The sequence below is a fragment of the Pseudomonas sp. R25(2017) genome, assembly GCF_002112565.1.
Taxonomy (GTDB): domain Bacteria; phylum Pseudomonadota; class Gammaproteobacteria; order Pseudomonadales; family Pseudomonadaceae; genus Aquipseudomonas; species Aquipseudomonas ekonensis.
This window is the reverse complement of the sequence record NZ_NEHZ01000003.1, coordinates 172,571-225,914: the sequence shown is the minus strand read 5'-3', so window position 1 is coordinate 225,914 and position 53,344 is coordinate 172,571. Positions and strand designations below refer to the sequence as shown.

Below are 53,344 nucleotides of genomic sequence, written 5' to 3'. Positions count from 1 at the left end.
GAACATCACGAACACCGCCGTCAGCTCCGGCACGCCACCCAGATCCTGCGCCAACGGCATGGCGAACGGCGTGGTGATCGAGCGCGGCACCAGCGACAGCGTCACCGAGCTGTCCAGCGCCAGCGCCCGGGCCAGCCCGAACGAGGTCGCGACCGACGCCGCGCTGCCGGCCAGCATGCCCAGCAACAGAGCCGGCCAATGCCGCACCAACAGGCGCCGCTGCTGCCAGATCGGCACCGCGAACGCGACGGTGACCGGCCCCAGCACCTGCATCAGCCAGCGGGTGTCGCGGGAGTACTCGGCATAGGCGGTGTGCAACGGCACCGCGAGGGCCAGCAGCAGCGCCGGCACCAGGATCAGCGGCGACAGCACATAACGCCCGGTGCGCCGGTACAGCCAACGGCTGAACAAGTACGAGAGCAGCGTGAAGGCCAGCCAGAACATCGGCATCGGTTCATACGTCATGGGAAGGCCTCAGGCGCACGGCCAGCTCCACGGTGAACGCCGTCGCCAGCATCACCATCAACGTGCTGGCGCCGATCACCAGCGCGATCCGCCAGCCGTCATCGCGCAGCAAGGCGCCGTGATCCAGCAGGCTCATCAGCGCGGGAATGAAGAACAGCAGCATCTCGGCCATCAGCAGCCCGGCGCCCAGCTGCAACGCCGCCGGCTTGACCCGGCCGGACGCGAACGCCAGCAGCAACAGCGCCATGCCGATCACCCCGCCGGGAATCGGCCAGGCCAGCCACGCGGCCAGCCGGCAGCCGAGCAGATACAGGCCCAGCAGCACGGCCAGTTCGGCCAATAGACGGGAAAGACGCTTGATCATGGTTTCGCTCCTCGCAGGCGCCCATTTTACGAAGCGGCCTGCCATCTCCGAAGCGAATTGTTAGACTCACAGCCATTCCAATTCGGAATCAGGCCATGGAATTCAAACAGCTGCGCAGTTTCGTCGAAGTGATGCATCAGGGCGGGTTCACCCAGGCCGCCAAGACCTTGCACATCAGCCAGTCCGCGGTGAGCAAGCAAGTCGCCCAGCTGGAGCAGAGCCTGGGCACGGCGCTGCTGGAACGGCTCGGATCGCAGTTGCGCCTGACCGCCGCCGGCAGCGTGGTGCTGCAACGGGCCGAAGGCATGCTGCGCCTGCGCAACGAGTTGCTCAGCGAACTGGACGACCTCAGCCAACTGGCCCGCGGCGAGCTGCGCCTGGGCCTGCCCCTGCTGGGCAGCGACGCGTTGTTCGCCGGGCTGTTCGCCGAGTACCGGCGGCGCTATCCGAACATCGCCATTCACTTGCTGGAGGGCGGCAGCCGCCATGTCGAGCAGGCGGTGCGCAGCGGCGAACTGGAGCTGGGAGGCAGCCTGCTGCCGAAAGATCCGCAGTTCGACTTCCAGCCGTTCTGCGACGAACCGCTGGATGCCTTGCTGCCGGTGGACCATCCGTTGGCCGGCAAGGGAGACATCGGCCTGGAGGAACTGGCGGACACGCCGTTCCTGTTGTATCAGCGCAGCTTCGTGCTCAACGACCGCCTGCTTCAGGCCTGCCAGCAACTGGGCTTCACCCCGACGGAAGGCGGACGCAGCGGCCAGGCGGATTTTCTCGCCGCACTGGTCGCCGCCGGCCAAGGCGTGGTGCTGCTGCCAAGCGTAGTGGCCCGCGCCCTGGAGCGCCCGGGCGTGGTGCGCCTGACCTTGAGGGCGCCGGACACCCTGCGCTGGGACATCGCGTTCATCTGGCGCAGCGGCGCCTACCTGTCGAAAGCGGCGCAGGCCTGGCTGGCGCTGCTGCGCGAGCGGGCAGTCAGCCCTTGAGTGCGGCGATCAGCCCTTCAAGCCACGGCTCGGCGTCGGTTTCCGGGGTGACGCTTTCGCTGGCGTCCAGACGCAGCATGTCCTGCACTTCCCGCAGGCCCAGCTCGGCGAACAGTTCGCGCATCTGCTCGCCGCCGCCGCAGAAAGTCTCGCCGTAGCTGGCGTCGCCCAGGGCGATCACCGCGCCGGGCAGACCGCGCCAGGCCGCCGGCAATTGATCGCGCAGCGCCGAATGCAAGGGTTGCAGGTTGTCCGGCAGCTCGCCCATGCCGGTGGTCGAGGTCACCGCCAGGAGCGCTTCAGGGCCGAACGCCTGGAGGTCGGCCAGGTTCGCGCGCGGGTTGTAGAAGGTTTCAAGCCCTGCCGCCTTCATGAGGCTCTGGGCGTGGCGGGCGACTTCTTCGGCGGTGCCGTAGACCGAACCGGAGAGAATGGCGACTTTCATCAATCTGATCCCGAAACTGAAAAATGAGCGGCGATAGTAACAGCCGGACGCACAACGCTGCGATTGGTTCTCAACAAGCGCTGATGGCCAGTAGACAGCGCCCGGCGATCTTCTAGAATGCGAGCGGTCGACAACCCTGAAAGGATTCAACCATGATCAATGCCAACCTGCTGCAAATGGTGATCAACGCGTCGAACGACGGCATCGTGGTGGCCGAACGCGAAGGTGAACAGGACAACATCCTGATCTACGTGAACCCGGCCTTCGAACGCCTGACCGGTTACACCAGCGAAGAGATCCTCTACCAGGACTGCCGCTTCCTGCAGTCCGGCGACCGTGACCAGGACAACCTGACGCTGATCCGCAACGCGCTCAGGGACGGCGGCTCGTGCCGCGAGATCCTGCGCAACTACCGCAAGGACGGCACGCCGTTCTACAACGAGCTGTCCCTGTCGACCGTCAAGGGCGCCGAAGACGGGCAGACGTATTTCGTCGGCGTGCAGAAGGACGTGACCGTTCAGGTCAAGGCGCAGCAGCGGGTGATCCAGCTGGAGGCCCAGGTGGCCGCGCTGGAGGCCGAGCTCGCCGCCCTGAAAGCGACGAACGGTTCAAACAAAGCGGCGAACTAATGGTCATTAACTACAATCACCAATGACTTTGTAATTATTTATTTCGAGTTAGCCATGCAACGCGACGCCCTCCTGACCCAGGATGAGCTGGATTTCATCCAGACCATGCAACACAACCCGCAATTGAACGTGCGGGATGCGACGTCGAGTCTCATGGTCAACGGCGGTTCGCAGATCCGCGACCTGCTCACGCGCCTGGCGGCCCATGAGCAGGTGACCATCCAGGCCAACTTCGAAAACCAGCAGATGACCTTCCCTTTGCATCTGGTCGAGGATGAGTTCCACGCCCTGCACCTGCGCCTGGGCGTGCCGAGCATCTACGAGGACGGCCCCATGGTGCGTCCGTGGCGCCTGGCCCTCGAAGAGCCGGTGGCGCTGGAGAACGCCAAGGGGCAGCCGGGCATGCTCTGGGTGCACGAGGTTTCGCACAAGGGCGTCCTGCTCGAAGTGCGCAACAAGACCAAGCCGCCGAAGCACTTCGCTCTGTGGTTCAGCCCGTCGGGTTATGAGCGGATCTCGCTGCGCGGCACCTTCGAGCGGGAAACCGAGCAAGGCTTCTACGCCTACGCGCTGAATCAGAGCGACGCCGACGAGACCGAGCGCCTGCGCCAGTTCATCCTGCAGCAGCATCGTCTGTCGCACCCCGCCCTGCACACCTGAGGTTCAGGTATCCAGGTTCCCCGCCAGGAACTGCACCATCCGCTGACGCATGGTCGCGCCCTCGTTGCCCAGGCAACCGATGGACGACCCTGCCAGGCTGTCCTGCGCCAGGTCCGCGGCGTCACCGGCCAGCATCAATTGGCAATCCAGGCTCAAGGCCAGACGGTTCAGGCGCCGCGGCAGCTCCGGCGACGGCGCGTGGTTGGAGAACAGCACCAGCGCCTGAGGCTTGATCTTTTCGCAGACCAGGGTGAGTTCGTCGAACGGCTGCCCCGTGGTCAGCACCCGCACCCCCGCATCGCTGTCGCTGAGGAACAGCGCCGCCACCAGCAGTTCGAGTTCGCGGCACTGCCCGGCCAGGGCGCTGACGATCACCTTGCGCGGCTGCGAGCCACGCAGCATGACGACACGCTGCAGCACCCGGGCGCGCAGGAAGCCATCGAGGAACAGCCATTCGCTGGTCTGCCCGAACGCGTCCTGACGCTGCAGCATCTGCAGCCACAGCGGCATCAGGATGTCCTGGAACACCACGGGCAACGCATAGGAAGAGAAGATCTGGCCGTAGACACGGTCCAGCTCCTGATCGTCGAACGAGCTGACCGCCCGGCGCACCTGTTCTTGCCACTGAAGGTAATCGGTCTGCACCAGTTCGTCGGGAATGATGTGCGCCAACGCCTTTCTCGGCTCGGTCCTGGCCAGGATCTTGCCGACCTTGCTCACCGACACGCCGCGGTCGATCCAATCGACGATGCTGCGCACGCGCTCGATATCGGTCACGGAGTACAGGCGGTGCCCGCTTTCGGTGCGTGTCGGCTGGATCAGGCCGTAGCGTCGCTCCCACGCACGCAACGTGACCGGGTTGACGCCGGTCAGCCGAGCCACTTCGCGTATGGGGAACAGCTCTTCGCGCTCGAGCGCGGCAGAGGCCTGCGAGGCAAGGCGAAGCTCGTTGATGACAGGCATTGGCGGGCGCACGTCCTTGTTGGCGTTGGCTGCAAAGTTGGATCCCATTCTACCCCCGATGCCCGGTGCCGGTTCAAGCCGTGAACGGCGACGAATGTGGCTGGTTTTATCGGGGAAATCCGGAATAATCCTTGCTTGTCGAAAAACGCGGCCCACCACCCCGGCGCCGCGTTCAGGCGTTGCCCCTATCCGGAGCGACGCATCTGTAATACGGAGATACAAAATGTCTGCTTCACCCGTCACGCTGATGGTCGCCCGCCGCGTCGCCGAAGGCCGTTATCAGGAGTTGATCGCCTGGCTGCGCGAAGGCGAACAACTGGCCACCGACTTTCCTGGCTACCTGGGTTCCGGCGTGCTCGCCCCGCCGCCCGACGACAACGAATTCCAGATCATCTTCCGCTTCGCCGACGAACAGACGCTGCACGCCTGGGAGCACTCCGCGTCGCGCACCGCCTGGCTTGCCCGCGGCAGCGATCTGTTCGCCCATCCGAAGGAGCACCGGGTCAGCGGCATCGAAGGCTGGTTCGGCGCCGCCGGACAACGGCCGCCACGCTGGAAGCAAGCGGTGGCGATCTGGCTGGCGTTCTTTCCGGTGTCGCTGCTGTTCAATTTCGTGCTGGGCCCGTTGCTCGCCGACATGAGCCTGCTGCCGCGGGTGTTCGTCAGCACGCTGTGCCTGACGCCATTGATGGTCTATTTCTTCATTCCGCTGTCGACGAGGCTGCTGGCCAACTGGCTGAGCGGCACGCCGGCGCGCCGTGCCCCCGCCGCCCCCTCCACCCAGAACCCGTAACCCCCGGCGTAGGGGCGGGCCGGCCCGCTCCTGCCGATCCATGCGTAGGTCTGCGCCCGCGCCGCTGTTATAGTTTTTGCTCTCCCCCCGACGCGAGCCGTTCATGACCTCCACCCCCGCCCCGATCCTCATCACCGGCGCCGGCCAGCGTGTCGGGCTGCATTGCGCGCAGCGCCTGCTCGAAGACGGCCACCGCGTCCTGTTCACCTACCGCACCGAACGCCCCGGCGTGCAGGCGCTGCGCGACCTGGGCGCCATCGGCCTGCAGGCGGACTTCTGCGACGAAGCCTCCATCCTGAGCTTCATCGCTGACCTGAAGACCCGCACCGACAGCCTGCGGGGCATCGTGCACAACGCCTCCGAATGGCTGGAGGAAAGCGACGCCCGCCAGGGCCAGGACTTCACGCGGATGTTCGGCGTGCACATGCTCGCGCCGTACCTGATCAACCTGCACTGCGAGGAACTGCTGCGCAGGTCCGGCCCGGCCGACATCGTCCATATCAGCGACGACGTGACCCGCCGAGGCAGCAGCAAGCACATCGGCTACTGCGCCACCAAGGCCGGCCTCGACAGCCTGACCCTGTCCTTCGCCGCCCGCTACGCGCCGGCGATCAAGGTCAACGGCATCGCGCCGGCCCTGCTATTGTTCAACCCGGACGACGACGCGGCGTACCGCGCCAAGGCACTGGCCAAATCCGCGCTGGGCATCGAGCCCGGCAGCGAGGTGGTCTACCAGAGCCTGCGCTACCTGCTCGACAACCCCTACGTCACCGGCACCACCCTGACCGTCAACGGCGGGCGGCACGTCAAATAAGCGCCCGCGAGGATCACCATGACGCCTTCCCTGTCCGGCCATTACCGCGAAATCCTCGTCGGCCTCGGCGAAGACCCCGACCGCGAGGGCCTGCTCGACACGCCCGAGCGCGCGGCCAAGGCCATGCGCTACCTGTGCGACGGCTACGGGCAAAGCGTCGAGGCCATCGTCAACGGTGCGCTGGTCGCCTCCGACACCGACGAGATGGTCATCGTGCCCGGCATCGAGCTGTACTCGCTGTGCGAACATCACCTGCTGCCCTTCATCGGCAAGGCCCATGTGGCTTATATTCCGACAGGCAGGGTGCTGGAGCCGTCGAAGGTCGCACGGCTGGTGGACATGTTCGCCCGCCGCCTGCAGATCCAGGAGAACCTCACCCGGCAGATCGCCGAGGCCATCGAACAGGTCACCGCTGCCGCAGGGGTCGCGGTGGTCATCGAGGCCCGACACATGTGCATGATGATGCGCGGTGTCGAAAAACAGAATTCGACCATGAACACCTCGGTCATGCTCGGCGCCTTCCGCGAGTCGAGCAACACCCGCCAGGAGTTCCTGCAATTGATTGGACGGAGCACGTAAATGCCACAACTTCAGCCGGGAACGGCGCGCATCCGGGTCAAGGATCTGCGCCTGCGCACTTTCATCGGGATCAACGAGGACGAGATCCTCAACAAGCAGGACGTGCTGATCAACCTGACCATCCTGTACGCCGCCCAGGAAGCGGTGCGCGACAACGACATCGACCATGCGCTCAACTACCGCACCATCACCAAGGCCATCATCGCCCACGTGGAAGGCAACCGCTTCGCCCTGCTCGAACGCCTGACCCAGGAGCTGCTCGATCTGGTGATGGCCAACACGGCGGTGCAGTACGCCGAGGTCGAGGTCGACAAGCCCCATGCGCTGCGGTTCGCCGAATCGGTGTCGATCACCCTGGCGGCCAGCCGCTGAGCGTAACTGGCGCATCGGGCGCCAGGCTTTTATCATCCGCGCCACGATTTGACTGCACAGAGCCCATCATGACCGAGCAACAACGCCTCGAACTCGAAGCCGCCGCCTTCCGCCGGCTGGTCGCCCACCTGGACAGCCGCAAGGACGTGCAGAACATCGACCTGATGAACCTCGCCGGGTTCTGCCGCAACTGCCTGTCCAAGTGGTACAAGGCCGCCGCCGACGAGCGCCAGATCGAGGTGAGCCTCGATGACGCCCGCGAAGTGGTTTACGGCATGCCGTACGCCGACTGGAAAGCCCACTATCAGCAAGAAGCCAGCGCCGAACAACAGGCGGCGTTCGCCAAAGGAAAACCCAATGAGTGACCTGAACACCCTGCGCGCCAGCTTCAAGAGCGGCGAACACGCCTTCGCCGACACCCTGGCGTTCATCGACGCCGGCTACGACTATCGCCAGCAGGCCTTCAACAACGGCGGCGTGGAAAACGCAGCCGGGCAGAACGAAGGTTCCTGCAAGACCCTCGGCCTGGCGCTGCTGGAAGGCTTGAGCGACGAAGAGGCGCTGCTGGCGTTCGGCGAGCACTACCGTTCGGTGGTCGCGACTCCGGAAGGCAGCGACCACGGCAACATCCGCGCGCTGATCAAGCACGGCCTGGCCGGCGTGAAGTTCGAAGCCCAGCCCCTGACCCGCCGCTGAGTCCCGAAAGACACTATCCCTGTGGAAGCCAGCCTGCTGGCGATGGCGTCAGTCAAGCCACCGCAGAGCAACATCCGCCACATCGGGATTGCATCGCCCAAGCAATCGCGGGCACAAAAAAACCGGCCAAGGCCGGTTTTTTCGTTTCTGCGGTGTTAGTGCGCAGCGTTCTGCAGACCGTCCAGATAGCGCTCGGTGTCCAGGGCCGCCATGCAGCCGGCGCCGGCCGAGGTGATGGCCTGGCGGTACACGTGGTCGGCCACGTCGCCGGCGGCGAAGACGCCTTCGACGCTGGTCGCGGTGGCGTTGCCGTCACGGCCGCCCTGCACCACCAGGTAACCGTCCTTGAGCTCCAACTGGCCTTCGAACAGCGAGGTGTTCGGGGTGTGGCCGATGGCGATGAACACGCCGTCGACCTTCACTTCGTCGAAGCTGCCGTCGTTGTTCTTCAGGCGGGCGCCGGTCACGCCCATGTTGTCGCCCAGCACTTCGTCCAGGGTCGCGTTCAGTTTCAGCTCGATCTTGCCTTCAGCGACACGGGCGTGCAGCTTGTCGATCAGGATCTTCTCGGCGCGGAAGGTGTCGCGGCGGTGGATCAGGGTGACCTTGCTGGCGATGTTGGCCAGGTACAGCGCCTCTTCGACAGCGGTGTTGCCGCCGCCGACCACGGCCACCGGCTTGTTGCGGTAGAAGAAACCGTCGCAGGTCGCGCAGGCGGAAACGCCTTTGCCCATGAAGGTCTCTTCCGACGGCAGGCCCAGGTAGCGGGCGCTGGCGCCGGTGGCGATGATCAGGGCGTCGCAGGTGTAGGTGCCGCTGTCACCGGTCAGGCTGTAAGGCTTGGAGGCGAAGTCCACGGCGTTGATGTGGTCGAACACGATCTCGGTCTCGAAGCGTTCGGCGTGCTCGCGCATGCGCTCCATCAGCACGGGACCGGTCAGGCCGTGGACGTCGCCCGGCCAGTTGTCCACTTCGGTGGTGGTGGTCAACTGACCGCCGGCCTGCATGCCGGTGATCAGCAGCGGCTTGAGGTTGGCACGGGCCGCGTACACCGCAGCGCTGTAACCGGCAGGGCCGGAACCGAGGATGATCACTCGCGAATGACGGACTTCAGACATGGACCTGCTCCTGTTGACCGGCCAGAACCACTGGCGCGGACGCCGGACTGCCGGCGGGAATAAAAAAGGACTGTGGATAACCTTGGGGAAGGCATGGGCTCGACAGTCCTGCAAAAAGTTGGGTGCAGCGTATCGAGGGGGGCAAGATTAAGGAAATACGGTTTAACAATCCAGCTCATAGGTGGTCTCTATGCGGACACGCTGACGAGCCGGCCGTCTTTGTTACAGTGAATGTCGATCCCACCGCCGCGCTTTCGCCTGCCGGGCAAAGCCGGTAAGGTCGGCGCGTTTTCCCTTGCTCGGAGCCCGATATGCCCGCCCCTGTCCTGTCCGGACCGCAATACCTGCGCGAAGGCCTGAAGCTGGTTCTCAGCCCCGGCCTGCGCCTGTTCGTGCTGCTGCCGCTGGCGATCAACCTGGTGCTGTTCGTCGGATTGATCTACCTGGCCGGCCATCAGTTCAGCCTGTGGGTCGACGCCCTGATGCCATCGCTGCCCGACTGGCTGGGCTTTCTCAGCTATATCCTGTGGCCCCTGTTCGTGGTGCTGGTGGCCTTGATGGTGTTCTTCACCTTCACGATGCTGGCCAACGTCATCGCGGCGCCGTTCAACGGCTTCCTGGCGGAGAAGGTCGAAGTGGTGGTGCGCGGCACCGACGACTTCCCGGCCTTCAGCTGGGGCGAACTGATCGCCATGGTGCCGCGCACCCTGGCCCGGGAGATGCGCAAGCTCGGCTACTTCCTGCCCCGGGCGGTGGGGCTGTTCATCCTTTCGTTCATTCCGGTGGTGAACATCGTCGCAGCGCCCCTGTGGCTGCTGTTCGGGGTGTGGATGATGGCGATCCAGTACATCGACTACCCGGCGGACAACCACAAGCTGGGCTGGAACGAAATGCTCGCCTGGCTGCGGCACAAGCGCTGGCAGAGCATGAGCTTCGGCGGGGTCGTCTACCTGGCGCTGATGGTTCCGTTGGTGAACATCCTGATGATGCCGGCGGCCGTGGCCGGCGCGACGCTGTTCTGGGTGCGCGAGCGCGGCGCCGAGCGTCTGGCCACCCCTGCCTGACCCGGGCGGCGGCCGGTCACAAATCCATCATCCGGATGTCACAACCGCGACATGGCCCCAGCCGACACTGGGGCCATGACGACAGCTCTGCACATCACCCTGATCAGCGAAACCTACCCTCCCGAAATCAACGGGGTGGCCAATACCCTGGGTCGCCTGTGCGAAGGCCTGCGCGCGCGCGGGCACCGGGTGGAACTGGTGCGCCCGCGCCAGGGCGACGATCCCCAACGCAGCGCCGACGACGGGGTGCTGCTGTGCCGGGGCTGGCCGTTGCCGGGTTATCCCGGGCTGCAATGGGGACAATCGTCGATGCACAAGCTGCTGCGCCGCTGGAAACGCCAGCGCCCGGACGTGCTGTACATCGCCACCGAAGGCCCGCTCGGGCTGTCGGCGCTGCGAGCGGCACGGCGCCTGGGGATCGCGGTGGTGAGCGGCTTCCACACCAACTTCCAGCAGTACACCCACCAGTACGGGTTCAGCGTGCTGACGCGGTTGCTGACCCATTACCTGCGCTGGTTCCACAACCGCTCGGCGCTGACGCTGGTGCCCAGCGTCAGCCAACGCCTGGAGCTGGAGCGCCGGCACTTCGACCGGCTGGCGCTGCTGTCGCGGGGGGTGGACAGCCAGTTGTTCCACCCGGCCAAACGCCTGGACGCCTTGCGTGCGCAGTGGGGTCTGAGCGAGCAGGACATCGCGGTGATTTACGTCGGAAGACTGGCCGCCGAGAAAAACCTCGGCTTGCTGGGACGCAGCTTCGAACGGCTGCGCAGCACTTATCCACAACGCCGCGCGAAGCTGATCGTGGTCGGCGACGGTCCGCTGCGCACCGCCCTGGAAAAGCAGCTGCCCGAGGCGATCTTCTGCGGCTCGCAACGCGGCGAAGCGTTGGCGGCGCACTATGCGTCGGGGGACATCTTTCTGTTCCCCAGCCTCACCGAAACCTTCGGCAACGTGGTGCTCGAAGCCTTGGCCTCAGGTCTGGGCGTGGTGGCCTACGACCAGGCTGCGGCGGCGCAGCACATCCGCCATGGCTACAATGGCGTGCTGGCGATGCCGGGCGACGAGGAAGCGTTCTGCGAGGCGGCGGCATGGTTGCTGGAAGAGCGGGAAACCCTGCGCTCCGTGCGCCTGAATGCGCGCCAGCATGCCAGCCGTCAGGGCTGGGCGACGATCGTCGAGCAGTTCGAAGGGCATCTGCGCGGGGCGTGCTCAGGGGAGCAGACGATGCCGAACGCGCAGACATTGCCCTGATCCGGGCAGCCCTATTCGTCGGATCGCCGCCCGAAACCAGGTCGCTCCCACAGGTTTCTCGGGTGCCCGGTGGCCACCGAGCCCTTCGTGGGAGCCAGCCTGCTGGCGATGGCGCCAGTGAAGGCGCCGCCTACTCCAGCGTCATCAACGCCTCGCGGCTGAACGGCAGAATCTCTTGTTCGCGGCCTTCGCGGACTTTCTGCGCCCAGTCCGGATCCACCAGCAACGCACGCCCCACCGCCACCAGATCGAACTCGTCGTTGTTCAGGCGCTCCAGCAGTTTCTCCAGGCTGGCGGGCTGCGCGACCTTGTCGGTGTTGACCATGAACTGCAGGAACTCGCCGTCCAGGCCGACGCTGCCGACGGTGATGGTCGGCTTGCCGGTCAGCTGGCGGGTCCAGCCGGCCAGGTTCAGCTCGGAGCCTTCGAACTCCGGTTCCCAGAAACGGCGGGTCGAGCAGTGGAAGATGTCCACGCCGGCGTCGGCCAGCGGCTTGAGGAATTCGCCCAGCGCCTCGGGGGTCTGCACCAGGCGCGCGGTGTAGTCCTGCTGCTTCCACTGGGAGAAACGGAAGATGATCGGGAAACCTTCGCCGACCGCCGCACGCACGGCGCGGATCAGTTCGATGGCGAACCGCGAACGGTTGGCCAGGTCGCCGCCGTACTCATCGGTGCGCTGGTTGCTGCCTTCCCAGAAGAACTGGTCGATCAGGTAGCCGTGGGCGCCGTGGATCTCCACGCCATCCATGCCGATGCTTTGCGCATCCTTGGCGGCCTGGGCGAAGGCGCCGATCACGTCCTGGATGTCCTGCTTGCTCATGCCGTGCACCACGACCTGGCCGTCCTTGAGCTTTTCCGACGGGCCATAGCCCGGCACGCTGGCGTCCGGCTCGGTGCCCAGGCGCCGCACATTGCCCACGTGCCACAGCTGCGGAACGATCTTGCCGCCTTCGGCGTGCACCGCGTCCACGACCTTCTTCCAGCCGGCCAACGCCGCCTCGCCATAGAAGTGCGGCACGTTCGGATAGCCGTTGGAGGCCTGGTGGCCCACGGTGGTGCCTTCGGTGATGATCAGGCCGACCCCGGCCGCCGCACGGCGACGGTAGTACTCGATGACCTTGCTGTTCGGCACGCCGCCCGGCGAGAACGAGCGGGTCATGGGGGCCATGACCACGCGGGTCGGCAGTTCGAGGGCACCTAACTGGAACGGTTTGAACAGGGCTTGGACGGGCATCGGGAAGCTCCACGAAAACGTTGTCGACAGGCACGAGGCCATATGACGGCGATAATATGCGTGACGCCACCCACATGAAAGCATTATTGATCTGAATGATTTAGGGTCAAAAGGCAGGCAAAAAAAATCGCAGTCCGATGGCTGCGATTTTCGTGTTTCAGCTCAATGCCTTTTCGATCGCGGTGATCACGGCCGGATCGTCCGGCGCCGTGCGCGGCGAGAACCTGGCCAGTACGCGGCCGTCCTTGCCCAGCAGGAACTTCTCGAAGTTCCAGGTAATGTCGCCGGGGAACTCGGCCCCCTCGCCCGCCAGCAAGCGGTAGAGCTGATGCCGTTCGTGGCCGTTGACCTCAAGCTTGCTCGACAACGGGAAACTGACCCCGTAGTTCAGGCTGCAGAACTCCTGGATCTCCTGTTCGGAGCCAGGCTCCTGGCCGGCGAACTGGTTGCACGGCAGGCCCAACACGCTGAAGCCCTTGCCTTTGTACTGCTGATGAAGGTTTTCCAATGCCGCGTACTGTGGCGTCAACCCGCATTTGGAGGCGACGTTGACCACCAGCACGACTTGGCCCTTGAAGGGCGCCAGCGGTAGCTCCTGGCCATCCAGGGCTGTCAACTTAAGGTCGTGAAAAGCACTCATGACGGACTCCAGATTCCCGTGTTCCCCTTGAAACAGCCGCTTGGCAGCGCGCCAAGGACAGCCGCAGACTAAAAAGGCGCCCTCAGGGCGCCTCTCCAGTACTCGAAAGCTTAGCGCAGAAAATCAGTGGTGATGGCCACCTTCGCCATGGACGTGGCCATGAGCGACCTCTTCCTGGCTGGCGTCACGGATGGCGACGACCTTGACCTTGAAGTTCAGGCGCTGACCGGCCAGCGGGTGGTTGCCGTCGACGGTGACGTCATCGCCGTCGATGTCGCGGATGGTGACGATCTGCATCTGACCGTCCGGCGCCGAAGCGTGGAACTGCATGCCGACTTCCAGCTTGTCGACGCCTTCGAACATGCTGGCGCTCAGGGTGCTGACCAGTTCGGCCGAGTATTCGCCGTAGGCGTCTTCCGGCTCGACGGAAACGCTCAGTTCGTCACCGGCGCCTTTGCCTTCCAGGGCTTTTTCCAGGCCCGGAATGATGTTGCCTGCACCATGCAGGTAAACCAGCGGTGCGCCGCCGGCGGAGCTGTCGATGACCTCACCAGCGTCGTTGGTCAGGGTATAGTCGATGGAGACAGCCTTGTTGGCGGCGATCAGCATGAGGCGGGACCTTTGCATAAGAATGAAGAACGGACAAGTCTAAACAAGGATTTGCCCGAAAGCGAACACAACCCGGACAGACGGGAACAAACGCCCCCGGCGACGGTCACCGGCTTCCACCAGGACGAGGACGGCCACTGGGTCGCCGAGCTGTCCTGCGGCCATACCCAGCACCTGCGCCACCAGCCGCCCTGGCAGTCGCGGGCGTGGGTGCTGGATCCGGCGCAACGCCTTGAAAAAATAGGCCGGCCCTTCGCGTGCGGTTGGTGCGCGCAGGGCTCGGTTAGCGATAACCTTGGCGACTGAATTCAGGCAGATCGCCCAAAGCCGCTGATCGCCATTGCCATGCACCCTTAGAGAATCCGCATGCAGACTTTTTTTATCGCGCCCACCGATTTCGGCGTGGGCCTGACCTCCATCAGCCTCGGGCTGGTGCGTACGCTGGAACGGGCCGGCCTGAAGGTCGGCTTCTTCAAGCCGATCGCCCAGCCGCACCCCGGCGACACCGGCCCTGAACGCTCCACGGAGCTGGTGGCCCGCACCCACGGCCTGAAACCGCCGCAGCCGCTGGGCCTGGCCCATGTCGAGCGGATGCTCGGCGACGGTCAGCTCGACGAGCTGCTGGAAGAGATCATCACCCTTTATCAGCAGGCCGCCGTCGGCAAGGACGTGCTGGTCGTCGAAGGCATGGTGCCGACCCGCAGCGCCAGCTACGCCGCACGGGTCAACCTGCACCTGGCCAAGAGCCTGGACGCCGAGGTGATCCTGGTCTCGGCGCCGGAAAACGAAGTGCTGACCGAGCTGTCCGGCCGGGTGGAGCTGCAGGCGCAGCTGTTCGGCGGGCCGAAGGACCCGAAGGTCCTCGGCGTCATCCTCAACAAGGTCAAGACCGACGAGAGCATGGACGCCTTCGCGGCGCGCCTGAAGGAACATTCGCCGTTGCTGCGCAGCGGCGATTTCCGCCTGCTGGGCTGCATCCCGTTCCAGCCCGAGCTCAACGCCCCGCGCACCCGCGACGTCGCCGACCTGATGGGCGCCCAGGTGCTCAACGCCGGCGACTACGAAACCCGGCGCATGACCAAGACCATCATCTGCGCGCGCACCATGCGCAACACCGTGGACCTGCTCAAGCCCGGCGTGCTGGTGGTGACCCCCGGCGACCGCGACGACATCATCCTGGCCGTCAGCCTCGCGGCCATCAACGGCGTGCCGCTGGCCGGCCTGCTGCTGACCAGCGACACCCTGCCCGACCCGCGCATCATGGAGCTGTGCCGCGGCGCCTTGCAGGCCGGCCTGCCGGTGCTGTCAGTGAGCACCGGCTCCTACGACACCGCCAACCTGCTCAACGGCCTGAACAAGGAAATCCCCGTCGACGACCGCGAGCGCGCCGAGATCATCACCGACTTCGTCGCCAGCCACCTCGACGCCAACTGGCTGCACCAGCGCTGCGGCACCCCGCGGGAGATGCGCCTGTCGCCGGCGGTGTTCCGCTACCAGCTGATCCAGCGGGCCCAGGTGGCCAACAAGCGCATCGTCCTGCCCGAAGGCAGCGAACCGCTCACCGTACAGGCCGCCGCGATCTGCCAGGAGCGCGGCATCGCCCGCTGCGTGCTGCTGGCCAAGCCCGCCGACGTCGAGGCCGTGGCCCGCGCCCAAGGCATCGAACTGCCGCCGGGCCTGGAGATCCTTGACCCGGACCTGATCCGCGAACGCTACGTCGAACCGATGGTGGCCCTGCGCAAGAGCAAAAGCCTCAATGCGCCGATGGCCGAGCAGCAGCTGGAAGACACCGTGGTCATCGGCACCATGATGCTGGCGCTGGATGAGGTGGACGGCCTGGTGTCGGGCGTCATCAACACCACCGCCAACACCATCCGCCCGGCCCTGCAACTGATCAAGACCGCGCCGGGCTGCACCCTGGTGTCGTCGGTGTTCTTCATGCTGTTCCCCGAAGAGGTGCTGGTGTACGGCGACTGCGTGATGAACCCGCACCCGAGCGCGGCGGAACTGGCCGAGATCGCCCTGCAGAGCGCCGACTCGGCGGCGGCCTTCGGCATCACGCCGCGGGTGGCGATGATCAGCTACTCCAGCGGCGAATCGGCCAGCGGCGAGGAAGTCGAGAAGGTGCGCGAAGCCACCCTGCTCGCCCACGAGCAGCAACGCGCGCTGCTGATCGACGGCCCGTTGCAGTACGACGCCGCCGCCAACGAGACCGTGGCCCGGCAACTGGCGCCGAACAGCCAGGTGGCCGGCCGCGCCACGGTGTTCGTGTTCCCCGACCTGAACACCGGCAACACCACCCACAAGGCCGTGCAGCGCAGCGCCGACTGCGTCAGCCTCGGCCCGATGCTGCAGGGCCTGCGCAAGCCGGTCAACGACCTGCCGCGCGGCGCCCAGGTCGACGACATCGTCTACACCATTGCCCTGACCGCGATCCAAGCCGCCAACCGAACCCTGGATATCTGACTCGATGCTGGCCTTTCTTCCCGCTCCCTTGCGCGGCGTCATCGCCGCGCTGCTGTTGGCGCTGAACACGATCCTGCTGTGCTCGTTCCTGTTTGTGGTGGCGCTGTTCAAGGTGCTGCCGTTCGCCTTCACCCAACGCCTGACCCGCTGGCTGATGAGCCACACCCATGAAGCCTGGATCAGCCTCAACAAAGGCTGGATGAACCTGGTCTGCCGCACCCGCTGGCACGTCAGCGGCCTGCAGGGCCTGGACTACCGGCACTCGTACCTGATCACCAGCAACCATCAGAGCTGGGTCGACATCCTGGCGCTGCAGTACGTGTTCAACCGGCGCATCCAGCCGCTGAAGTTCTTTCTCAAGCAAGAGCTGATCTGGGTGCCGGTGATCGGTCTGGCCTGGTGGACGCTGGGCTTTCCGTTCATGAAGCGTTACTCCAAGGCCTACCTGGAAAAGCATCCGGAAAAGAAAGGCAAGGATCTGGAGACCACCCGCAAGACCTGCGCGAAGTTCCGCGACAACCCGGTGGGCATCTTCAACTTCGTCGAAGGCACGCGCTTCACCGCCGCCAAGCATGCCCAGCAGCAGTCGCCGTTCAGGCACCTGCTCAAGCCCAAGGCCGGCGGCATCGCCTTCGTGCTCGATGCGATGGGGGAACAGCTGGAGTCGATCGTCAACGTGACCCTCCACTACCCGGGCGGGCGCCCCGGCTTCGCCGACCTGCTGTGCGGCCGAGTCAAGGAGGTGGTGGTGCATGTCGAGGAACTGAAGGTGCCGCCGCAGTTCGTCGGCCGCAACTACGACCAGGACGGCGAATACCGCCTGCAGTTCCAGGGCTGGATCAATCAAATGTGGCTGGACAAGGATGCGTTGCTGGAGGAGCTGAACCGCGAGTTTCCTGGGCGCCGCTGACCGTGCGATGCATAGGTTCCGTTCCTGCGGCGCCTTGACCGGCGCCATCGCCAGCAGGCTGGCTCCCACAGGGGATTCGGTTGAATGCAGCGCCTGCGGCCAACGCAATCCATGTGGGAGCCAGCCTGCTGGCGATGACGTCAGTCCGAGCCCCGCAGGAGCTTGAGATCAGGACAGCCCAAACGAAAAGCCCGCCGATGATCGCTCATCGGCGGGCTTTGCGTTTCAGGCCAAGGCTCAGATCGCGCCGCGGCTGCGCAGCAGATCCAGCACGAGCTTGACGCCCTCTTCCAGGGACACGGACTGGGTATCGACCACCAGGTCGGCATCCAGCGGCACGTCATACGGGAAGGACTCGCCCGGAATGTTGTCGCCACCCGCCGCGTACAGGCCCTGCGGATCACGCTCGGCGCAGGCGGTCGGCGATGCCTGGACATAGACCGTCAGCAGACGCTCCTTGCCGATCAGATCCTTCGCCTGCTCGCGCCCTTCGGCGCTCGGCGCGACGAACGCGGCCAGGGTCAGCAGGCCGGCTTCGTTGAACTGACGCGCCACATGGGCGGCTCGGCGCCAATTCTCGGTGCGGCCGGCACGGTCCTGCGGCAAGCCCTTGTTCAGGTCATGGCGCAGGTTCTGGCCGTCCAGCACGAACACCGCACGGCCCATGTCGAACAGCTTGCGCTCGACCGCATAGGCCAGCGTGCTCTTGCCCGCGCCGGAAAGGCCGCTGAACAGTACGGTGGCCGGCTGCTGGCCGAAGCGCTGGGCGCGCTCCTCGGTCGCTACATGGGCCAACTTGCCGTGCTGCGTGGCGGTGCCGTGGCTCACCGGCTGGGCGACGATCATGCCGGCGCCGACGGTGCCGTTGGTCAAGCGGTCGATGACGATGAACGCGCCGGTGGTGCGGTTGCTGTCGTAGCCGTCCAGGGCGATCGGCGCATCGAGGGCGATCTTCACCTTGCCGATCTCATTGAGCTGCAACGCGCTCGCCGAACCTTCCTCCAGCGTGTTCACGTCCACCTTGTGGACGATGCTGGCGATCGAGCCCGGCACGTAGCTGGTGGCGCGCTTGATGTCGTACTTCTTGCCCGGCAGCATCGGCTCTTCGGCCATCCACACCAGCATCGCCTCGAAGCTGTCGGTGACCGGCGGCACGTTGTCGGCATGCACCAGCAGGTCGCCGCGGGAGATGTCGATCTCGTCTTCCATGGTCAAGGTCACGGCCTGGCCTGGACCTGCGTGCTCCAGCTCGCCCTCGAAGGTGACGATGGATTTGACGCGGCTGCTCTTGCCCGACGGCAGCACCACGACTTCGTCGCCCTTGTGCACGATGCCGCTGGCCAGGGTGCCGGCGAAACCGCGGAAGTTCAGGTTCGGACGGTTGACGTACTGCACCGGGAAACGCAGGTCGGTGAAGTTGCGGTCGCCCGCCACTTCCACGGTCTCGAGGATTTCCATCAGCGACTGGCCGGTGTACCACGGCGAACGCTCGGACTTGTTCACCACGTTGTCGCCCTTGAGCGCGGACATCGGCACGAAGTGCATGCTCGACGGCTTCATCTTCAGGCCTTCGGCGAACTGCAGGTAGTCGGCCTTGATCGACTCGAACACGCCCTGGTCGAAGTCCTTCAGGTCCATCTTGTTGACGGCGACGACGATGTGCTTGATGCCCAACAGGTTCGCGATGAAGCTGTGGCGGCGGGTCTGGGTCTGCACGCCGTAGCGGGCGTCGACCAGGATGATCGCCAGGTCGCAGGTGGACGCGCCGGTGGCCATGTTGCGGGTGTACTGCTCGTGGCCCGGGGTGTCGGCGATGATGAACTTGCGCTTGGCGGTGGAGAAGTAGCGGTAGGCGACATCGATGGTGATGCCCTGCTCGCGCTCGGCCTGCAGGCCGTCGACCAGCAGCGCCAGGTCGATGTCGTCACCGGTGGTGCCGACCTTCTTCGAGTCGCGGGTGATCGCTTCCAGGTGATCTTCGTAGATCATCTTGGAGTCGTGCAGCAGGCGCCCGATCAGGGTGCTCTTGCCGTCATCGACGTTGCCGCAGGTCAGAAAGCGCAGCAGCTCTTTGCGTTCGTGCTGGCCCAGGTAGGCGAGGATGTCCTCGCTGATCAAATCGGATTGGTGCGACATGGTTCGACCCTAATTAGAAATAGCCCTGACGTTTCTTGTCTTCCATCGAGCCTGCGCCATCGTGGTCGATGACCCGGCCCTGACGCTCGGAAGTCCGCGTCAGCAGCATTTCCTGAATGATGTCCGTCAGGCTTTCGGCCTCGGACTCCACCGCGCCCGTCAACGGGTAGCAGCCAAGGGTACGGAAACGCACTTTCTTCTTGACGATGCGTGCCTTCTCTTCGTCGCTCAGGTGTTCGAGGATACGGTCGTCGTCGATCATGATCAGCGTGCCGTTCTTCTCGATCACTTCGCGCTCGGCGGCGAAATACAGCGGCACGATCGGGATGCCTTCGAGGTAGATGTACTGCCAGATGTCCAGCTCGGTCCAGTTCGACAGCGGGAAGACACGGATCGACTCGCCCTTGTTGACCTTGCCGTTGTAGACGTTCCACAGCTCCGGACGCTGGTTCTTCGGATCCCAGCGGTGCTTGCTGTCGCGGAACGAGTACACGCGCTCCTTGGCGCGGGATTTCTCTTCATCGCGGCGGGCGCCGCCGAAGGCCGCGTCGAAGCCGTGCTTGTCCAGCGCCTGCTTGAGGCCCTGGGTCTTCATGATGTCGGTGTGCTTGGCGCTGCCGTGGGTGAACGGGTTGATGCCCTGCGCCACGCCTTCCGGGTTGACGTGGGTGATCAGGTCCAGGCCCATTTCCTCGACCATGCGGTCGCGGAACCTGTACATCTCCTGGAACTTCCATTGGGTGTCGACGTGCATCACCGGAAACGGCAGCTTGCCCGGGAAGAACGCCTTGCGTGCCAGGTGCAGCATCACGGCGGAATCTTTGCCGATGGAGTACAGCATCACCGGATTGTCGAACTCGGCGGCCACCTCGCGGATGATGTGGATGCTTTCCGCCTCCAGCTGTTTCAGATGCGTCAGTTTGTCGACCATGGCTACTCACGAAAGCTTTCTTATGAACGGCCAGCGGGCCGTGTTCGAGGGCCGAATCCTAGCACAGCGCCCTGCTTCTAATCAGGGCGCCAACTAGATCGAAAGGGCATATGAATATGCCCGTCGGTTCGGCCTGAACGACGCCTTCAGCGACGCTGTCGCCAGCAGGCCGGTTCTACAGGTTCCGTGCCGTGCATGACATTGTGGGAGCCAGCCTGCTGGCGATGACGGCGGCACATCCGGCATCGGCATGTCAGGCAGCCCGCTCCCGCAGCCAGCCCCGCCGGTTTCAGATGGGGTTCGGGCAATCGATGAAGATGTGCTCCAGGGCGAACCGCCTGGCCAGGTACTCGCCCAGCGCCTGCACGCCGTAGCGTTCGGTGGCGTGGTGGCCGGCGGCGATGAAGCTGATGCCGTTCTCCCGGGCGCTGTGGAAGGTCTGTTCCGAGGCTTCGCCGCTGAGGAACAGGTCGACCCCGGCGGCGATGGCCTGGTCGATGTAGCCCTGGCCGCCGCCGGTGCACCAGCCGACCCGCCGGATCATCGCGCTGCCTTCGACCAAAAGCGGCTCGCGGCCCATGGCCTCCTGCACCCGCCGGGCGAAATCCCGCGGCGTCGCCGGTTCGCTGAGCGAGCCGACCAGGCCGACGACCTTCAGGTTGTCCGGATCCAGCGGCCCTTCGACGGTGATGTCCAGCTGACGGGCCAACTGCACGTTGTTGCCGACGTCCGGATGCAGGTCCAGCGGCAGGTGGTAGGCCAGCAGGCTGATGTCGTGCTTGAGCAAGGTCTTGAGGCGGCGCTGCTTCATGCCGGTGACGCAGGGGTTCTCGCCCTTCCAGAAGTAGCCGTGGTGCACCAGCACCAGGTCCGCCTCGGCTTCGACGGCGGCGTCGAGCAGCGCCTGGCTGGCGGTGACGCCGCTGACGATGCGCATCACCTGCGGCCGGCCCTCGACCTGCAGGCCGTTGGGGCAGTAATCGGCGATTTTCGAACTGCCGAGGTAACGGTCGGCTTCCTCGACCAGGGTGCTCAGGGCGACGGCCATGAAAGACTCCTAAATATCCGTTCAGAGGCGCGCGCGGCCTCGTATAATGCGCGACATTATGGGCGGTCCGACCCCGCCTGCAACTTTTCCAGGACGTGCTTAATGCTCAAGGCGCTGCGTTTTTTCGGCTGGCCGCTGTTGGCCGGCGTGCTTATCGCTCTGTTGATCATCCAGCGTTACCCGCAGTGGGTCGGGCTCCCGAGCCTCGACGTCAACCTGCAGCAAGCCCCGCAGACCACCAGCATCCAGCAGGGGCCGGTGACCTACGCCGACGCCGTGACCATCGCCGCGCCGTCGGTGGTCAACCTGTACACCACCAAAGTCATCGCCAAACCGGCCCATCCGCTGTTCGACGACCCGCAGTTCCGCCGCTTCTTCGGCGACAACTCGCCCAAGCAGAAGCGCATGGAGTCGAGCCTGGGCTCCGGCGTGATCATGAGCCCGGAAGGCTTCATCCTGACCAACAACCACGTCACCAGCGGCGCCGACCAGATCGTCGTGGCCCTCAAGGACGGCCGCGAGACCCTGGCCCGGGTCATCGGCAGCGATCCCGAGACTGACCTGGCGGTGCTCAAGATCGACCTGAAGAACCTGCCGGCGATCACCGTGGGCCGCTCCGACAACATCCGCATCGGCGACGTCGCCCTGGCCATCGGCAACCCCTTCGGCGTCGGCCAGACCGTGACCATGGGCATCATCAGCGCCACCGGGCGCAACCAACTGGGCCTGAACAACTACGAAGACTTCATCCAGACCGACGCGGCCATCAACCCCGGCAACTCCGGCGGCGCCCTGGTGGACGCCAACGGCAACCTCACCGGCATCAACACGGCGATCTTCTCCAAGTCCGGCGGCTCCCAGGGCATCGGCTTCGCGATCCCGGTGAAGCTGGCGATGGAGGTCATGAAGTCGATCATCGAGCACGGCCAGGTCATCCGTGGCTGGCTGGGCATCGAGGTGCAGCCGCTGACCCAGGAACTGGCGGAGTCGTTCGGCCTGTCCGGCCGTCCGGGCATCGTGGTGGCGGGGATCTTCCGCGACGGCCCGGCGCAGAAGGCCGGCCTGCAACTGGGCGACGTGATCCTGAGCATCGACGGCGAACCGGCCGGTGACGGCCGCAAATCGATGAACCAGGTGGCGCGGATCAAACCGACCGACAAAGTCACGATCCAGGTGATGCGCAACGGCAAGGAACTGAAGCTGACCGCGGAAATCGGCCTGCGTCCGCCGCCGGCACCGGTCAAGGAACAGGAAGAGAACTGACCCATCCAATCGCCAGCAGGCTGGCTCCCACAGGGGATCTGGATGGGTCCCAGCCGCTGTGTTCACCGCAGAACACGGTGGGAGCCAGCCTGCTGGCGATGGCGTCAGCCGAAGCGCCGCAGGGCATGATGAAAAAAGGCCGGCACCTTCAGTGAGGTGCCGGCCTTTTTTTTGATCGGTGTCAGCAGGCTGTCACAGCTCGCCGAGGCCGTCGATCAGCGCCTGGTTCTGCTCCGGCGTGCCGATGGAGATGCGCAGGAACTGGGCGATCCGCTCCTGCTTGAAGTGGCGCACGATCACGCCCTGCTCCCGCAGCTTGGCCGCCAGCCCCGCCGCGTCGTGCTGCGGATGGCGGGCGAAGATGAAGTTGGCCGCCGACGGCAGCACTTCAAAGCCCTTGGCCTGCAACTGCGCGGTCACCCATTCCCGGCTCTCGATCACCAGGCGGCAGGTCTTGTCGAAGTACTCGCGGTCCTCGAAGGCCGCGGCAGCGCCGACATTCGCCATCCGGTCCAGCGGGTAGGAGTTGAAGCTGTTCTTGATCCGCTCCAGCGCCTCGATCAGCTCCGGATGCCCCACCGCCAGCCCGACCCGCAGCCCCGCCAGCGAGCGTGACTTGGAGAGGGTCTGGGTGACGAGCAGGTTCGGATAACGGTTCACCAGACTGATGGCCGTTTCGCCGCCGAAGTCGATGTAGGCCTCGTCCACCACGACCACCGAATCCGGATTGGCCTTGAGGATCCGCTCGACCGCGTCCAGCGCCAGCAGGCAGCCGGTCGGGGCGTTCGGGTTGGGGAAGATGATCCCGCCGTTGGGCCTGGCGTAGTCCGCCGGGTCGATCTGGAACTGCGCGTCCAGCGGCACTGCCTCGAACCCGATGCCGTACAGCCCGGCGTACACCGGATAGAAGCTGTAACTGATGTCCGGGAACAGCAGCGGCTTGTCGTGCTGCAGCAAGCCGTGGAAGACGTGCGCCAGCACCTCGTCCGAGCCGTTGCCGAGGAACACCTGGTTGGCTTGCACGCCGTAATAGTCGGCCACGGCGTTTTTCAGCAGGTCGCTGTTGGGGTCCGGGTACAGGCGCAGGTTGTCGTTGAGTTCGGTCTGCATCGCGGCCAGCGCCTTGGGCGACGGGCCGTACGGGTTTTCGTTGGTGTTGAGCTTGACCAGTTTGGCCAGCTTCGGTTGTTCGCCGGGCACGTAAGGCACCAGATCCTTGACGAACGGGCTCCAGAATTTGCTCATGTCTCAGTTCCCCTGCTGTTCATCGAGGATGCGGTATTCGGCGCTGCGCGCGTGGGCGCTCAGGGATTCGCCACGGGCCAGCACCGATGCGGTCTTGCCCAGCTCGGAGGCGCCGGCCTCGGAGCAGAAGATGATCGACGAGCGTTTCTGGAAGTCGTACACGCCCAGCGGCGAGGAGAACCGCGCCGTGCCGGAGGTCGGCAGAACGTGGTTGGGGCCTGCGCAGTAGTCGCCCAGCGCTTCGGAGGTGTGGCGGCCCATGAAGATCGCGCCGGCGTGGCGGATCTGCGGCAACCAGGCCTGCGGGTCGGCGACCGACAGCTCAAGGTGCTCCGGCGCGATGCGGTTGGCGACTTCGATGGCCTGGGCCATGTCGCGCACCTGAATCAGCGCACCGCGGCCGTTGATCGAGGTCTCGATGATGGCGGCGCGGTCCATGGTCGGCAGCAGCTTGTCGATGCTGGCGGCCACCTTGTCGAGGAACTGTGCATCGGGGCTGACCAGGATCGCCTGGGCGTCTTCGTCGTGCTCAGCCTGGGAGAACAGGTCCATGGCGATCCAGTCCGGATCGGTCTGGCCGTCGCACACCACGAGGATTTCCGAAGGGCCGGCGATCATGTCGATGCCGACCTGGCCGAACACGTGACGCTTGGCGGTGGCCACGTAGATGTTGCCGGGGCCGACCACCTTGTCCACCTGCGGCACGCTTTGGGTGCCGTAGGCCAGTGCGGCGACAGCCTGGGCGCCGCCGATGGTGAACACCCGGTCGACCCCGGCGATGCACGCGGCGGCCAGCACCAACTCATTGACCTCGCCGCGCGGGGTCGGCACCACCATGACCACTTCGCCGACGCCGGCCACCTTGGCCGGGATCGCGTTCATCAGCACCGACGACGGGTACGACGCCTTTCCGCCCGGCACGTACAGGCCGGCGCGGTCCAGCGGCGTGACCTTCTGGCCGAGCACGGTGCCGTCGGCCTCGGTGTAGCTCCAGGAATCCTGCTTCTGCCGTTCGTGGTAGCTGCGCACGCGTGCGGCGGCTTTTTCCAGCGCCTCGCGCTGGGCCGGGGTGATGCGGGTCAGGGCCAGTTCCAGGCGCTCGCGCGGCAGGATCAGGTCCGCCATCGAGGCGGCGTCCACGCCGTCGAACTGGCGGGTGAACTCGACCAGCGCCTCGTCGCCGCGCTCGCGCACGGCCTTGATGATGTCCAGCACCCGCTGATTGACCGAGTCGTCGGACACGCTTTCCCAGCTCAGCAGATGATCCAGATGATGCGCGAAATCCGGGTCAGCAGCGTTGAGTCGGCGAATTGCAGTCGGTGCGGTCATAGCGAGAGCCTCATAGGAATGGCGAAAACTCAGGCGCCCTAACTTAGCAGTCGTTCCGCTTGGGCACCTGAGATTCTGGCTATGAGGCGGATAGACGGGCGCAGCCGGAGGCCGCGCGGGTACATCAGCCGCGGTGTCGCGATTCCACTGCCTTGCGCAGGGTATCGATCAACGCCTGGATCCGGGCGTGTTGCATCTTCATCGAAGCCTTGTTGACCACCAGGCGCGAGCTGATCGTGGCGATCAGTTCCTGGGGCTCCAGGCCGTTGGCGCGCAGGGTGTTGCCGGTGTCGACCACGTCGATGATCTTGTCCGCCAGACCGATCAGCGGCGCCAGCTCCATCGAGCCGTACAGCTTGATGATGTCGACCTGACGGCCCTGCTCGGCGTAGTAGCGCTTGGCGACGTTGACGAACTTGGTCGCCACCCGCAGGCGGCCCTTGGGTTCGGCGGCGCCGACCTTGCCGGCGGTCATCAGCTTGCATTGGGCGATCTGCAGGTCCAGCGGCTCGTACAGGCCCTGGCCGCTGTATTCCATCAGCACGTCCTTGCCGGCCACACCGAGGTCGGCCGCGCCATGCTCGACATAGGTCGGCACGTCGGTGGCGCGCACGATCAGCAGACGGACGTCTTCCTGGGTCGTGGGGATGATCAGCTTGCGGCTCTTGTCCGGATTCTCGGTCGGCACGATGCCCGCTTCGGCCAGAAGCGGCAGGGTGTCGTCAAGGATGCGGCCCTTGGACAGTGCGATGGTCAACATGGGTAGCGTCAGTCCTTATCAAGGTACTCATGCCCGGACGCGATCGGCGCCGGACACACATCGAGGGCTTGTCCCGAACGGAACGGCAGCCCTCGACCAAAAACGAACTCGGTGGACACCTCCCTGTGTCCGGATGCAGGACTAGCCCGGAACGCGGCGGATCTTGGCGCCCAGCATCTGCAGTTTCTCTTCGATGCACTCGTAGCCACGGTCAATGTGGTAGATGCGGTCGATCAGGGTGTCGCCGTCGGCCACCAGGGCCGAGATCACCAGGCTGGCCGAGGCCCGCAGGTCGGTCGCCATGACCGGTGCGCCCTTGAGGATCTCGGTGCCGGTCACGATGGCGGTGTTGCCTTCGACCTGGATCTTGGCGCCCATGCGGTGCAGTTCGTACACGTGCATGAAACGGTTTTCGAAGATCGTCTCGATCACGGCGCCTGTGCCTTCGGCGATGGCGTTGAGCGAGATGAACTGCGCCTGCATGTCGGTCGGGAACGCCGGGTACGGCGCAGTGCGCACGTTGACCGCCTTCGGCCGCTTGCCGTGCATGTTCAGCTCGATCCAGTCTTCGCCGCTGGTGATCTCGGCGCCGGACTCGCGCAGTTTTTCCAGGACGGCTTCGAGGATGGTCGGATCGGTGTCCTTGACCTTCACGCGCCCGCCGGTGACGGCGGCGGCCACCAGGTAGGTGCCGGTCTCGATGCGGTCAGGCATGACCTTGTAGAAGGTCGGGGCCAGGCGCTCGACGCCATCGATGGTGATGGTGTCGGTGCCGGCGCCGGAAACCTTGGCGCCCATGGCGTTCAGGAAGTTCGCCAGGTCCACCACTTCTGGTTCGCGGGCGGCGTTCTGCAGCACGCTGCGGCCCTTGGCCAGGGCAGCGGCCATCATGATGTTCTCGGTGCCGGTCACGCTGACGGTGTCGAAGAAGAAGTGCGCGCCGCGCAGGCCGCCTTCAGGCGCCTTGGCCTTGATGTAGCCGCCTTCGACGTCGATGACCGCGCCCATGGCCTCCAGGCCGCGGATGTGCAGGTCGACCGGACGCGAACCGATGGCGCAACCGCCCGGCAGCGCGACTTCGGCTTCACCGAAACGGGCGACCATCGGGCCCAGCACCAGGATCGACGCACGCATGGTCTTGACCAGCTCGTACGGGGCGATCAGGGTCTTGATGGTGCGCGGGTCGATTTCCACGCTCAGCTTTTCGTCGATCACAGGCTCGATGCCCATGCGGCCGAACAGCTCGATCATGGTGGTGATGTCGTGCAGGTGCGGCAGGTTGCCCACGGTGACCGGGCCGTCGCACAGCAGGGTGGCGGCCAGGATCGGCAGGGCGGAGTTCTTCGCCCCGGAGATCCGGATCTCGCCGTCAAGGCGTGCGCCGCCGGTAATAATCAATTTATCCATAAGAATCTCGACGCCCTAAGGCTCAGGTGCGCTCGGCCCAGGCCGCGCTGCTGAAAAATTTCATAGTGACCGCGTGGATGCTGCCATCGGCGATCCATGGGTTCAAATGGGCATAGATGCTCTGCTGACGCTTGACCGGACTCAATGCCGCCAGTTCATCGCTAATCACGTTCAACTGGAAGTTGCAGCCTTCGCCTTCGACTTCCACCTGCGTTCCTGGCAGCTTTCCTTCAAGGAAGCTCTTCACTTCTACGGCCTGCATGCTCAACCTCAATCGGCGCCCTGTGCGCGCGGGTCGGACATCATACAAAAAAGCCCCGCGCCTGCGAACCCCGCGGCGCAGGACTCTGACGGGGGGCTTTCTCGTCGATGCGGGTTCAGGGTTGCGCCAACAGCTCGGTCAGCTCGCTGACCTGGGCGATTTCGCGCATGTCTTCGGGCATCGCCCGGATGCTGACCGCCTTGCCGGCGGCCTTCGCATCGCGGATGAAGCACAGCAGCAACGAAAGGCCGACGCTGCTGGACTTCTCCACTTCGGAGCAGTCGATCACCAGCGCCGGCGCCGTGCAGGACTTGATCAGCGCCCGGCCCTGCTCGCGCAGCGCGGGGCCGGTGCGGTAGTCCAGCACGCCGCTGAGCTGCAGCTCACTGGCCTGGTCCAGACGAACGGCCGACTCGGTCATTGCGCTGGCTTCTCTTGCTGTTCGGCGTTCTGCTTGGCCTTGGCCACTTCGCCGGCCCAACCGTTGATGGTCTTGTCCAGGTCGTTGCCGTTGCGTTGCATGGCGTCGGCGAACTGGTCGCGGAACAGCTTGCCGATGTTGATGCCGTTGATGATCACGTTGCGCAGCTTCCACTCGCCGTTGATTTTCTCAAGCGTGTAGGAGACCGGGTAGATCGCGCCGTTGCTGCCCTTGACGGTCATGCCGACGCTGGTGCGGTCGCCCGATTCGTCCTTGGCCGGATCGACGGTGATGCCCTGGTTGTTGTACTCCAGCAAGGCGTTGCCGTAGAACTGGAACAGGCCGCGCTTGAAGTTCTCCTCGAAGGTCTTCATCTGCGCCGGCGTGGCCTTGCGCGAGTACTTGACCGTCATGATGCTCTTGGAGATGCCTTCGGCGTCCACGACCGGGCCGACGATGCTGTTGAGCGCGGCATAGAAGTCGGCCGGATCCTGCTTGTACTTCTCTTTGTTGGCGGCAAGGTCGGCCAGCATCCGGTTGGTGGTGTCCTGGACCAGGTCATGCGCCGAAGGCGCCGCCACGGCGTTGGCCGCCAGAGGCAGCACTGCGAGCAACACCAACAGGCCACGTCGCAAGGTAGAGATCATTCGAAAGCTCCTCATTTGGCGTCTTTGCTAACGGTATTGAGCAGGAATTTACCGATCAGGTCCTCCAGCACCAGCGACGACTGGGTGTCGTGAATGGTCCCGCCATCCTTGAGCCGGGTGTCTTCCCCGCCCACGCTGATGCCGATGTACTTCTCGCCCAGCAGTCCAGCCGTCAGGATAGATGCTGTGGAGTCGGTCGGCAGGTTGTCGACGCTTTTGTCCACCTGCAGGGTCACCCGGCCGGTGAAGCTGTCGCGGTCCAGGTCGATCGCCGTGACCTTGCCGATGGTCACGCCGGCCATGGTCACTTTCGCCCGGACCGTCAGGCCGGCGATGTTGTCGAAGTAGGCATAAAGCTTGTAGGTATCGGTTGACGAGGTCGGAGACAGGCCGCTGACCCGCAACGCAAGCAGCAGCAAAGCCAGGATCCCTGCCAGCAGGAACAGGCCGACACCGATTTCCAGGGTGCGGTTTTGCATCAGAAATCTCCAAACATCAAAGCGGTCAGAATAAAGTCCAGGCCGAGCACTGCCAGCGAGGCATATACCACGGTCTTGGTGGTGGCACGGCTGATCCCCTCGGAAGTGGGTTCGCAGTCATAGCCTTGAAATACGGCGATCCAGGTCACGACGAAGGCGAAGACCGCGCTCTTGATGATGCCGTTGAGCACGTCGTCGCCGAAGCTGACGCTGTTCTGCATGTTCGACCAGTAGGAACCTTCATAGACCCCCAGCCAGTCGACCGCCACCCACGAGCCGCCCCAGATGCCCACCACGCTGAAGATCATCGCCAGCACCGGCAGGGAAATGAAACCGGCCCACAGACGCGGGGCGATGATGTACTTGAGCGGGTCGACGCCGATCATCTCAAGGCTTGAGAGCTGTTCGGTGGACTTCATGTTGCCGATCTCGGCCGTCAGCGCCGAACCGGCGCGCCCGGCGAACAGCAGCGCGGTCACCACCGGCCCCAGCTCGCGCAGCAGCGTCAGGGCCACCATCTGCCCCACCGCCTGCTCCGAACCGTAGCTGGACAGGATGTTGAACCCCTGCAGCGCCAGCACCATGCCGATGAAGATGCCGGAGACCACGATGATCACCAGCGACATCACGCCGACCGAATGCAGCTGCTTGACCAGCAGGCCGAAGCCGCTGCCGATGCCGCCGCGGCCCAGCAGGGCATGAAACAGGAACAGGGTCGAACGGCCGAACACCGCGACGGTGTCGATGCCGGCCTGACCGAAGCGGCGCACGCGCTCCATCAATGTAATTCTGCGCATCAGCGTCGCTTCCCCAGAAGATCGGCGCGGTAATCCGGCGCTGGAAAGTGGTACGGAACCGGGCCGTCGGGTTCGCCGGTCATGAATTGACGGATGCGCGGGTCGTCCGAGCCCATCAGCTCCTTCGGCGTGCCCTGCCCCAGCACCTGCCCGTCGCCCACCACATAGATGTAGTCGGCGATACTCGCGGTCTCGGCCAGGTCGTGGGAAACCACGATGCTGGTGATGCCGAGCGCGTCGTTGAGCAGGCGGATCAGGCGCACCAGCACGCCCATGGCGATCGGGTCCTGGCCGACGAAAGGCTCGTCGTACATCAGGATCTGCGGATCCAGGGCGATTGCGCGCGCCAGGGCGACCCGGCGCTTCATGCCGCCGGACAGCTCGTCAGGCATAAGCTCGATGGCCCCGCGCAGCCCCACCGCCTGCAGCTTGAGCAGCACGATGTCGCGGATCATCTCTTCCGGAAGGTCGGTGTGGACGCGCAGCGGGAAGGCGACGTTCTCGAACACGTCGAGGTCGGTGAACAGCGCGCCGCTCTGGAACAGCACGCCCATGTGCTTGCGGGCATCGAACAGATCGCTGCGCGAAAGCTTCGGCAGGTTCTGGCCGTTGACCCACACCTCGCCCTTGGACGGGCGCAACTGGGCGCCCATCAGGCGCAGCAGCGTGGTCTTGCCGCACCCGGAAGGTCCCATGATGCCGGTGACCTTGCCGCGGGGGATGCGGATATCGACGTTATTGAAAATGCTCCGCGCACCGCGCTTGAAGGAGACTCCCTTCAGCTCGACCGCGTAGGCGTTATCGGCACTCATCTAAACTCCTTGCGATGCAGCCTCTCACTCGGACGCCAGGCTTGGTGAATAAAGCACAAGCGTCCCGGGCAGGCCGAACTGGCGGCGAACTATATCATTGCAATGGGCAAGCGCCCAAGGTCTCGACCACCCCGCTTTTTTGCCCGCCGAAGGGCTCTGCCCTCACCGTCCACACGGTTTCGGCCGCCGCGAAGGGCAACGCGCGACGAACTTGCGTGAGGCTTTTCGACAGAACCGCTATAATCGCCGCCTTTTCATCGGGCTATACGATTTCTGACATGAGCCAATCCAGCGACCTGATCCAATCGGCACAACGCACCGTCCGCCTCGAAGCGCAGGCCGTGCAAGGCCTGATGGCCCACATCGACGCCGATTTCGTGCGCGCCTGCGAGATGATCCTGGCCAGCAAGGGCCGTGTGGTCGTGGTCGGCATGGGCAAGTCCGGGCACATCGGCAACAAGATCGCCGCGACCCTCGCCAGCACCGGCACCCCGGCCTTTTTCGTCCATCCGGCCGAAGCCAGCCACGGCGACATGGGCATGATCACCCGCGAAGACGTGATCCTGGCCCTGTCCAACTCCGGCTCGACCAACGAGATCGTCACCCTGCTGCCGTTGATCAAGCGCCTGGGCATCCAGCTGATCAGCGTGACCGGCAATCCTCAGTCGCCGCTGGCCAAGGCCGCCGAAGTCAACCTGAACGTACAGGTGGAGCACGAAGCCTGCCCGCTGAACCTGGCGCCGACCTCCTCGACCACCGCCGCGCTGGTCATGGGCGACGCCCTGGCCGTGGCGCTGCTGGAGGCCCGCGGCTTCACCGCCGAAGACTTCGCGTTCTCCCACCCGGGCGGCGCCCTGGGCCGTCGCCTGCTGTTGAAGGTGGAAAACGTCATGCACGCCGGCAATGAACTGCCGCAGGTGCAGCGCGGCACCCTGCTCAAGGATGCCCTGCTGGAAATGAGCCGCAAGGGGCTGGGCATGACCGCCGTCCTCGAGGCCGACGGCACGCTGGCCGGGATCTTCACCGACGGCGACCTGCGCCGCACCCTGGACCGCAACATCGACGTGCACAGCGCCATCATCGACCAGGTGATGACCGTGCACGGCAAGACCGCCCGCGCCGAGATGCTCGCCGCCGAGGCCCTGAAGATCATGGAAGACAACCGAATCAACGCGTTGGTGGTCGTGGACGCGGAGGATCGCCCGGTCGGCGCCTTCAACCTGTCCGACCTGCTGCGCGCAGGAGTCATGTAAATGAGCAACGACCTGCTGCAACGCGGCAAACCGATCAAGCTGGCGGTGTTCGACGTCGACGGCGTCCTCACCGACGGCCGCCTGTACTTCCTCGAAGACGGCAGCGAATTCAAGACCTTCAACACCCTGGACGGCCAAGGCATCAAGATGCTGATGAACGCCGGCGTCCAGACCGCGATCATCAGCGGCCGCAAGACCCCGGTGGTCGAGCGCCGGGCCAAGAACCTGGGCATCCCGCACCTGTTCCAGGGCCGCGAGGACAAACTCGTGGTGCTCGACGGCCTTCTGGAGCAACTGGGCCTAAGCTATGAAGAGGTCGCCTACCTGGGCGACGACCTGCCCGACCTGCCGGTGATCCGCCGCGTCGGGCTCGGCATGGCCGTGGCCAACGCCGCCGCGTTCGTGCGCGAGCATGCCCATGGCGTCACCCAGGCCCGCGGCGGCGAAGGCGCTGCGCGGGAATTCTGCGAATTGATCCTGCGCGCCCAGGGCCGCCTCGATGCCGCCAACGCCGCATATCTGTGAGCCAGACCATGTTTAGCAAAAAGTTTCGCAATATCTTGCTGTTCTGCTGCATCGCGGCGATCTTCGGCGCAGTCGGCTACTGGAACATCAGCCCGGAGCGCTTCCTCGACAAGCCGGCGGTCTCGGCCCAGGAAAGCCCGATCGACTGGTACGCGACCAACACCCACACGCTGCAGTACCTGGAAGACGGCAAGGTGCAGTACGAAATGACGTCGCAGAAGGCCGAGCACGTCAAGGCCACCGACATCACCCTGGTCACCAAGCCCGACCTGAACATGTTCCGCGGCACAGAGTACCCGTGGCACGTCACCAGCGAACGTGGCGAAGTGAACCCCGGCGGCACCGAAGTCGAACTGATCGATTCGGTGCGCATCAAGCGCACCGACGAGAAGAACCGCGACACCCTGATCACCACCACCCGCATGACAGTGTTCCCGCAGCAGCAATATGCGCAGACCGAGCAACCCGTTAGAATTGACGGCGCTGGCGGCGTATCGACCGGCAAAGGAATGAAAGCGTACCTGAAAGACAGCAGGATCCACCTGCTATCGAACGTAAGAGGACAGTATGAGGCTCGTTAAAACCCTCCCTATTTTGCTCAGTCTGGGCGCAGCACTGGGAAGCGCGAGCGCCTGGGCCCTGCCGAACGATAGCCAGCAGCCGATCCGCATCCAGGCCGACGACGCCCAGATCGACGACAAGAACGGCGTGGCGACCTACAAGGGCGATGTGATCATCACCCAGGGCTCCATGATCGTGAAAGGCAACACCGTGACCATCACCCGCGCCACCAGCGGCGACATCGACGTCGTGACCTCGGTGGGCAACCTGGCCTACTTCGAGCAGCTGCAGACCCAGGGCGACACCAAGCCCGTCCAGGGCTACGGCGTGACCATCCAGTACCACGCGCAGCAGAACCGCGTCGTGCTGATCGACCGCGCCAAGGTCATCGACAAGGACGGCAACACCACCCAGGGCGAGAAGATCGTCTACGACACGGTGAAGAAGCTGGCCAGCGCCGGTCGCGCCACCGGCAACAAGGTGACCGAGTCGCGTCCGCGGATCGACATGGTGATCCAGCCGAAACAGAAAACCGACGGACAGAAGGCCCAGTAATGGCAACCCTGAAAGCCCAGCATCTGGCCAAGAGCTACAAGAGCCGCCAGGTCGTGCGCGACGTCAGCCTGTCCATCGACAGCGGTCAGATCGTGGGCCTGCTCGGCCCCAACGGCGCCGGCAAGACCACCTGCTTCTACATGATCGTCGGCCTGGTGCAGGCCGACCAGGGCCGCGTCCTGATCGACGACCTGGACGTCAGCCACCAGCCGATGCACGGCCGCGCCAAGGCCGGCATCGGCTATCTCCCGCAGGAAGCGTCGATCTTCCGCAAACTGTCGGTGGCCGACAACATCATGGCCATCCTCGAGACCCGCAAGGAGCTCGACAAGGCCGGCCGGCGCAAGGAACTGGAAAGCCTGCTGCAGGAGTTCCACATCAGCCACATCCGCGACAACCTCGGCATGAGCCTGTCCGGCGGCGAGCGCCGTCGCGTGGAGATCGCCCGGGCCCTGGCCACCGCACCGAAATTCATCCTCCTCGACGAACCGTTCGCCGGCGTGGACCCGATCTCGGTGGGCGACATCAAGCAGATCATCCACCACCTCAAGGCGAAGGGCATCGGCGTGCTGATCACCGACCACAACGTCCGCGAGACCCTGGACATCTGCGAAACGGCCTACATCGTCAACGACGGCCAACTGATCGCCGAAGGCGACTCGGACACCATCCTCGCCAACGACCTGGTGAAGGAAGTGTACCTGGGCCACGAGTTCCGCCTGTAAGCGCTGAGGTCGCCGCCCTGCCGCCCCTGCGCTGCATCAATTCAAGCGCGGTTTTATGCGCTTTAATTGTTACAGCGCTCTAGGCAAACACTTCAGTTTCAGGCATATAATTTGCTTAAGTTTGGCGCTTCGGCGCCCTGTAGTGGATGGCGCATGTGCGCCGGCAAATAAGGTGTTAAGCCCCTGCCATGAAACCATCGCTAGTCTTGAGAATGGGCCAGCAGCTGACGATGACGCCGCAGCTGCAACAGGCCATCCGTCTGCTCCAATTGTCGACCCTGGACCTGCAGCAGGAGATCCAGGAGGCCCTGGAATCCAACCCGATGCTCGAACGCCAGGAAGACGGCGACGACTTCGACAGTTCCGACCCCATGGCCGACAACGCCGAACAGAAGCCCAACACCGAGATCCAGGAACCGGCCTACCAAGAGGCGGCGCCGACGGTGGACAGCCTCGAGGACGGCGAATGGAGCGAGCGCATCCCCAACGAACTGCCGGTCGACACCGCCTGGGAAGACGTCTACCAGACCAGCGCCAGCAGCCTGCCCGGCAACGATGACGACGAGTGGGACTTCACCACCCGCACCTCCGCCGGCGAGAGCCTGCAAAGCCACCTGCTGTGGCAGCTCAACCTGGCGCCGATGTCGGACACCGACCGTCTGATCGCCGTCACCCTGATCGACTGCATCAACAATCAGGGCTACCTCGACGAATCCCTCGAAGAAATCCTCGACGCGTTCGATCCGGAGCTGGACATCGAGCTCGACGAGATCGAAGCCGTCCTGCACCGCATCCAGCAGTTCGAACCGGCGGGCATCGGTGCCCGCAACCTCGGCGAATGCCTGCTGCTGCAATTGCGCCAACTGCCGGCCAAGACCCCGTGGCTGACAGAGGCCAAGCGCCTGGTCACCGACTTCATCGACCTGCTCGGCAGCCGCGACTACAGCCAGCTGATGCGGCGCATGAAGCTCAAGGAAGACGAACTGCGCCAGGTCATCGAGCTGGTGCAGAGCCTCAATCCGCGTCCGGGCTCGCAGATCGAGTCGTCCGAGGCCGAGTACGTGGTGCCGGACGTCATCGTGCGCAAGGACAACGAACGCTGGCTGGTCGAGCTGAACCAGGAATCCGTGCCGCGCCTGCGGGTCAACGCCCAGTACGCCGGCTTCGTGCGCCGCGCCGACACCAGCGCCGACAACACTTTCATGCGCAACCAGTTGCAGGAGGCGCGCTGGTTCATCAAGAGCCTGCAGAGCCGCAACGAGACCCTGATGAAAGTGGCGACCCAGATCGTCGAGCATCAGCGCGGCTTCCTGGAGTACGGCGACGAAGCCATGAAACCCCTGGTGCTGCACGACATCGCCGAAGCGGTGGGCATGCACGAGTCGACGATTTCCCGGGTGACCACGCAAAAGTTCATGCATACCCCCCGGGGCATTTATGAGCTGAAATACTTTTTCTCCAGCCACGTCAGCACCTCCGAAGGCGGCGAATGCTCGTCCACGGCGATCCGCGCGATCATCAAGAAACTGGTTGCCGCGGAAAATCAGAAAAAGCCGTTGAGCGACAGCAAGATCGCTGGTTTACTGGAGGCACAAGGCATTCAGGTGGCTCGCCGCACCGTCGCCAAGTACCGTGAATCCCTCGGGATCGCGCCTTCGAGCGAACGCAAGCGGTTGATGTAAGCCACGTTACAGCGTTCCAGTGGCAGGCTATCCCGCCTGCCGCTTTATGCACTGGCAACGAAGGAGAAGCTGTATGCAAGTCAACATCAGTGGACACCAACTGGAAGTGACCGCCCCTCTGCGCGAGTACGTCGAGTCCAAGCTCAAGAAGATCGAGGGACATTTCGACAAGATCACCAACGTTCAGGTGATCATGACCGTCGAGAAGCTCAAACAGAAAATCGAAGCCACGCTGCATGTGCCGGGTAAGGAAGTGGTGGCCAATGCCGAACATGACGACATGTACGCAGCCATTGACCTCCTGACCGACAAACTGGATCGCCAACTCAAAACGCATAAGGAAAAGACCCAGAAAGTCCTTCAGGGCGCTACCGGTCGATAACCCCCCACTCCATGATCCGACTTGAAAGTATCCTGACCCCCGGCCGTTCCCTCGTGAACGTGCCGGGCGGCAGCAAAAAGAAAGCCCTCGAACAAATTGCCAACCTGATCGCCCGGGAAGTGCCGGATCTGGAGATGCAAGATGTCTTCGAGGCACTGGTCGCCCGTGAGAAGCTCGGTTCCACCGGCTTCGGCAACGGCATCGCCATTCCGCACTGCCGCCTCAAGGGTTGCGAGTCGCCCATCAGCGCGCTGATGCACCTTGAAGCCCCCATCGATTTCGACGCCATCGACGGCGCCCCGGTCGACCTGCTGTTCGTCCTGCTGGTTCCGGAAGCCGCCACCGATGCGCACCTGGAGCTGCTGCGCCAGATCGCCAGCATGCTCGACCGCAAGGAAGTACGCGAAAAACTGCGTCGCGCCGCCAGCAACAAAGACTTGTATCAGGTTGTCCTGAACGAGCAGAACGGGCAGTAACCATGCGTCTGATCATCGTCAGCGGCCGTTCCGGCTCGGGTAAAAGCACCGCACTGGATGTCCTGGAGGACAACGGCTACTACTGCATCGACAACCTGCCGGCCGGCCTGCTGCCGGATCTGGCCGAGCGTGCGTTGATCCATACCGAACTGTCGCAGCCGCTGGTCGCCGTCTCCATCGATGCGCGCAACCTGCCGAGCCACCTGTCGCGTTTTCCCGAACTGCTCGAAGAAGTCCGCAGCCGGCATATCCAGTGCGACGTCCTCTACCTGGACGCCGACGAGGAAACCCTGCTCAAGCGCTTCTCGGAAACCCGCCGGCGCCACCCGCTGAGCAGCGCCAACCGTTCGCTGGCCGAAGCCATCGAAGACGAAACGGCCTTGCTCGGCCCCATCGCCGACCTGGCGGACCTTAAGGTCAACACCACCAGCCTGAACCTGTACCAGCTGCGTGACACCATCAAGCTGCGCCTGCTGAACCAGCCGGAACCCGGTACGGCGTTCCTGGTGGAGTCGTTCGGTTTCAAACGCGGCATGCCGGTGGATGCCGACCTGGTGTTCGATGTACGCTGCCTGCCCAATCCGTACTGGAAGCCCGAACTGCGCGCACAGTCCGGCCTGGACGAGCCGGTGGCCGAATACCTCGCGGCGCAGCCGGAGGTCGAGGAGATGTTCCAGGACATCTACGCCTACCTGCTCAAGTGGCTGCCGCGCTTTGCCGCCAGCAACCGCGCCTACGTCACCATTGCCATCGGCTGCACCGGCGGGCACCACCGCTCCGTCTACCTGACCGAGCGCCTGGGCCAGGCGCTGCAGAAAACCCTGAAGAACGTCCAGGTCCGCCACCGCGACCTCACCTAAAGGATCCACACCGCGATGCCTGCTCTGGAAATCGAAATCATCAACAAACTGGGTCTGCATGCCCGGGCATCGGCCAAGTTCGTCGGTGTCGCCGGCCAGTTCCCGGATTGCACGATCAGGGTCGGCCGCACGCCGGAAACCACGGTGGACGGCAAGAGCATCATGGCCATGATGATGCTGGCCGCCGGCAAGGGCACCAAGATCCACCTGAGCACCGAAGGGCATCAAGAGAAAGAAGCCATGGATGCGCTGGTGGCGCTGATCAACAACTATTTCGACGAAGGTGGCTGAGACCGTATTCGTCAGGAGGGAGCGAAGGCGCCCTCCTGAGATTCACCCCAACGCCGTATCCATCACCATCATCAGACAGAAGCCCACCAGCAATCCCAGACTGGCCAGCTTGTCATGGCCGTTGCGCCGCGACTCCGGAATCACTTCGTGGGTCACCACCAGCAGCATCGCCCCTGCGGCCAACGCCAGCCCCAACGGCAACAGCACCTGCGCAAGGCTGACCAGCCACGCGCACAGCAGCGCAAACACCAGCTCCACCAGCCCTGAGGCGGCGCCGATCAGGAACGCCTTCATGCGCGACATCCCCGCCCCGGCGAGCACCAAGGCGATCACCAGCCCTTCCGGCACATCCTGCAAGGCAATGCCCATGGCCAGGCTGTCCGCATCCGGCATGCCGCCGCCGGCCGACACGCCGACGGCCATGCCTTCCGGGATGTTGTGGGCGATGATGGCGAACACGAACAGCCAGATGCGCGGCGGGATCACCGGGTGTTCGACGGTGCCGACGAGCATTTCCGGGGTCGCGCCGGAAACCCGGCGATCCACCAGGTACAGCCCGAACGCACCGGACAGGATGCCCAGGCAGATCAGGCCGCTGGCGCCCCACGGCGTCATGCCCAGGCCCTCGGCGGCAGCGATGCCCGGCACGATCAGCGAAAACGCCGTCGCCGCCAGCATCACGCCGGCGCCGAACCCCAGCAAAGAATCGCTAAGCGCCTGCGGCATGCGCCGGATCACCAGCACCGGCACGGCCCCCAGCGCCGTGCCGAGGGCACAGACCGCACCGCCCTGCAACGCCCGCGACAGTCTCGGCTCAAGATCCAGCCATTCCAGCCCGTGGGCGACCAGCAAGGTCATGCCCGCCAACAGCAGCAGCGAGCCGAACGCGTAACGGAACATCCGCCCGCTGCCGATCGCCAGTGTTCCAGTGCCCATAGTCAGCCTTGAATGGTTTTTATCGGGGACTCAAGCCAGCGCCGCCTGATAGCGTGCAGCGACTTCCGGCCAATTGATCACGTTGTAGAACGCATTGATGTATTCCGGCCGGCGGTTCTGGTAGCGCAGGTAGTAGGCGTGTTCCCAGACGTCGAGGCCGAGGATCGGCGTGTTGCCGTTCATCAACGGGCTGTCCTGGTTGCCGCTGCTCTCCACCAGCAGTTTTTTCTCCGGGGTGACGCTGAGCCAGGCCCAGCCGCTGCCGAAACGGGTCAACGCCGCTTTGGTGAATGCTTCCTTGAACGCGTCGAGGCCGCCCAGTTGCTCGTCGATGGCCTCGGCCAGCGCGCCGTCCGGCGCACCGCCGCCGTCGGGCACCATCACTTCCCAGAACAGCGAATGGTTGGCGTGGCCGCCGCCCTGGTTGATCACCGCCGCCCGCAGGCTTTCCGGCAGTTGCCGGACGCTGGCGACCAGCCGTTCCACCGGCCACCCGGCGTATTCCGTGCCCTCGACGGCGGCGTTGAGGTTGTTGATGTAGGTCTGGTGATGCTTGGTGTAGTGGATCTCCATGGTCTGCGCGTCGATGTGCGGCTCAAGCGCGTCGTAGGCGTAAGGCAAGGCAGGCAGGGTAAAAGCCATTTCAATGGACTCCATGGTGATGTGAAACCGACGGCCGGCGCGCATTGCCGGCGTCCGGATGCAGTAGGCGCTGGGTGCGCGGGTATTCGCCGTGCTCGCTGATGAAATTGAGCAGCTCGACATAGGTCTTGCTGCTCTGGCGCAGCGCCGCTTCGCGCAGGGCCGGGCGCAGGCGTTCGTCCTGCATGGCCTGCAGCAGCCGCTGATGGATGGCGCACAGGTATTCGGCGCTCTCCTCCGGCTGGTTCAGGCGCAGGTGCAGATCCGCCAGGTTGTGGTGCGAGATGACACAGGCCGCCACCGCTTCGTCGGCGTCCGCCCAGCGCTCGAACAGCACCTGAGCCAGGGCCAGGGCTTGCAGGTAGGCTTCGCGGGCATCGATCAGTTCGCCCAGCATGAAGCAGCGATTGGCCCGTTCGATCGTGCGTTTCCAGTGCTCCATGGTGAACCTCCAAAGCGGTGCGGCGCTTACACGCCGCCGGCGGTGAGTTTTTCGGGGTTTAGCAACGCTTCCAGTTCGCTGCGCGACAGGTCGGTGTGCTCCAGCGCGACGTCGATCACCGCGCGGCCCTGCTTGTAGGCCTGCTTGGCGATTTCGGCGGCCTTCTGGTAACCGATGATCGGGTTGAGCGCGGTCACCAGGATCGGGTTGCGCGAGAGCGCTTCCTTGAGGCGCGACTCGTTGACCTTGAAGCTGGCGATGGCTTTGTCGCCCAGCAGCCGACTGGCGTTGGCCAGCAGTTCGATGCTGCCGAGCAGGTTCTGGGCGATGATCGGCAGCATCACGTTCAGCTCGAAATTGCCCGACTGGCCGGCGACGGTGATGGCCGCGTCATTGCCGATCACTTGCGCGGCGACCATGGCGGTGGCTTCCGGAATCACCGGATTGACCTTGCCGGGCATGATCGACGAGCCCGGCTGCAAGCCTTCCAGCTCGATCTCACCCAGGCCGGCCAAGGGGCCCGAGTTCATCCAGCGCAGGTCGTTGGCGATTTTCATCAGCGACACGGCGGTGGCCTTCAACTGGCCGGAGACGGCGACGGCGGTGTCCTGCGAGCCGATCAGCGCAAACAGATCCTTGCCCGGCGTGAACTGCACGTGGGTGAGCTGGCTCAGGTGACGGCTGAAACGCCCGGCGAACTCCGGATGCGCGTTGATCCCGGTGCCGACCGCCGTGCCGCCCTGGGCCAGGGACTGCAGGCTCGGCAACAGGTCCTGCAGATGGCCGACGTTGGCCTTGAGCTGCTGCGCCCAGCCGTTGAGCACCTGACTCATGCGCACGGGCATGGCATCCATCAGGTGCGTGCGGCCGGTTTTCACGTGGTGATGGACCTGAACGGCCTTGTGCTCGATCACCTGCACCAGGTGCAGCAGCGCCGGCAGCAGTTGCTCGTGCAGGGCCAGGGCGGCGCTGACGTGGATGGTGGTCGGGATGATGTCGTTGCTGCTCTGGCCGCAATTGACGTGATCGTTCGGGTTGACCGGCTCGCCCAGCAGACGGCTGGCCAGGGTTGCGATCACTTCGTTGGCGTTCATGTTGGAACTGGTGCCGGAGCCGGTCTGGAAGACATCCACCGGGAAATGCTGCATGAAGTCGCCTTCGAGCAAGCCTTGGGCGGCATCACTGATGGCCTTGCCTTGAGCGGCGCTGAGCTGGTTGAGTTCGACATTGGCCCGGGCGGCGGCGGCCTTGGCCAGGATCAGCGCACGGACGAACTGGGTGGGCATCGGCTTGCCGCTGATCGGGAAGTTATCCACCGCCCGCTGGGTCTGCGCGCCGTAGAGCGCGTCCGCCGGCACCTGCAGTTCGCCCATGCTGTCGCGCTCAATACGTGTCTTGGTCATCGGTGAATCCTTGGACTAGTTCAATGAGGGGAATCGAGGGAAGCAACTCGCAGGTCGCCAGTTGCCAGGTGAAGCTTTGCCAGCGCTTGAGCCGGCATTTGCACAGCGAGAGGCGCTCCATCTCACGCAGGGGGCGCCAGGCCTGGTCGAGGCACAGGCTGCGCCAATGCCACGGCAAGGCGATGTCGTTGGCGGTGTCCATCAGCAGACGGAAAGCGGTTTCGGCGATCGTCCAGGGCGACGTCGTCGTGCAGCAGGCCAGGTAGCGGCCCTCGGCGAGGTAATGTTCGATCAGGCGCGGCTCGTCCGGATCCATCGCACAGCGGATCTGGCGGCTCATCCAGCGCCAGCTTTCGAGGTAAGGCTGCTCGTGCAAGGCAGAACTCATGATTCCTGGCTCATCCGATAATGAGATTTATTATTAGATGATAATGAGAACCAAAACAAGAGCGGCCAACCTTTGCTGATTCAGGCAAACACGGTGGGCGCCAGCCCTGCTGGCGATGGCGTCAATGCAGGCGCTTCCCCGGCGACCCTGCATTCCGGGACACAAAAAAAGGCGCGCCACCCGCTGGGGTGGCGCGCCTTTCTGCGCAACGGTCGGGCTTAGCTGCCCGCGACGGTCATCCGCTCGATCAGCACCGATCCTGTGCGGATATTGCTGCGAAGTTCCAGATCGTTGCCCACCGCGACAATCTGCTTGAACATGTCGCGCAGGTTGCCGGCGATGGTCACTTCCTGCACCGCGAACTGGATTTCGCCGTTCTCGACCCAGTACCCCGCCGCTCCGCGCGAGTAGTCGCCGGTGACCATGTTCAGGCCGTGGCCCATCAGTTCGGTGACCAGCAGGCCCCGGCCCATGCGCCGCAGCAGCGCCGCCTGATCCTCGTCGCCATGGGTGACGAACAGGTTGTGCACGCCGCCGGCGTTGGCGGTGCTCGGCATGCCGAGCTTGCGGCCGGAATAGGTGCCGAGGATGTACGACACCAGCTCACCCTTTTCGACGAACGGCTTGGCGTAGGTCGCCAGACCGTCGCCGTCGTAGGCCGCGCTGCCCATGGCGCGCATCAGGTGCGGGCGCTCATCGATGGTCAGCCATTCCGGAAACAGCTGCTGCCCCAGCGTGCCTTCAAGGAACGACGCCTTGCGGTACAGGCTGCCGCCGGACACCGCCGACAGGAAACTGCCGAACAGGCCGCCAGCCAGTTCTGCCGAAAACAGCACCGGCACTTCGCAGGTCGGCACGGGACGTGCGCCCAGACGGCTCGCCGCCCGCTGCGCGGCCCGCTGGCCGATGCTCACCGGATCCGCCAGCAAGTTGCCCTGACGGTTCACGTCATACCAGTAGTCGCGCTGCATCTGGCCGTCGGCCTCGGCGATCATCACACAGCTGAGGCTGTGCCGGGTCGAGGCGTAGCCGCCGACGAAGCCGTGGCTGTTGCCGTAGACGCGGCAGCCCTGATGGGTGCTCAGCGTCGTGCCGTCGGCGTTCCTGATCCGCGCATCGGCGTCGAACGCCGCCGCCTCGCAGATCAAGGCTTTCTCGATGGCCTGCTCGGGGGTGATGTCCCAGGCGTGGAACAGGTCGAAATCCTGGACGTCCCTGGCCATCAGCGCGGCGTCGGCCAGGCCGGAGGCTTCGTCCTCGGAGGTGTGCTTGGCGATGGCCAGCGCGGCGGCGACGGTTTCGCGGATCGCGTCAGGCCCGGTCGCCGAGGTGCTGGCCGAACCTTTGCGCTGGCCGACATACAAGGTGATGCCGAAGCCTTGGTCGCGGTTGAACTCGACCGTCTCGACTTCGCGCTGACGCACCGACGTCGACAGCCCCTGCTCAAGCGACACCGCCACTTCGCAGGCGCTGGCCCCTTGGCGCTTGGCTTCGGCGATGATCTGCTCGACCTGTTCCTGCAGGGCCGGCAATGCCTGCGGGCCGACGCTTTCAACTGCACTCATGCTCATCTCCACTCAAATTCTGCTTTCGGCTGGGGCCATCGAGCGACCGGGCCGGACAAGCGGCCCCCGACTGGTTATCATGGCGGCGTTTCTTTGCGGACTGCCACCATGGTTGATTCTTACGACGACTCCCTCGATACGGGAGAAAAAAGCAAATCCCAGGTCAAACGCGAGCTGCATGCTCTGGTTGACCTCGGCGAGCGCCTCACGACCCTCAAGCCCGACTTGCTGGCCAAACTGCCGTTGACCGACCCGTTGCGCCGGGCCCTGGCCGATGCGCCCAAGCACGTGGCGCACATCGCACGCAAACGGCACCTGCAGTTCATCGGCAAGCTGATGCGCGACCAGGACACCGACGCCATCCTGGTGCTGCTCGACCAGCTCGACGCCTCCACCCGCCAGTACAACGAGCGTTTCCACAACCTCGAACGCTGGCGCGACCGCCTGATCGGCGGTGACGACGCGGTGCTGGAGAAGTTCGTCGCCGAATACCCGGAGACCGACCGTCAGCAACTGCGCTCCCTGATCCGTCAGGCCCAGCACGAGGTGGCGCGCAACAAGCCGCCGGCCTCCAGCCGTAAAATCTTCAAGTACATCCGAGAGCTGGACGAGACCCAACGCGGCCTGCGTTGATCATCGTCACCGGGTGGCCGCCCAAGGCGCCACCCGTCGCTCCATCCCTTCTTATGCGCCTGTGCCGCCCACGGTGATCGCGTCGATCTTCAGCGTCGGCTGGCCCACGCCCACCGGCACCGATTGCCCGTCCTTGCCGCAGGTGCCCACGCCGCTGTCCAGCGCCAGGTCGTTGCCGACCATCGACACCCGGCTCATGGCCTCCGGGCCGTTGCCGATCAGGGTGGCGCCCTTGACCGGTGCGGTGATCTTGCCGTCCTCGATCAGGTACGCCTCGCTGGTGGAGAACACGAACTTGCCGCTGGTGATGTCTACCTGGCCGCCGCCGAGGTTGGCGCAGTAGATGCCCTTCTTCACCGAGGCGATGATTTCCGCCGGATCGCTTTCGCCGCCCAGCATGTAGGTGTTGGTCATCCGCGGCATCGGCAGGTGCGCGTAGGACTCGCGCCGGCCGTTGCCGGTACGGGCCACGCCCATCAGGCGGGCGTTGAGCTTGTCCTGCATGTAGCCCTTGAGCACGCCGTTCTCGATCAGGGTGGTGCACTCGGTCGGGGTGCCTTCGTCGTCGACGCTCAGGGAACCGCGGCGACCGCTCAAGGTGCCGTCATCGACGATGGTGCAGAGTTTGGAGGCGACCATTTCGCCCATCCGGCCGCTGTAGGCCGAACTGCCCTTGCGGTTGAAGTCGCCTTCCAGGCCATGGCCGACCGCTTCGTGCAGCAGCACGCCGGACCAGCCCGAACCCAACACCACCGGCAACGTGCCGGCCGGCGCCGGAATCGCTTCCAGGTTGACCAGCGCCTGGCGCAGGGCCTCACGGGCGTAGCCCATGGCACGGTCTTCGGCGAGGAAATAGCGGTAGTCGGTACGCCCGCCGCCGCCATGGCCACCGCGTTCGCGGCGACCGTTCTGCTCGACGATCACGCTGACGTTGAAGCGCACCAGCGGCCGCACGTCCGCCGCCAGCCCGCCGTCGGTGGACGCCACCAGGATCCGCTCCCAGACGCCGGCCATGCTCACGCTGACCTGCTGGATGCGCGGGTCGAGGGCGCGGGTGGCGACGTCGATGCGCTTGAGCAGGTCGACCTTCTCGGCGCGGCTCAGCACTTCCAGCGGATTGTCCGGCGCGTACAGCTGCGCGACGTCCTGGGTGGTGAACGCCTGCACCTTGCCGTCCTGACCGGCGCGGGAGATCGAGCGGGCCGCACGGGCCGCCGCGCCCAGCGCTTCCAGGGTGATGGCGTTGCTGTAGGCGAAGCCGGTCTTCTCGCCGGACTGCGCCCGTACGCCGACGCCCTGGTCGAGGTTGAAGCTGCCTTCCTTGACGATGCCGTCTTCCAGCGACCAGGACTCGGAAATCTGCCCCTGGAAGTACAGGTCGGCGGCATCGATGCCGGGGCCGGCCAGGTCACCGAGCACGCCTTGCAGGCTCTCGATGGTCACGCCGCCGGGCACCAACAGGTGGTCACTGACTGAGGACAACAACTCGCTCATAGGTTCTACGCCTTAAATTCGTGTTCTGAGGCAGGCCGCTGCGCGCCCTGCGAGAAAAACCGCCGGTGAGTGGCCACCGGCATCCGCGCCCGGATGGACGCCTGTTCGCTGCTGTCGCGCTCGGCCAGCAGCACGGCCTCGCCGGTGTCCTGTTGCGCCAGCACGCGGCCCCAAGGGTCGATGATGGCTGCGTGGCCGAAAGTCTCGCGCGGGCCCGGATGCATCCCGCCCTGGGCCGCCGCCAGCACATAGCACTGGGTCTCGATGGCCCGTGCGCGGATCAGCACATCCCAGTGCGCGGCGCCGGTCACCGCCGTGAAGGCCGACGGCGCGGTGATCAGCTCGGCGCCGGCGGCCCGCAGTTCGCTGTAGAGCTCCGGGAAGCGCAGGTCGTAGCACACCGTCAGCCCCAGCCGGCCCACCGGCGTGTCCGCCACCACCACGCCGCTGCCATAAGCATAGTCATCGGATTCGCGGTAACGGCCGCGATTGTCCGCCACATCGACATCGAACAGGTGCAGCTTGTCGTACCGCGCAACGATTTCGCCCTGGTCATCGACCAACAGCGAGCAGGCATGGGACTTCGCCGCAGGCTGGCCCACCGGTGGCAGCGGCAACGTGCCGGCCACGATCCATAACCTGAGGTCGCGCGCGGTCTGTTTCAACCACGGCAGGATCGGCCCCTCGCCCAGCGCTTCGGCACGGCCGATGTCGGCGATGTCGCGACGGCCCATGGCGGCGAAGTTCTCCGGCAGCACCGCCAGCTTCGCGCCCGCTTCGGCCGCCTGCTCAAGCAGGCGCCGGGCATCGCGCAGGTTGGCCGGCACATCGCTCTGGCTGACCATTTGAATCACCGCTAAAGACATGGCGCACTCCGCAAGAGGTTTGCGGCCATGCTACTCCATCGGTGCCGGGCCTGGCTGTTCAAAAGGGCTTGTCGAAGGTGATTTTCGGCTCTTTCCACGGCCCCTTGACCGTGTACTTGACGCTGGCGAACCGCGCCACGCGGTCGCCGATCAGCTTGTCGATCAGAAACAGCGCACCGCCGACCGCCGGCGCCCCCACGATCAGCGCCGCGATCGGCAGGTTGTTGGTCACCGGCAAGGTCACCAGCAGCCGGGCGTCCACCTGGTCGCCGACCAGGTCCAGGGTGCCGTTGAGCTCAATGTTGCTCGACGGCCCGGTCAGCAGGATCGGTTCGCGGGTCACGTAGACGCCGTTGGTCGCCACCAGCAGGCCCTTGACCCGGTCATAGCTCAGGCCTTTGCCGAACAGGTCGGAGAAGTCCAGGCGCAGGCGCCGGCCGATGGAGTTGAAGTTGAGCAGGCCGAACACCCGCAGCGCCTGGGCGCCCCCTTCCACCTCGACGAACTGGCCCTTGTTCAGCGACGCATCGAGGGTGCCGGAGAAGCGCTTGGTCGCCAGCCACGCCGGCGAACCCGGCCAGCGGCCGTCGACGTCCATGTGGAACTCTTCGCTGGTCACGCTCGGCGCGAACCCCCAGCCCTTGAGCACGTCGGCGAGGTTTTTGCCGCCGATCCGGCCCTTGTACCAACTGTTCGTGTTGCCCGGCGTGCCTTCCCAGCCGCCGCTGCCCTGCAGCAGGATGCCCTTGAGGCCCAGGTCCAGGTTGCTCAGGGCGATGCCCTTGGCGGTCGGCCGCACTTTGAGCGACCAGCCGCCCACCAGGTCCTGGCCCTGGAACAGCTGGTTGACGGTGATGTCCAGCGCCGGAATCTTGCTCGGATCGACCGAGGCCAGAGGATCGGGCGCGTTCTCGTCAGCCTGCACCGCCGGATCCGGCGCCGGCAGGCGCACGTATTGCAGGTTCACCGCGATCGGCGCGCCGTTGGCGTCGGGAATCGCGACCGTGCCCTTGGCCTGCCGGCTGTCCAGCGCCAGCGCCCAGGCGCCCGCCTTGCGATTGAGCTGCACCGACGCCTGATCCAGCGTGGTGCCGAACGCCGTGAGCCTGTCGACCTTGAAGTCGGCGCTGCTCAGCAGTTGCCTGGCGCTGCCGCCCGGATCCTTGCCGGCGTACTTGTCCACCAGGTCCTGCCACGGCTTGACGTCCAGCTCCGACAGCACGCCGCGCACCCGCAGGCCCTTGCCGCCGGGCAGCACCGCCTCGCCCGCGCCGAGGAACAGTTCACCGCGGCCGTCGGCGAAATTGCCCGGCGGCGCCGCGAAGGTGAAATTGGCCAACTGATCGTAATTGACCCAGTAGCGCCGCTCCGGCCCTTGCAGGGTCATGCGGAACACCGTGTCGCGTCCGGTGCTGGCCGGCAGGCCGAACGGCGCCGGCAGATCCACCGCCACGCCCTTGAGGCTGGAGCTGACCATCAACTGGCTGTCGGCGCCGTCCAGGTTCACCTGCAACTGATAGGGAACCGTGCCGGACACCGGCAGCGGCTGGGTCACGCCGAGCCAGTCGGTGAGTTTCTTCACCTCGACCTGTCCGGAGGCGGCCACGCGGGTCTTGAGCCGGCCCGGGCCGCCGTCGGCGAAGATCTGCGCGGTCACCGGTTTGTCGAACGCCCGTGCCGCGATGTTCTGCCCGCTCAGGCCCTTGGCGCTGTCGAACCGGAAATCGCCCTTGAGCTGGGTCAGCTCAAGCTTGGGCTCGGCCAGCTTCAGCCGCGCGTTGGCCGGCTTGAAGTCGACGAGGATCTTCGGCGCATCGCCCTTGTCCAGCGGCACGTCCAGCTTCAGCTTGCCGGTCAGTTCGCCCTCGCCCTCCCATCCCGCGAAGGTCTCGGCGGTGCCGATCGGCGCTTCCTGAAGGATCTTCAGACCGTCGCCCAGTCCGCCGGCGAACGCGCCGTCGAGGAGCAAATGGCTGTGTTCGCCTTCCGGCGCGTGGGGTATGTTGACGAACACGTCGCTGACCTGGGTGTCGAGCAACTGGCCCTTCTGCGCCACGATCCGGATGCCGCTGTCTTCGATGAACACGTCGCCGTTGACCTTGCTCACATGGGGCCAGCCCGGCTGGAACGCGAGTTCGGCGTCATGCACCTTGAAGAACAGGCTGATGCTGCGGTCCGCGTCGGCCGCGCCCTTGTTCAGCGAACCTTGGTACTGGAAGAAGCCCTGGTCCACCGCACCCTTGAGGATCGCGGTGCGCAGCCATTCGTCGACGGCGGGGTTCAGGACCTGCGGCAGGTACTTGGCGGTGTAGCGTCCGTCGCCGTCCACCAGGCCGACGCGCAAGTCCATGTAGTCTTCCTGGTCGTGGTCGAAATGCAGGCGGATCAGGAAGTCGCCGGCGATCTTGCCCTCTTCGCCGAGCACCTTCAGGTACGGCGCGATCAGGGTGAAGCCTTCCTTGTCGAGCTTCCAGGTCAAGCGGGCATTGGCCTGGATATACTGCCACGGCTTGGCGAAGATCGGGTCCAGGTGCAGGACAAAGTCCTTGCTGTCCATCCGCAGCTCGCCGCCGCCCAAGTTGCCGCTGAGGCTGCCGCTGACGTTCCGCGCCGCCGGGGCGCCGTGGTAGGCGTCGAAGCCGACCCGGTCGAGGTTGGCGGCGAAGCTGAACCGTGAGTCGTCGGTGGCGTTGGGGCGCACATCCAGCAGCACGTTGCGCAGTCCGCCGGTCACCTTCAGGCGCTCGACCACCGTGGCGAACCCTTGCGGCAACGGCCCCAAGGCATTGAGCAACGGCGTGATCGGCGTCAGGTCGATCCGGTCGGCCTGCAGGTGCCACAGCTCTTCGGCCTCGTCGCTGGCGGCGGTCTGCTTGATCTGCACCCGGGATTCCCAGCGGGTCTCGCCGAAGTTCATCGCCAGGGAATCGAGGGTGACGGTGGCGCCGTCGCGGTTGCGCTCGTAGTAAGCGTTGAGGGCCAGGTTGTCGATCCGGATCGGCTTGCGCTCGGCATAGGCGCCGGTCAGCTGCGGCGCGTTCAGACGCAGGGCGGCGCTCTGCAGCGTGCCTTCGCGCCAGTCGACCCACAGTTCGCCGCCGGCCTTGATCTCGGAGAAGTTCCACTGCTGGGTCAGGCGCTCGGGCAGCCATTTGGCCCAGTCGCTCTGCGGCAGGCTCAGGTAGCCTTCCACGGCGCTGTCCTGCCACTGGCCGGCGCGGATCCGCGTACGCAGGCTGGTGGCCACCGGCTGGCCGTCGGGCAGGGTCAGACGCACGTCCAGCCGCTGGCGGACGGCGCCGGTCTTGAGGTTGAGGCCGACGTAGGTGAAGGTCAGCGGCGCATGATCGAGCGGCTGCAAGGTCACCTGGCTGTCGAGCACGGACAGTTGCTGCACGATCTGCATGCGGTCGAACAGCTGCTGCGGATCCAGCGGCCGGTCCTGCTTGACCGGCAACCCTTCCAGTGCCCATTGGCCGTCTTCGCCTTCCTTGAGGCTGATCTTCAGGCCGTTGAGTTCGAGGTGGGCGATGCGCACTTCCCGGGCCAACAGGCTGGCCCACAGGTCCGGCACCGCACGCACCCGGTCCAGGCGCAGGGTGTTGGCGCCCTCGCCGACCGTCACGTCGTGGGCCAGCAGGATCGGCGCGAATCCGCTCCAGTCACCTTCAAGCTCGCCGATCTGCAGCGGCATGCCGAGGGCGGCGGCGGCCTTCTGCTCGACGTCGGCGCGGTACTCGGCCACCAGCGGCGCCAGTTCCCGGCCGAGGCTGACGTACAACGCCATCAACACCAGTGCCAGCGCGCACAGGCCCAACCCCCAGCGGGTGAGTGCGGCCAGAATGCGGGTCAGACGCTCCATGTCAGTTGGCTCCCATGGCAAAAAAACTGCGAAAAGCTGAGGCCAGCCGTTTCAGGACAAAGGCGACGCAGGGGATCAGAGCAGCACCACGTCATATTGTTCCTGGGAATACATGGTTTCTACCTGAAAGCGTATGGTGCGGCCAATGAACGCTTCAAGCTCGGCGACGTTGCCGGACTCTTCGTCGAGCAGCCGATCCACCACTTTCTGGTTCGCCAGCACGCGGTAGCCCTCGGCCTGATAGGCCCGGGCCTCGCGCAGGATCTCACGGAAAATCTCGTAACAGATGGTTTCCGGTGTCTTCAGCTTGCCGCGCCCCTGGCAACTGCTGCACGGCTCGCACAGCACCTGCTCAAGGCTCTCGCGGGTGCGCTTGCGGGTCATCTGCACCAGGCCCAGTTCGGTGATGCCGATGATGTTGGTCTTGGCGTGGTCGCGCTCCAGCTGTTTCTCCAGGGTGCGCAGCACCTGGCGCTGGTGCTCTTCGTCTTCCATGTCGATGAAGTCGATGATGATGATCCCGCCCAGGTTGCGCAGGCGCAGTTGCCGGGCGATCGCGGTGGCGGCTTCGAGGTTGGTCTTGAAGATGGTCTCTTCAAGGTTGCGGTGGCCGACGAAAGCCCCGGTGTTCACGTCGATGGTGGTCATGGCTTCCGCCGGATCCACCACCAGATAGCCGCCGGACTTGAGCGGCACCTTACGCTCCAGGGCCTTCTGGATCTCGTCCTCGACGCCGTACAGGTCGAAGATCGGCCGCTCGCCCGGGTAATGCTCCAGGCGGTCGGCGATCTCCGGCATCAGTTCGGCGACGAACTGCGTGGTTTTCTGGAAGGTTTCCCGGGAGTCGATGCGGATCTTCTCGATCTTCGGGCTGACCAGGTCACGCAGCGTGCGCAGGGCCAGGCCGAGGTCCTCGTAGATCACGTTCGGCGCGCCGATGGTCTTGATCTGGGCGCTGATCTGATCCCAGAGCCTGCGCAGGTAACGGATGTCCATCAGGATCTCGTCGGCCCCGGCGCCTTCGGCGGCGGTGCGCAGGATGAAGCCGCCGGCTTCCTTGATGTCCTCTTTGGCCACGCAGTCGCTGACCACCTGCTTGAGGCGTTCGCGCTCGGCTTCGTCTTCGATCTTCAGGGAAATGCCGACATGGGCGGTGCGCGGCATGTAAACCAGGTAGCGCGACGGGATCGACAGCTGGGTGGTCAGGCGCGCGCCTTTCGAGCCGATGGGATCCTTGGTCACCTGCACCACCAGGCTCTGGCCTTCGTGCACCAGGGCGCCGATGCTTTCCACCGCCGGCCCTTCGCGCAGGGAGATTTCCGAGGCATGGATGAACGCGGCGCGGTCCAGGCCGATATCGACGAACGCCGCCTGCATGCCCGGCAGCACGCGCACGACCTTGCCTTTGTAGATGTTGCCGACGATCCCGCGTTTTTGCGTGCGCTCGACATGCACTTCTTGCAGCACACCGTTTTCGACCACCGCCACGCGCGATTCCATCGGCGTGATGTTGATCAGGATCTCTTCACTCATGGCAGGGTCTCGTTCAGGCGTGTTCACGGTAATGGCCGCATCTTGATCCGCACGGCGCTCACTGCGCGTTCAGGGTTTGCCAACAGGGTATGCCGAAATGGCCCAGCAGTTCTGCGGTTTCGCACAACGGCAAACCGACGACCGCCGAATAGCTGCCGTCCAGGCCCGCCACGAACACCGCGCCGAGGCCCTGGATGCCGTAGCCGCCGGCCTTGTCCCGGGGTTCGCCGCTGGCCCAGTAGGCGACGGCCTCCGCTTGGCCGATCGGGCGGAAACGCACCCGGCTGCGCACCACCCGCGACTCGCAGCGGCCGTCCTCGACCAAGGCGATCGCCGTCAGCACTTCATGCTCCCTGCCGGACAACATCATCAGCATGGCGCATGCATCGGCTTCGTCCACCGGTTTGCCGAGAATTTTGCCGTCCAGCACCACGGCGGTGTCGGCCCCCAGCACGCAGCCCCCGTCGCGGGAGCCGACGGCGCGGCGGCCGGCCTCGGCCTTGCCGCGGGCCAGGCGCTCGACATAGGCGGACGGGGTTTCATGGGGTGACGGGGTTTCGTCGATGTCCGCGCTGACGGCGGTGAACGGCACGCCGATCTGCGTGAGCAGTTCACGCCGGCGCGGTGAGCCGGAGGCGAGGTAAAGCGGCTTCATCAAGACATCTCCCTGTTGGGTGCCCTGCCTCGCACATGCCATTTCCGTTTGGCGAGGCAAGGCGCCGTCACGGGCGCATGCCTGGGCAGATCAATTGATTTTGTAGCGGCGGCGCAAGCCACGCAAAGCGAAGCTGACCCAAGGCCAGAGCAACGCGCTGACCAACGCCGGCAGCACCAGCGCCAGCGTCGGCTGACGGTTGCCGGTCAAGGCGCTGAGCCACAGCTGAACCAGTTGCGCGAGACCGAAGATCACCAGGATCACCAGGCTTTGCTGCCACATCGGGAACATCCGCAGGCGCTGCTGCAACGACAGCACCAGGAACGTGATCAGGGTCAGGATCAAGGCATTCTGCCCCAGCAGCGTGCCGTACAGCACGTCCTCGGCCAACCCCAGGCAAAACGCGGTGACCATGCCGACCTTCTGCGGCAAGGCCAGCGCCCAGAACGCCAGCAGCAGGGCCAGCCACAGCGGGCGCAGGATTTCCATGAACTGCGGCAACGGCGACACGCTGAGCAGCATGCCGATGAAGAACGTCAGCCAGACCATCCAGCCGTTACGGGAAGCGGTAGCCCCGACCATTATTCCTGTCTCCCGGTGGTGGCTGGCGCAGCGGCCGGCGGTTTGGCCGCCGGTCGCGCAGCAGGCTGGGCTGCCGGTGGCTTGGCGGCGGTGGCGGCTGGCGGTTTCGCGGCGGCCGGGGCGGACGCCGGCGGCTTGCCGGCCGCAGGCTTGGCCGGGGTCGCGGCAGCAGGGGCCGCAGCGGCCGGGCTCGTGGCCGCCGGAGTCGCGGCAGGCACCGTGACCGGCTTGGGCACGGTCGCCGGAATCACCGGGCCGCCGCCCAGGGCGTCGAGGTTTTCCTGGGCCTGGGCCGCGTCGTTCGCGCGCTCTTCGGCGGTGCGGTTGTCGCTGAACACCAACAGCATGTAGCGGCTGCGGTTCAGGGCGGCGGTCGGCACGGCACGAACGATGGCGAACGGCTGGCCGGAATCGTGGATCACTTCCTTGACCGTCGCCACC

The 53,344-nt window shown here is 65.0% G+C and carries 60 protein-coding genes (2 of these 60 cut by a window edge); 26 read left to right on the top strand and 34 right to left on the bottom strand.

What is annotated here, in order from left to right; translation table 11 throughout:
- Positions 1-465: the 5' portion of an LrgB family protein gene (locus tag CAG31_RS05520; RefSeq protein ID WP_085578676.1), read on the bottom strand. The gene continues 222 nt to the left of window position 1, outside the view; 465 of the gene's 687 nt are visible here — the first part of the coding sequence; its start codon is at positions 463-465; its stop codon lies off the left edge, out of view.
- Positions 455-829 carry a CidA/LrgA family protein gene (locus tag CAG31_RS05515; protein ID WP_085578674.1) on the bottom strand — a complete coding sequence of 125 codons (375 nt, stop codon included), beginning with the start codon at positions 827-829 and terminating at the stop codon, positions 455-457. The genes CAG31_RS05520 and CAG31_RS05515 overlap by 11 nt, the downstream gene beginning before the upstream one ends.
- Before the next feature lie 95 nt (positions 830-924).
- Between CAG31_RS05515 and CAG31_RS05510 the strand changes: the two genes are divergently transcribed.
- Positions 925-1,812 carry a LysR family transcriptional regulator gene (locus CAG31_RS05510; protein ID WP_085578672.1) on the top strand — a complete coding sequence of 296 codons (888 nt, stop codon included), beginning with the start codon at positions 925-927 and terminating at the stop codon, positions 1,810-1,812.
- Here the strand turns inward: CAG31_RS05510 and CAG31_RS05505 are convergent.
- Positions 1,802-2,257 carry a flavodoxin gene (locus CAG31_RS05505; protein ID WP_085578670.1) on the bottom strand — a complete coding sequence of 152 codons (456 nt, stop codon included), beginning with the start codon at positions 2,255-2,257 and terminating at the stop codon, positions 1,802-1,804. The genes CAG31_RS05510 and CAG31_RS05505 overlap by 11 nt on opposite strands.
- A 152-nt stretch (positions 2,258-2,409) precedes the next feature.
- Here CAG31_RS05505 and CAG31_RS05500 point away from each other — a divergent pair, with 152 nt between their 5' ends.
- Together CAG31_RS05500 and CAG31_RS05495 are read left to right on the top strand one after the other, a co-directional pair.
- Positions 2,410-2,886 (top strand): PAS domain-containing protein, encoded by a 477-nt coding sequence (locus CAG31_RS05500; protein ID WP_085578668.1) that lies wholly within the window; start codon positions 2,410-2,412, stop codon positions 2,884-2,886.
- A 54-nt stretch (positions 2,887-2,940) separates the two neighbouring features.
- On the top strand, positions 2,941-3,546 hold the full coding sequence (locus tag CAG31_RS05495) for a hypothetical protein (RefSeq protein ID WP_085578666.1): 606 nt from the start codon (positions 2,941-2,943) through the stop codon (positions 3,544-3,546).
- A gap of 3 nt (positions 3,547-3,549) precedes the next feature.
- On the opposite strand, the gene CAG31_RS05490 is transcribed toward CAG31_RS05495, so the two are convergent.
- Positions 3,550-4,509 carry a MerR family transcriptional regulator gene (locus tag CAG31_RS05490; RefSeq protein ID WP_085578664.1) on the bottom strand — a complete coding sequence of 320 codons (960 nt, stop codon included), beginning with the start codon at positions 4,507-4,509 and terminating at the stop codon, positions 3,550-3,552.
- 223 nt (positions 4,510-4,732) lie between these two features.
- On the opposite strand from CAG31_RS05490, the gene CAG31_RS05485 reads away from it, so the two are divergent.
- The 6 genes from CAG31_RS05485 (at position 4,733) to CAG31_RS05460 (ending at position 7,763) form a co-directional block, all read left to right on the top strand.
- Positions 4,733-5,302: an antibiotic biosynthesis monooxygenase gene (locus CAG31_RS05485; RefSeq protein WP_085578662.1), complete on the top strand. Its 570-nt coding sequence runs from the start codon at positions 4,733-4,735 to the stop codon at positions 5,300-5,302.
- Between the two features lie 103 nt (positions 5,303-5,405).
- Positions 5,406-6,116: a dihydromonapterin reductase gene (gene folM, locus CAG31_RS05480; RefSeq protein WP_085578660.1), complete on the top strand. Its 711-nt coding sequence runs from the start codon at positions 5,406-5,408 to the stop codon at positions 6,114-6,116.
- Between the two features lie 18 nt (positions 6,117-6,134).
- The gene (folE, locus tag CAG31_RS05475; protein ID WP_085578658.1) at positions 6,135-6,695 is read left to right on the top strand and encodes a GTP cyclohydrolase I FolE; all 561 of its coding nucleotides are present in this window, start codon (positions 6,135-6,137) and stop codon (positions 6,693-6,695) included.
- Complete coding sequence (folX, locus tag CAG31_RS05470) at positions 6,696-7,067, top strand: dihydroneopterin triphosphate 2'-epimerase (RefSeq protein ID WP_085578656.1); 372 nt, start codon at positions 6,696-6,698, stop codon at positions 7,065-7,067.
- A gap of 68 nt (positions 7,068-7,135) precedes the next feature.
- Entirely contained in the window at positions 7,136-7,432 is a 297-nt protein-coding gene (locus CAG31_RS05465; RefSeq protein WP_085578654.1) for a DUF1244 domain-containing protein, read from the top strand.
- The gene (locus CAG31_RS05460) at positions 7,425-7,763 is read left to right on the top strand and encodes a HopJ type III effector protein (protein WP_085578652.1); all 339 of its coding nucleotides are present in this window, start codon (positions 7,425-7,427) and stop codon (positions 7,761-7,763) included. Before CAG31_RS05465 ends, CAG31_RS05460 begins: the two co-directional genes overlap by 8 nt.
- A gap of 155 nt (positions 7,764-7,918) precedes the next feature.
- Here the strand turns inward: CAG31_RS05460 and trxB are convergent, their stop codons facing one another.
- Entirely contained in the window at positions 7,919-8,881 is a 963-nt protein-coding gene (gene trxB / locus CAG31_RS05455; protein ID WP_085578650.1) for a thioredoxin-disulfide reductase, read from the bottom strand.
- Between the two features lie 311 nt (positions 8,882-9,192).
- Here trxB and cysZ point away from each other — a divergent pair, with 311 nt between their 5' ends.
- Both cysZ and CAG31_RS05440 read left to right on the top strand, forming a co-directional pair.
- Positions 9,193-9,945, top strand: coding sequence for a sulfate transporter CysZ (gene cysZ, locus CAG31_RS05445; RefSeq protein WP_085578648.1), 753 nt, complete (start codon positions 9,193-9,195; stop codon positions 9,943-9,945).
- 51 nt (positions 9,946-9,996) lie between these two features.
- A complete protein-coding gene (locus CAG31_RS05440) occupies positions 9,997-11,196 on the top strand; it encodes a glycosyltransferase family 1 protein (RefSeq protein WP_085578646.1) in 1,200 nt (399 codons plus the stop codon).
- 130 nt (positions 11,197-11,326) lie between these two features.
- Here CAG31_RS05440 and CAG31_RS05435 read toward each other — a convergent pair whose 3' ends face one another.
- From CAG31_RS05435 to CAG31_RS05425, 3 genes are all read right to left on the bottom strand, one after another.
- Positions 11,327-12,430, bottom strand: a complete 1,104-nt coding sequence (locus tag CAG31_RS05435; RefSeq protein WP_085578644.1) for an NADH:flavin oxidoreductase — start codon at positions 12,428-12,430, stop codon at positions 11,327-11,329.
- A gap of 157 nt (positions 12,431-12,587) precedes the next feature.
- On the bottom strand, positions 12,588-13,070 hold the full coding sequence (locus CAG31_RS05430; RefSeq protein ID WP_085578642.1) for a glutathione peroxidase: 483 nt from the start codon (positions 13,068-13,070) through the stop codon (positions 12,588-12,590).
- A 123-nt stretch (positions 13,071-13,193) separates the two neighbouring features.
- A complete protein-coding gene (locus tag CAG31_RS05425; RefSeq protein WP_085578640.1) occupies positions 13,194-13,679 on the bottom strand; it encodes a peptidylprolyl isomerase in 486 nt (161 codons plus the stop codon).
- Positions 13,680-13,691: 12 nt separating this feature from the next.
- Here CAG31_RS05425 and CAG31_RS05420 point away from each other — a divergent pair, with 12 nt between their 5' ends.
- From CAG31_RS05420 to CAG31_RS05410, 3 genes are read left to right on the top strand one after another with little or no spacing between them, the layout of a single operon-like run.
- Complete coding sequence (locus tag CAG31_RS05420) at positions 13,692-13,985, top strand: DUF3565 domain-containing protein (RefSeq protein WP_371856091.1); 294 nt, start codon at positions 13,692-13,694, stop codon at positions 13,983-13,985.
- 60 nt (positions 13,986-14,045) lie between these two features.
- Complete coding sequence (gene pta, locus CAG31_RS05415) at positions 14,046-16,145, top strand: phosphate acetyltransferase (protein ID WP_085578638.1); 2,100 nt, start codon at positions 14,046-14,048, stop codon at positions 16,143-16,145.
- 4 nt (positions 16,146-16,149) lie between these two features.
- A complete protein-coding gene (locus CAG31_RS05410) occupies positions 16,150-17,055 on the top strand; it encodes an acyltransferase (RefSeq protein ID WP_085578637.1) in 906 nt (301 codons plus the stop codon).
- A gap of 237 nt (positions 17,056-17,292) precedes the next feature.
- Here the strand turns inward: CAG31_RS05410 and cysN are convergent, their stop codons facing one another.
- From cysN to CAG31_RS05395, 3 genes are all read right to left on the bottom strand, one after another.
- Positions 17,293-19,191 (bottom strand): sulfate adenylyltransferase subunit CysN, encoded by a 1,899-nt coding sequence (gene cysN, locus CAG31_RS05405; protein WP_085578635.1) that lies wholly within the window; start codon positions 19,189-19,191, stop codon positions 17,293-17,295.
- A gap of 13 nt (positions 19,192-19,204) precedes the next feature.
- A complete protein-coding gene (gene cysD, locus CAG31_RS05400) occupies positions 19,205-20,122 on the bottom strand; it encodes a sulfate adenylyltransferase subunit CysD (protein ID WP_085578633.1) in 918 nt (305 codons plus the stop codon).
- 289 nt (positions 20,123-20,411) lie between these two features.
- Positions 20,412-21,170, bottom strand: coding sequence for a Nif3-like dinuclear metal center hexameric protein (locus CAG31_RS05395; RefSeq protein ID WP_085578631.1), 759 nt, complete (start codon positions 21,168-21,170; stop codon positions 20,412-20,414).
- A gap of 102 nt (positions 21,171-21,272) precedes the next feature.
- Here CAG31_RS05395 and algW point away from each other — a divergent pair, with 102 nt between their 5' ends.
- Positions 21,273-22,433 carry a Do family serine endopeptidase AlgW gene (gene algW, locus CAG31_RS05390; protein ID WP_085578629.1) on the top strand — a complete coding sequence of 387 codons (1,161 nt, stop codon included), beginning with the start codon at positions 21,273-21,275 and terminating at the stop codon, positions 22,431-22,433.
- 192 nt (positions 22,434-22,625) lie between these two features.
- Here algW and hisC read toward each other — a convergent pair whose 3' ends face one another.
- From hisC to CAG31_RS05340, 10 genes are all read right to left on the bottom strand, one after another.
- Positions 22,626-23,678: a histidinol-phosphate transaminase gene (hisC, locus tag CAG31_RS05385; RefSeq protein ID WP_085578627.1), complete on the bottom strand. Its 1,053-nt coding sequence runs from the start codon at positions 23,676-23,678 to the stop codon at positions 22,626-22,628.
- Positions 23,679-23,681: 3 nt separating this feature from the next.
- Positions 23,682-25,007, bottom strand: coding sequence for a histidinol dehydrogenase (hisD, locus tag CAG31_RS05380; RefSeq protein WP_085578625.1), 1,326 nt, complete (start codon positions 25,005-25,007; stop codon positions 23,682-23,684).
- Between the two features lie 124 nt (positions 25,008-25,131).
- A complete protein-coding gene (hisG, locus tag CAG31_RS05375; protein WP_085578623.1) occupies positions 25,132-25,767 on the bottom strand; it encodes an ATP phosphoribosyltransferase in 636 nt (211 codons plus the stop codon).
- A 141-nt stretch (positions 25,768-25,908) separates the two neighbouring features.
- Positions 25,909-27,174: a UDP-N-acetylglucosamine 1-carboxyvinyltransferase gene (gene murA, locus CAG31_RS05370; protein ID WP_085578621.1), complete on the bottom strand. Its 1,266-nt coding sequence runs from the start codon at positions 27,172-27,174 to the stop codon at positions 25,909-25,911.
- Positions 27,175-27,196: 22 nt separating this feature from the next.
- Positions 27,197-27,436 (bottom strand): BolA family protein, encoded by a 240-nt coding sequence (locus CAG31_RS05365; RefSeq protein ID WP_007953556.1) that lies wholly within the window; start codon positions 27,434-27,436, stop codon positions 27,197-27,199.
- A gap of 115 nt (positions 27,437-27,551) precedes the next feature.
- Positions 27,552-27,857: a lipid asymmetry maintenance protein MlaB gene (locus CAG31_RS05360; protein ID WP_085578619.1), complete on the bottom strand. Its 306-nt coding sequence runs from the start codon at positions 27,855-27,857 to the stop codon at positions 27,552-27,554.
- Positions 27,854-28,504: a phospholipid-binding protein MlaC gene (locus tag CAG31_RS05355; RefSeq protein WP_085578617.1), complete on the bottom strand. Its 651-nt coding sequence runs from the start codon at positions 28,502-28,504 to the stop codon at positions 27,854-27,856. Before CAG31_RS05355 ends, CAG31_RS05360 begins: the two co-directional genes overlap by 4 nt.
- 11 nt (positions 28,505-28,515) lie before the next feature.
- Positions 28,516-28,983 carry an outer membrane lipid asymmetry maintenance protein MlaD gene (mlaD, locus tag CAG31_RS05350; RefSeq protein WP_085578615.1) on the bottom strand — a complete coding sequence of 156 codons (468 nt, stop codon included), beginning with the start codon at positions 28,981-28,983 and terminating at the stop codon, positions 28,516-28,518.
- Positions 28,983-29,780, bottom strand: coding sequence for a lipid asymmetry maintenance ABC transporter permease subunit MlaE (gene mlaE / locus CAG31_RS05345; RefSeq protein WP_085578613.1), 798 nt, complete (start codon positions 29,778-29,780; stop codon positions 28,983-28,985). The genes mlaD and mlaE overlap by 1 nt, the downstream gene beginning before the upstream one ends.
- A complete protein-coding gene (locus CAG31_RS05340) occupies positions 29,780-30,592 on the bottom strand; it encodes an ATP-binding cassette domain-containing protein (RefSeq protein ID WP_085578611.1) in 813 nt (270 codons plus the stop codon). The genes mlaE and CAG31_RS05340 overlap by 1 nt, the downstream gene beginning before the upstream one ends.
- 278 nt (positions 30,593-30,870) lie before the next feature.
- Here CAG31_RS05340 and CAG31_RS05335 point away from each other — a divergent pair, with 278 nt between their 5' ends.
- From CAG31_RS05335 to CAG31_RS05290, 10 genes are all read left to right on the top strand, one after another.
- Positions 30,871-31,845, top strand: a complete 975-nt coding sequence (locus CAG31_RS05335; RefSeq protein WP_085578609.1) for an SIS domain-containing protein — start codon at positions 30,871-30,873, stop codon at positions 31,843-31,845.
- Positions 31,846-32,370 carry an HAD family hydrolase gene (locus CAG31_RS05330; protein ID WP_085578607.1) on the top strand — a complete coding sequence of 175 codons (525 nt, stop codon included), beginning with the start codon at positions 31,846-31,848 and terminating at the stop codon, positions 32,368-32,370.
- Between the two features lie 8 nt (positions 32,371-32,378).
- Positions 32,379-32,951 carry an LPS export ABC transporter periplasmic protein LptC gene (gene lptC / locus CAG31_RS05325; RefSeq protein WP_085578605.1) on the top strand — a complete coding sequence of 191 codons (573 nt, stop codon included), beginning with the start codon at positions 32,379-32,381 and terminating at the stop codon, positions 32,949-32,951.
- Complete coding sequence (gene lptA, locus CAG31_RS05320; protein ID WP_085578603.1) at positions 32,938-33,486, top strand: lipopolysaccharide transport periplasmic protein LptA; 549 nt, start codon at positions 32,938-32,940, stop codon at positions 33,484-33,486. The genes lptC and lptA overlap by 14 nt, the downstream gene beginning before the upstream one ends.
- Positions 33,486-34,211 carry an LPS export ABC transporter ATP-binding protein gene (gene lptB / locus CAG31_RS05315; protein WP_085578601.1) on the top strand — a complete coding sequence of 242 codons (726 nt, stop codon included), beginning with the start codon at positions 33,486-33,488 and terminating at the stop codon, positions 34,209-34,211. Before lptA ends, lptB begins: the two co-directional genes overlap by 1 nt.
- A gap of 188 nt (positions 34,212-34,399) precedes the next feature.
- Positions 34,400-35,893, top strand: a complete 1,494-nt coding sequence (locus CAG31_RS05310) for an RNA polymerase factor sigma-54 (RefSeq protein ID WP_085578599.1) — start codon at positions 34,400-34,402, stop codon at positions 35,891-35,893.
- A 73-nt stretch (positions 35,894-35,966) separates the two neighbouring features.
- Positions 35,967-36,275, top strand: coding sequence for a ribosome hibernation-promoting factor, HPF/YfiA family (gene hpf / locus CAG31_RS05305; RefSeq protein ID WP_085578597.1), 309 nt, complete (start codon positions 35,967-35,969; stop codon positions 36,273-36,275).
- An 11-nt stretch (positions 36,276-36,286) separates the two neighbouring features.
- Positions 36,287-36,751, top strand: a complete 465-nt coding sequence (gene ptsN / locus CAG31_RS05300; RefSeq protein ID WP_085578595.1) for a PTS IIA-like nitrogen regulatory protein PtsN — start codon at positions 36,287-36,289, stop codon at positions 36,749-36,751.
- Between the two features lie 2 nt (positions 36,752-36,753).
- A complete protein-coding gene (rapZ, locus tag CAG31_RS05295; protein WP_085578593.1) occupies positions 36,754-37,611 on the top strand; it encodes an RNase adapter RapZ in 858 nt (285 codons plus the stop codon).
- A gap of 15 nt (positions 37,612-37,626) precedes the next feature.
- A complete protein-coding gene (locus CAG31_RS05290) occupies positions 37,627-37,902 on the top strand; it encodes an HPr family phosphocarrier protein (RefSeq protein ID WP_085578591.1) in 276 nt (91 codons plus the stop codon).
- A 42-nt stretch (positions 37,903-37,944) separates the two neighbouring features.
- Here the strand turns inward: CAG31_RS05290 and CAG31_RS05285 are convergent, their stop codons facing one another.
- The 6 genes from CAG31_RS05285 to pmbA all read right to left on the bottom strand — a co-directional run bounded on the left by CAG31_RS05285 (position 37,945) and on the right by pmbA (position 43,278).
- Positions 37,945-38,838, bottom strand: coding sequence for a ZIP family metal transporter (locus tag CAG31_RS05285; RefSeq protein ID WP_085578589.1), 894 nt, complete (start codon positions 38,836-38,838; stop codon positions 37,945-37,947).
- Positions 38,839-38,868: 30 nt separating this feature from the next.
- Complete coding sequence (locus CAG31_RS05280) at positions 38,869-39,480, bottom strand: superoxide dismutase (protein WP_085578586.1); 612 nt, start codon at positions 39,478-39,480, stop codon at positions 38,869-38,871.
- Position 39,481: 1 nt separating this feature from the next.
- Positions 39,482-39,922 (bottom strand): hypothetical protein, encoded by a 441-nt coding sequence (locus CAG31_RS05275; RefSeq protein WP_085578584.1) that lies wholly within the window; start codon positions 39,920-39,922, stop codon positions 39,482-39,484.
- 26 nt (positions 39,923-39,948) lie between these two features.
- Positions 39,949-41,325, bottom strand: a complete 1,377-nt coding sequence (locus CAG31_RS05270) for an aspartate ammonia-lyase (RefSeq protein WP_085578582.1) — start codon at positions 41,323-41,325, stop codon at positions 39,949-39,951.
- A complete protein-coding gene (locus CAG31_RS05265; protein ID WP_085578580.1) occupies positions 41,306-41,713 on the bottom strand; it encodes a FagA protein in 408 nt (135 codons plus the stop codon). Before CAG31_RS05265 ends, CAG31_RS05270 begins: the two co-directional genes overlap by 20 nt.
- 218 nt (positions 41,714-41,931) lie before the next feature.
- Entirely contained in the window at positions 41,932-43,278 is a 1,347-nt protein-coding gene (gene pmbA / locus CAG31_RS05260) for a metalloprotease PmbA (protein WP_085578892.1), read from the bottom strand.
- Between the two features lie 108 nt (positions 43,279-43,386).
- Here pmbA and yjgA point away from each other — a divergent pair, with 108 nt between their 5' ends.
- The gene (gene yjgA / locus CAG31_RS05255; RefSeq protein WP_085578578.1) at positions 43,387-43,911 is read left to right on the top strand and encodes a ribosome biogenesis factor YjgA; all 525 of its coding nucleotides are present in this window, start codon (positions 43,387-43,389) and stop codon (positions 43,909-43,911) included.
- Positions 43,912-43,962: 51 nt separating this feature from the next.
- On the opposite strand, the gene tldD is transcribed toward yjgA, so the two are convergent.
- The 7 genes from tldD to mreC form a co-directional block, all read right to left on the bottom strand.
- On the bottom strand, positions 43,963-45,405 hold the full coding sequence (gene tldD / locus CAG31_RS05250) for a metalloprotease TldD (protein ID WP_085578576.1): 1,443 nt from the start codon (positions 45,403-45,405) through the stop codon (positions 43,963-43,965).
- 5 nt (positions 45,406-45,410) lie between these two features.
- Positions 45,411-46,271, bottom strand: a complete 861-nt coding sequence (locus CAG31_RS05245) for a carbon-nitrogen hydrolase family protein (protein WP_085578574.1) — start codon at positions 46,269-46,271, stop codon at positions 45,411-45,413.
- A 58-nt stretch (positions 46,272-46,329) separates the two neighbouring features.
- Complete coding sequence (locus CAG31_RS05240) at positions 46,330-50,133, bottom strand: YhdP family protein (protein WP_085578572.1); 3,804 nt, start codon at positions 50,131-50,133, stop codon at positions 46,330-46,332.
- A gap of 75 nt (positions 50,134-50,208) precedes the next feature.
- Positions 50,209-51,666 (bottom strand): ribonuclease G, encoded by a 1,458-nt coding sequence (rng, locus tag CAG31_RS05235; RefSeq protein WP_085578570.1) that lies wholly within the window; start codon positions 51,664-51,666, stop codon positions 50,209-50,211.
- Between the two features lie 58 nt (positions 51,667-51,724).
- Positions 51,725-52,321, bottom strand: coding sequence for a nucleoside triphosphate pyrophosphatase (locus CAG31_RS05230; protein WP_085578568.1), 597 nt, complete (start codon positions 52,319-52,321; stop codon positions 51,725-51,727).
- A gap of 90 nt (positions 52,322-52,411) precedes the next feature.
- The gene (gene mreD / locus CAG31_RS05225) at positions 52,412-52,903 is read right to left on the bottom strand and encodes a rod shape-determining protein MreD (RefSeq protein WP_085578566.1); all 492 of its coding nucleotides are present in this window, start codon (positions 52,901-52,903) and stop codon (positions 52,412-52,414) included.
- A protein-coding gene (gene mreC, locus CAG31_RS05220; RefSeq protein WP_085578564.1) for a rod shape-determining protein MreC crosses the window boundary here: on the bottom strand, positions 52,903-53,344 show its final stretch. Its footprint extends 701 nt past the window's final position; 442 of the gene's 1,143 nt are visible here — the last part of the coding sequence; the start codon falls outside the window, past its right edge; its stop codon occupies positions 52,903-52,905. The genes mreD and mreC overlap by 1 nt, the downstream gene beginning before the upstream one ends.

What these genes read in the sequence shown, in the direction of transcription:
- hisG (WP_085578623.1), bottom strand. Translation starts at nt 25,767, where the DNA reads ATGTTGACCATCGCACTGTCCAAGGGCCGCATCCTTGACGACACCCTG.
- folX (WP_085578656.1), top strand. Translation starts at nt 6,696, where the DNA reads ATGCCACAACTTCAGCCGGGAACGGCGCGCATCCGGGTCAAGGATCTG.
- CAG31_RS05270 (WP_085578582.1), bottom strand. Translation starts at nt 41,325, where the DNA reads ATGACCAAGACACGTATTGAGCGCGACAGCATGGGCGAACTGCAGGTG.
- tldD (WP_085578576.1), bottom strand. Translation starts at nt 45,405, where the DNA reads ATGAGCGAGTTGTTGTCCTCAGTCAGTGACCACCTGTTGGTGCCCGGC.
- CAG31_RS05360 (WP_085578619.1), bottom strand. Translation starts at nt 27,857, where the DNA reads ATGACCGAGTCGGCCGTTCGTCTGGACCAGGCCAGTGAGCTGCAGCTC.
- CAG31_RS05330 (WP_085578607.1), top strand. Translation starts at nt 31,846, where the DNA reads ATGAGCAACGACCTGCTGCAACGCGGCAAACCGATCAAGCTGGCGGTG.
- CAG31_RS05505 (WP_085578670.1), bottom strand. Translation starts at nt 2,257, where the DNA reads ATGAAAGTCGCCATTCTCTCCGGTTCGGTCTACGGCACCGCCGAAGAA.
- mlaE (WP_085578613.1), bottom strand. Translation starts at nt 29,780, where the DNA reads ATGCGCAGAATTACATTGATGGAGCGCGTGCGCCGCTTCGGTCAGGCC.
- folE (WP_085578658.1), top strand. Translation starts at nt 6,135, where the DNA reads ATGACGCCTTCCCTGTCCGGCCATTACCGCGAAATCCTCGTCGGCCTC.
- cysN (WP_085578635.1), bottom strand. Translation starts at nt 19,191, where the DNA reads ATGTCGCACCAATCCGATTTGATCAGCGAGGACATCCTCGCCTACCTG.
- CAG31_RS05285 (WP_085578589.1), bottom strand. Translation starts at nt 38,838, where the DNA reads ATGGGCACTGGAACACTGGCGATCGGCAGCGGGCGGATGTTCCGTTAC.
- CAG31_RS05290 (WP_085578591.1), top strand. Translation starts at nt 37,627, where the DNA reads ATGCCTGCTCTGGAAATCGAAATCATCAACAAACTGGGTCTGCATGCC.
- ptsN (WP_085578595.1), top strand. Translation starts at nt 36,287, where the DNA reads ATGATCCGACTTGAAAGTATCCTGACCCCCGGCCGTTCCCTCGTGAAC.
- CAG31_RS05490 (WP_085578664.1), bottom strand. Translation starts at nt 4,509, where the DNA reads ATGCCTGTCATCAACGAGCTTCGCCTTGCCTCGCAGGCCTCTGCCGCG.
- CAG31_RS05395 (WP_085578631.1), bottom strand. Translation starts at nt 21,170, where the DNA reads ATGGCCGTCGCCCTGAGCACCCTGGTCGAGGAAGCCGACCGTTACCTC.
- hpf (WP_085578597.1), top strand. Translation starts at nt 35,967, where the DNA reads ATGCAAGTCAACATCAGTGGACACCAACTGGAAGTGACCGCCCCTCTG.
- CAG31_RS05365 (WP_007953556.1), bottom strand. Translation starts at nt 27,436, where the DNA reads ATGCAGGCCGTAGAAGTGAAGAGCTTCCTTGAAGGAAAGCTGCCAGGA.
- CAG31_RS05310 (WP_085578599.1), top strand. Translation starts at nt 34,400, where the DNA reads ATGAAACCATCGCTAGTCTTGAGAATGGGCCAGCAGCTGACGATGACG.
- CAG31_RS05245 (WP_085578574.1), bottom strand. Translation starts at nt 46,271, where the DNA reads ATGTCTTTAGCGGTGATTCAAATGGTCAGCCAGAGCGATGTGCCGGCC.
- lptB (WP_085578601.1), top strand. Translation starts at nt 33,486, where the DNA reads ATGGCAACCCTGAAAGCCCAGCATCTGGCCAAGAGCTACAAGAGCCGC.
- yjgA (WP_085578578.1), top strand. Translation starts at nt 43,387, where the DNA reads ATGGTTGATTCTTACGACGACTCCCTCGATACGGGAGAAAAAAGCAAA.
- cysD (WP_085578633.1), bottom strand. Translation starts at nt 20,122, where the DNA reads ATGGTCGACAAACTGACGCATCTGAAACAGCTGGAGGCGGAAAGCATC.
- folM (WP_085578660.1), top strand. Translation starts at nt 5,406, where the DNA reads ATGACCTCCACCCCCGCCCCGATCCTCATCACCGGCGCCGGCCAGCGT.
- CAG31_RS05500 (WP_085578668.1), top strand. Translation starts at nt 2,410, where the DNA reads ATGATCAATGCCAACCTGCTGCAAATGGTGATCAACGCGTCGAACGAC.
- algW (WP_085578629.1), top strand. Translation starts at nt 21,273, where the DNA reads ATGCTCAAGGCGCTGCGTTTTTTCGGCTGGCCGCTGTTGGCCGGCGTG.
- lptA (WP_085578603.1), top strand. Translation starts at nt 32,938, where the DNA reads ATGAGGCTCGTTAAAACCCTCCCTATTTTGCTCAGTCTGGGCGCAGCA.
- rapZ (WP_085578593.1), top strand. Translation starts at nt 36,754, where the DNA reads ATGCGTCTGATCATCGTCAGCGGCCGTTCCGGCTCGGGTAAAAGCACC.
- hisC (WP_085578627.1), bottom strand. Translation starts at nt 23,678, where the DNA reads ATGAGCAAATTCTGGAGCCCGTTCGTCAAGGATCTGGTGCCTTACGTG.
- CAG31_RS05230 (WP_085578568.1), bottom strand. Translation starts at nt 52,321, where the DNA reads ATGAAGCCGCTTTACCTCGCCTCCGGCTCACCGCGCCGGCGTGAACTG.
- pta (WP_085578638.1), top strand. Translation starts at nt 14,046, where the DNA reads ATGCAGACTTTTTTTATCGCGCCCACCGATTTCGGCGTGGGCCTGACC.
- CAG31_RS05425 (WP_085578640.1), bottom strand. Translation starts at nt 13,679, where the DNA reads ATGCTGATCGCCGCCAACAAGGCTGTCTCCATCGACTATACCCTGACC.
- CAG31_RS05435 (WP_085578644.1), bottom strand. Translation starts at nt 12,430, where the DNA reads ATGCCCGTCCAAGCCCTGTTCAAACCGTTCCAGTTAGGTGCCCTCGAA.
- CAG31_RS05515 (WP_085578674.1), bottom strand. Translation starts at nt 829, where the DNA reads ATGATCAAGCGTCTTTCCCGTCTATTGGCCGAACTGGCCGTGCTGCTG.
- CAG31_RS05410 (WP_085578637.1), top strand. Translation starts at nt 16,150, where the DNA reads ATGCTGGCCTTTCTTCCCGCTCCCTTGCGCGGCGTCATCGCCGCGCTG.
- rng (WP_085578570.1), bottom strand. Translation starts at nt 51,666, where the DNA reads ATGAGTGAAGAGATCCTGATCAACATCACGCCGATGGAATCGCGCGTG.
- CAG31_RS05495 (WP_085578666.1), top strand. Translation starts at nt 2,941, where the DNA reads ATGCAACGCGACGCCCTCCTGACCCAGGATGAGCTGGATTTCATCCAG.
- mreD (WP_085578566.1), bottom strand. Translation starts at nt 52,903, where the DNA reads ATGGTCGGGGCTACCGCTTCCCGTAACGGCTGGATGGTCTGGCTGACG.
- CAG31_RS05430 (WP_085578642.1), bottom strand. Translation starts at nt 13,070, where the DNA reads ATGAGTGCTTTTCACGACCTTAAGTTGACAGCCCTGGATGGCCAGGAG.
- CAG31_RS05460 (WP_085578652.1), top strand. Translation starts at nt 7,425, where the DNA reads ATGAGTGACCTGAACACCCTGCGCGCCAGCTTCAAGAGCGGCGAACAC.
- lptC (WP_085578605.1), top strand. Translation starts at nt 32,379, where the DNA reads ATGTTTAGCAAAAAGTTTCGCAATATCTTGCTGTTCTGCTGCATCGCG.
- cysZ (WP_085578648.1), top strand. Translation starts at nt 9,193, where the DNA reads ATGCCCGCCCCTGTCCTGTCCGGACCGCAATACCTGCGCGAAGGCCTG.
- trxB (WP_085578650.1), bottom strand. Translation starts at nt 8,881, where the DNA reads ATGTCTGAAGTCCGTCATTCGCGAGTGATCATCCTCGGTTCCGGCCCT.
- CAG31_RS05465 (WP_085578654.1), top strand. Translation starts at nt 7,136, where the DNA reads ATGACCGAGCAACAACGCCTCGAACTCGAAGCCGCCGCCTTCCGCCGG.
- CAG31_RS05335 (WP_085578609.1), top strand. Translation starts at nt 30,871, where the DNA reads ATGAGCCAATCCAGCGACCTGATCCAATCGGCACAACGCACCGTCCGC.
- CAG31_RS05275 (WP_085578584.1), bottom strand. Translation starts at nt 39,922, where the DNA reads ATGGAGCACTGGAAACGCACGATCGAACGGGCCAATCGCTGCTTCATG.
- mlaD (WP_085578615.1), bottom strand. Translation starts at nt 28,983, where the DNA reads ATGCAAAACCGCACCCTGGAAATCGGTGTCGGCCTGTTCCTGCTGGCA.
- CAG31_RS05280 (WP_085578586.1), bottom strand. Translation starts at nt 39,480, where the DNA reads ATGGCTTTTACCCTGCCTGCCTTGCCTTACGCCTACGACGCGCTTGAG.
- hisD (WP_085578625.1), bottom strand. Translation starts at nt 25,007, where the DNA reads ATGACCGCACCGACTGCAATTCGCCGACTCAACGCTGCTGACCCGGAT.
- CAG31_RS05485 (WP_085578662.1), top strand. Translation starts at nt 4,733, where the DNA reads ATGTCTGCTTCACCCGTCACGCTGATGGTCGCCCGCCGCGTCGCCGAA.
- CAG31_RS05355 (WP_085578617.1), bottom strand. Translation starts at nt 28,504, where the DNA reads ATGATCTCTACCTTGCGACGTGGCCTGTTGGTGTTGCTCGCAGTGCTG.
- CAG31_RS05265 (WP_085578580.1), bottom strand. Translation starts at nt 41,713, where the DNA reads ATGAGTTCTGCCTTGCACGAGCAGCCTTACCTCGAAAGCTGGCGCTGG.
- pmbA (WP_085578892.1), bottom strand. Translation starts at nt 43,278, where the DNA reads ATGAGTGCAGTTGAAAGCGTCGGCCCGCAGGCATTGCCGGCCCTGCAG.
- CAG31_RS05510 (WP_085578672.1), top strand. Translation starts at nt 925, where the DNA reads ATGGAATTCAAACAGCTGCGCAGTTTCGTCGAAGTGATGCATCAGGGC.
- CAG31_RS05440 (WP_085578646.1), top strand. Translation starts at nt 9,997, where the DNA reads ATGGCCCCAGCCGACACTGGGGCCATGACGACAGCTCTGCACATCACC.
- CAG31_RS05340 (WP_085578611.1), bottom strand. Translation starts at nt 30,592, where the DNA reads ATGAGTGCCGATAACGCCTACGCGGTCGAGCTGAAGGGAGTCTCCTTC.
- CAG31_RS05240 (WP_085578572.1), bottom strand. Translation starts at nt 50,133, where the DNA reads ATGGAGCGTCTGACCCGCATTCTGGCCGCACTCACCCGCTGGGGGTTG.
- murA (WP_085578621.1), bottom strand. Translation starts at nt 27,174, where the DNA reads ATGGATAAATTGATTATTACCGGCGGCGCACGCCTTGACGGCGAGATC.